Origin of the sequence: Amycolatopsis sp. NPDC051106 (assembly GCF_040682775.1) — a bacterium.
Lineage (GTDB): Bacteria > Actinomycetota > Actinomycetes > Mycobacteriales > Pseudonocardiaceae > Amycolatopsis.
The window spans coordinates 1-44,144 of the sequence record NZ_JBFBBQ010000072.1; the positions used below are offsets into that span (position 1 = coordinate 1).

The 44,144-nt window shown below is 66.0% G+C and carries 36 protein-coding genes, 1 tRNA gene and 1 pseudogene; 19 read left to right on the forward strand and 19 right to left on the reverse strand.

From position 1 onward, the window contains the following. Positions 1-128: 128 nt before the first annotated feature. Positions 129-223: transfer RNA gene (locus tag AB0M83_RS36640), tRNA-Val, on the reverse strand. A gap of 304 nt (positions 224-527) precedes the next feature. Between AB0M83_RS36640 and AB0M83_RS36645 the strand changes: the two genes are divergently transcribed. From AB0M83_RS36645 to AB0M83_RS36660, 4 genes are all read left to right on the forward strand, one after another. Next, positions 528-1,735 (forward strand): IS3 family transposase gene (locus AB0M83_RS36645; RefSeq protein ID WP_364524344.1). Its coding sequence is split into 2 segments (ribosomal slippage): positions 528-810 and positions 810-1,735, totalling 1,209 coding nucleotides; the frame shifts between segments, so codons are not numbered across the junction. Positions 1,736-2,188: 453 nt separating this feature from the next. After that, entirely contained in the window at positions 2,189-2,893 is a 705-nt protein-coding gene (locus tag AB0M83_RS36650; RefSeq protein WP_364524346.1) for a hypothetical protein, read from the forward strand. Positions 2,894-3,375: 482 nt separating this feature from the next. Then, complete coding sequence (locus AB0M83_RS36655) at positions 3,376-3,690, forward strand: S1 family peptidase (RefSeq protein WP_364524348.1); 315 nt, start codon at positions 3,376-3,378, stop codon at positions 3,688-3,690. A 161-nt stretch (positions 3,691-3,851) separates the two neighbouring features. Further along, on the forward strand, positions 3,852-7,541 hold the full coding sequence (locus tag AB0M83_RS36660; protein WP_364524350.1) for a hypothetical protein: 3,690 nt from the start codon (positions 3,852-3,854) through the stop codon (positions 7,539-7,541). Positions 7,542-7,825: 284 nt separating this feature from the next. Here the strand turns inward: AB0M83_RS36660 and AB0M83_RS36665 are convergent, their stop codons facing one another. Further along, positions 7,826-8,014, reverse strand: coding sequence for a hypothetical protein (locus AB0M83_RS36665; RefSeq protein ID WP_364524352.1), 189 nt, complete (start codon positions 8,012-8,014; stop codon positions 7,826-7,828). A gap of 20 nt (positions 8,015-8,034) precedes the next feature. Here AB0M83_RS36665 and AB0M83_RS36670 point away from each other — a divergent pair, with 20 nt between their 5' ends. From AB0M83_RS36670 to AB0M83_RS36680, 3 genes are all read left to right on the forward strand, one after another. Beyond that, entirely contained in the window at positions 8,035-8,214 is a 180-nt protein-coding gene (locus AB0M83_RS36670) for a hypothetical protein (protein WP_364524353.1), read from the forward strand. A gap of 181 nt (positions 8,215-8,395) precedes the next feature. Continuing rightward, on the forward strand, positions 8,396-9,484 hold the full coding sequence (locus AB0M83_RS36675; RefSeq protein ID WP_364524355.1) for an integrase core domain-containing protein: 1,089 nt from the start codon (positions 8,396-8,398) through the stop codon (positions 9,482-9,484). Positions 9,485-9,672: 188 nt separating this feature from the next. Next, positions 9,673-10,005 (forward strand): integrase core domain-containing protein, encoded by a 333-nt coding sequence (locus AB0M83_RS36680; RefSeq protein WP_364524357.1) that lies wholly within the window; start codon positions 9,673-9,675, stop codon positions 10,003-10,005. Positions 10,006-10,053: 48 nt separating this feature from the next. Here the strand turns inward: AB0M83_RS36680 and AB0M83_RS36685 are convergent, their stop codons facing one another. Both AB0M83_RS36685 and AB0M83_RS36690 read right to left on the reverse strand, forming a co-directional pair. After that, entirely contained in the window at positions 10,054-12,933 is a 2,880-nt protein-coding gene (locus AB0M83_RS36685) for an NACHT domain-containing protein (protein ID WP_364524359.1), read from the reverse strand. A 294-nt stretch (positions 12,934-13,227) separates the two neighbouring features. Then, a complete protein-coding gene (locus AB0M83_RS36690; RefSeq protein ID WP_364524361.1) occupies positions 13,228-13,428 on the reverse strand; it encodes a hypothetical protein in 201 nt (66 codons plus the stop codon). A gap of 83 nt (positions 13,429-13,511) precedes the next feature. Here AB0M83_RS36690 and AB0M83_RS36695 point away from each other — a divergent pair, with 83 nt between their 5' ends. Continuing rightward, positions 13,512-13,802 carry a hypothetical protein gene (locus tag AB0M83_RS36695; RefSeq protein WP_364524363.1) on the forward strand — a complete coding sequence of 97 codons (291 nt, stop codon included), beginning with the start codon at positions 13,512-13,514 and terminating at the stop codon, positions 13,800-13,802. Positions 13,803-13,966: 164 nt separating this feature from the next. On the opposite strand, the gene AB0M83_RS36700 is transcribed toward AB0M83_RS36695, so the two are convergent. Next, positions 13,967-15,853 carry a hypothetical protein gene (locus AB0M83_RS36700; protein ID WP_364524365.1) on the reverse strand — a complete coding sequence of 629 codons (1,887 nt, stop codon included), beginning with the start codon at positions 15,851-15,853 and terminating at the stop codon, positions 13,967-13,969. A 221-nt stretch (positions 15,854-16,074) separates the two neighbouring features. Here AB0M83_RS36700 and AB0M83_RS36705 point away from each other — a divergent pair, with 221 nt between their 5' ends. Then, positions 16,075-17,769, forward strand: a complete 1,695-nt coding sequence (locus AB0M83_RS36705; RefSeq protein ID WP_364524367.1) for a hypothetical protein — start codon at positions 16,075-16,077, stop codon at positions 17,767-17,769. Positions 17,770-18,033: 264 nt separating this feature from the next. On the opposite strand, the gene AB0M83_RS36710 is transcribed toward AB0M83_RS36705, so the two are convergent. From AB0M83_RS36710 to AB0M83_RS36735, 6 genes are all read right to left on the reverse strand, one after another. Further along, positions 18,034-18,447: a hypothetical protein gene (locus AB0M83_RS36710; RefSeq protein ID WP_364524369.1), complete on the reverse strand. Its 414-nt coding sequence runs from the start codon at positions 18,445-18,447 to the stop codon at positions 18,034-18,036. A gap of 104 nt (positions 18,448-18,551) precedes the next feature. Next, positions 18,552-19,523, reverse strand: a complete 972-nt coding sequence (locus AB0M83_RS36715; RefSeq protein WP_364524371.1) for an alpha/beta hydrolase — start codon at positions 19,521-19,523, stop codon at positions 18,552-18,554. Next, positions 19,409-20,203, reverse strand: a complete 795-nt coding sequence (locus AB0M83_RS36720) for a hypothetical protein (RefSeq protein WP_364524373.1) — start codon at positions 20,201-20,203, stop codon at positions 19,409-19,411. The genes AB0M83_RS36715 and AB0M83_RS36720 overlap by 115 nt, the downstream gene beginning before the upstream one ends. Then, complete coding sequence (locus tag AB0M83_RS36725; RefSeq protein ID WP_364524375.1) at positions 20,203-20,511, reverse strand: hypothetical protein; 309 nt, start codon at positions 20,509-20,511, stop codon at positions 20,203-20,205. The genes AB0M83_RS36720 and AB0M83_RS36725 overlap by 1 nt, the downstream gene beginning before the upstream one ends. Before the next feature lie 374 nt (positions 20,512-20,885). Then, entirely contained in the window at positions 20,886-21,830 is a 945-nt protein-coding gene (locus AB0M83_RS36730; RefSeq protein ID WP_364524377.1) for an endonuclease/exonuclease/phosphatase family protein, read from the reverse strand. Positions 21,831-22,188: 358 nt separating this feature from the next. Next, positions 22,189-22,755, reverse strand: a complete 567-nt coding sequence (locus tag AB0M83_RS36735) for a hypothetical protein (RefSeq protein ID WP_364524379.1) — start codon at positions 22,753-22,755, stop codon at positions 22,189-22,191. A gap of 229 nt (positions 22,756-22,984) precedes the next feature. On the opposite strand from AB0M83_RS36735, the gene AB0M83_RS36740 reads away from it, so the two are divergent. Then, a complete protein-coding gene (locus tag AB0M83_RS36740) occupies positions 22,985-25,777 on the forward strand; it encodes a BTAD domain-containing putative transcriptional regulator (protein WP_364524380.1) in 2,793 nt (930 codons plus the stop codon). Between the two features lie 224 nt (positions 25,778-26,001). On the opposite strand, the gene AB0M83_RS36745 is transcribed toward AB0M83_RS36740, so the two are convergent. After that, on the reverse strand, positions 26,002-27,060 hold the full coding sequence (locus AB0M83_RS36745; RefSeq protein ID WP_364524382.1) for a DUF4917 family protein: 1,059 nt from the start codon (positions 27,058-27,060) through the stop codon (positions 26,002-26,004). 166 nt (positions 27,061-27,226) lie between these two features. Here AB0M83_RS36745 and AB0M83_RS36750 point away from each other — a divergent pair, with 166 nt between their 5' ends. From AB0M83_RS36750 to AB0M83_RS36770, 5 genes and pseudogenes are all read left to right on the forward strand, one after another. Further along, positions 27,227-28,279 carry an EcsC family protein gene (locus AB0M83_RS36750; protein ID WP_364524384.1) on the forward strand — a complete coding sequence of 351 codons (1,053 nt, stop codon included), beginning with the start codon at positions 27,227-27,229 and terminating at the stop codon, positions 28,277-28,279. Between the two features lie 133 nt (positions 28,280-28,412). Further along, positions 28,413-29,723 (forward strand): N-6 DNA methylase, encoded by a 1,311-nt coding sequence (locus AB0M83_RS36755; RefSeq protein WP_364524386.1) that lies wholly within the window; start codon positions 28,413-28,415, stop codon positions 29,721-29,723. Further along, positions 29,716-30,894: a restriction endonuclease subunit S gene (locus AB0M83_RS36760; RefSeq protein ID WP_364524388.1), complete on the forward strand. Its 1,179-nt coding sequence runs from the start codon at positions 29,716-29,718 to the stop codon at positions 30,892-30,894. Before AB0M83_RS36755 ends, AB0M83_RS36760 begins: the two co-directional genes overlap by 8 nt. Further along, positions 30,885-31,841: a hypothetical protein gene (locus tag AB0M83_RS36765; protein WP_364524390.1), complete on the forward strand. Its 957-nt coding sequence runs from the start codon at positions 30,885-30,887 to the stop codon at positions 31,839-31,841. Before AB0M83_RS36760 ends, AB0M83_RS36765 begins: the two co-directional genes overlap by 10 nt. A 295-nt stretch (positions 31,842-32,136) precedes the next feature. Further along, positions 32,137-32,370 (forward strand): annotated as a pseudogene (locus AB0M83_RS36770) (transposase); the annotation flags it as partial. Positions 32,371-32,514: 144 nt separating this feature from the next. Here the strand turns inward: AB0M83_RS36770 and AB0M83_RS36775 are convergent. From AB0M83_RS36775 to AB0M83_RS36790, 4 genes are all read right to left on the reverse strand, one after another. Then, complete coding sequence (locus AB0M83_RS36775) at positions 32,515-33,129, reverse strand: hypothetical protein (protein ID WP_364524392.1); 615 nt, start codon at positions 33,127-33,129, stop codon at positions 32,515-32,517. Between the two features lie 69 nt (positions 33,130-33,198). After that, entirely contained in the window at positions 33,199-33,849 is a 651-nt protein-coding gene (locus tag AB0M83_RS36780) for a hypothetical protein (RefSeq protein ID WP_364524394.1), read from the reverse strand. 50 nt (positions 33,850-33,899) lie between these two features. Beyond that, positions 33,900-34,256: a hypothetical protein gene (locus tag AB0M83_RS36785; RefSeq protein WP_364524396.1), complete on the reverse strand. Its 357-nt coding sequence runs from the start codon at positions 34,254-34,256 to the stop codon at positions 33,900-33,902. Positions 34,257-34,261: 5 nt separating this feature from the next. Continuing rightward, positions 34,262-34,972 carry a hypothetical protein gene (locus tag AB0M83_RS36790; RefSeq protein ID WP_364524398.1) on the reverse strand — a complete coding sequence of 237 codons (711 nt, stop codon included), beginning with the start codon at positions 34,970-34,972 and terminating at the stop codon, positions 34,262-34,264. A gap of 127 nt (positions 34,973-35,099) precedes the next feature. Between AB0M83_RS36790 and AB0M83_RS36795 the strand changes: the two genes are divergently transcribed. Next, the gene (locus AB0M83_RS36795) at positions 35,100-35,648 is read left to right on the forward strand and encodes an ImmA/IrrE family metallo-endopeptidase (RefSeq protein WP_364524400.1); all 549 of its coding nucleotides are present in this window, start codon (positions 35,100-35,102) and stop codon (positions 35,646-35,648) included. Positions 35,649-35,776: 128 nt separating this feature from the next. Then, positions 35,777-36,652, forward strand: a complete 876-nt coding sequence (locus AB0M83_RS36800) for a hypothetical protein (RefSeq protein ID WP_364524402.1) — start codon at positions 35,777-35,779, stop codon at positions 36,650-36,652. Positions 36,653-36,712: 60 nt separating this feature from the next. Here the strand turns inward: AB0M83_RS36800 and AB0M83_RS36805 are convergent, their stop codons facing one another. The 3 genes from AB0M83_RS36805 to AB0M83_RS36815 all read right to left on the reverse strand — a co-directional run bounded on the left by AB0M83_RS36805 (position 36,713) and on the right by AB0M83_RS36815 (position 42,217). Beyond that, positions 36,713-37,471: a hypothetical protein gene (locus AB0M83_RS36805; RefSeq protein ID WP_364524404.1), complete on the reverse strand. Its 759-nt coding sequence runs from the start codon at positions 37,469-37,471 to the stop codon at positions 36,713-36,715. 367 nt (positions 37,472-37,838) lie between these two features. Continuing rightward, positions 37,839-41,528, reverse strand: a complete 3,690-nt coding sequence (locus tag AB0M83_RS36810) for a P-loop NTPase fold protein (protein WP_364524406.1) — start codon at positions 41,526-41,528, stop codon at positions 37,839-37,841. Between the two features lie 257 nt (positions 41,529-41,785). Continuing rightward, positions 41,786-42,217 carry an Lsr2 family protein gene (locus tag AB0M83_RS36815; protein WP_364524408.1) on the reverse strand — a complete coding sequence of 144 codons (432 nt, stop codon included), beginning with the start codon at positions 42,215-42,217 and terminating at the stop codon, positions 41,786-41,788. 198 nt (positions 42,218-42,415) lie between these two features. Between AB0M83_RS36815 and AB0M83_RS36820 the strand changes: the two genes are divergently transcribed. Both AB0M83_RS36820 and AB0M83_RS36825 read left to right on the forward strand, forming a co-directional pair. Next, on the forward strand, positions 42,416-42,778 hold the full coding sequence (locus AB0M83_RS36820; protein ID WP_364524410.1) for a helix-turn-helix domain-containing protein: 363 nt from the start codon (positions 42,416-42,418) through the stop codon (positions 42,776-42,778). Positions 42,779-42,934: 156 nt separating this feature from the next. Continuing rightward, positions 42,935-44,144 (forward strand): hypothetical protein (locus AB0M83_RS36825; protein ID WP_364524412.1); only part of this gene is annotated, 1,210 nt, incomplete at its 3' end.

Below are 44,144 nucleotides of genomic sequence, written 5' to 3' on the forward strand. Positions count from 1 at the left end.
CGGGTGACATGTGGGGGGGTGGGGGGGCGTGGGGGATGGTTGTGTCGTGTGGGGGCTCGGCCCCCACAGGACACAACGAGAGAGCCCTGTTCGCGTGTTCCGCGAACAGGGCTCTCCCGGCGATCTCGTGCGCGATACTGGGATTGAACCAGTGACCTCTTCCGTGTCAGGGAAGTGCGGCACATAGCTCGACCAGTCGAAACGTGTACTCCCGCAGGTCGCGGGCTGCTGTTCTGCTCCGGAGGGGCGGGCTTGGCGTCGTTGCTCCCGGTTGCCGTCGCCGGGGGATCGCCAGATGGGCGGGCCGCCCCGAAATGCGCGTGCATGTTGGTGGCGCCGAGCTGGCCGTACTGCACGCCGTTGTCGGGACATCGGCGGGAGTCACGGGATTCTGGTCTCATCAGCTGGTTTCGCCCGGTCGGCTAAGCAGCGTGTGGTAAAGGCAGTCTTCCCGGCGGTGGAACTTCGCAAGGTGTGGATCGCCCCGGGTTGGTTGGAGGCTCTGATACCTGGAAGGGTGAGGAGCTATGGCACCACCGAGGAAGTACTCGTCTGAGCTGCGGGAACGTGCGGTCCGGATGGTCTTTGAGCTACGTGAGCAGGGCGAGCGGACGGGTGTGATCGCTCGGGTGGCGGACCAGCTTGGTGTGCATCGGGAGGCGTTGCGGACGTGGGTGCGCCAGGCCGAGGTTGACGGCGGGAAACGAGCCGGCACGTCGACAAGTGATATCCAGCGGATCGCCGAGCTGGAGCGGGAGAATCGTGAACTGCGGCGGGCGAACGAGATCCTGAAGGCCGCGTCGGCGTTTTTCGCCCGGGAACTCGACCCGAAACCGCCGCGCTAGTCGAGTTCATCGATACCCACCGGGATCAGTTCGGTGTCGAGCCGATCTGTGCTGTGCTGGAGGTGCCGCCGTCGACGTATTGGGCGGCGAAGAAACGGGAGTCGACCCCGTCGGCTCCCGCGGTCCGGGACGAATGGTTGAAGAAGGAGATTCTGCGGGTGTGGCGTGGCCTGTACGGGGCACGGAAGGTCTGGGGCCAGCTCAGTCGGGACGGTGTCGAGGTGGCGCGGTGCACGGTCGAGCGGCTGATGCGCGAGCTGGGCATCAGCGGGGTGACCGCGGCCCGTCGGCGGCCACGGACCACCATCCCGGGTGCGGACAGGCCAGGTGACTTGCTGGAACGCGACTTCACCGCGGACGCGCCGGACCAGCGGTGGGTCGCCGACATCACCTACGTCGCCACCACGGCGGGCTGGGCCTACACTGCGTTCGTCCAGGACCTGTACTCCCGCCGGATCGTCGGCTGGCAGGTCGCTGACCACCTGGGCGCCGACCTCGCGCTCGATGCTCTGGAGATGGCGATCTGGGCACGCGGAGGCGACACCGGAGGTGGCATTGACGGTCTTGTTCATCATTCCGATAGAGGCGTTCAATATACGTCCATTCGCTACGCCGAGCGGCTTGATCAGATCGGCGCGGCACGTTCGGTGGGCAGCAAAGGAGATTCCTACGACAATGCTGCAGCCGAATCACTCAACAGTCTCTACAAGAAGGAGCTCATCGACTACCGAGGAGACTGGGAGAACACAACGGACGTGACACTGGCCACCATGGAATGGGTTGCCTGGTACAACACCGAACGGCTACATTCTTTTCGCGGGAACGTTCCTCCGGCTGAGTACGAGGACACGTTCCACGCCACGGCCACTGCCGCCGGCGCAGCGGTCTAGAACCAACTCAACCGGCCTCCAACATCACCGGGGCGCACCAGGTGTGCGCCGCGACCTCCTGACTTGCAGAGCCGGGTCTTCACCTTTGGGGCTGGCATGCACCGGCAGGGCGGTCCTGGAACGATGTCGGGCGCGCTGACGTGCGATACTCATCTTTGTGAGGATTCGGCCGTCGCGAACGTTCGTGTGCGCGACGTTGATGGCCTCCTCAGCTGGCGCCCAGGTGATGGCGGGTGTGTCTGGCGGGTTGTCGATCTGGCAAGCATGCTGGTTGGTTGTGACACTCGGGACAGCCAGCTTGGGTGTTGCTCTGAGTGCATCTACATCGAATCAGCCGCCCTCGTTGATTAGCCCAAACGGTGGGGATGAGTTTAAAAAAACTTTAGCTCGACTACCCCTAGTTAGTTTGTTTGAAGATCGGCGGCTACAGCCCGGGTTCCCTAGTTTCAATGAGTGAATCGTGTAACGCTGCTGGCCAAGTATGTGCAGTGGCGGACTCCGCTATCAGCGGTCGCCGTGGTTGAGCAGCTGGCGGCGACGGCGCTGACAGGTCGGTATCAGCCCGAAGCAGCTCGTCGCCGGATGCGCGCGATCGAGCCGCTCATCAACGTCGGGCAGCGGCCCGGGATCACCGTTGCTGAACCGCATCCGGAACTGCATGACGTCGACCTAATCATCGGATGCGTCGACCACGACGGTCCCCGGCACCGCCCCAACCAGATCGCGGTCGACTCGCGGGTGCCCTACCTCGACATCGCCACCGGGGCCGACCACACCGCCGAGCCCGCGGCTCTCGGTGGCCGTGTCGTGTTCGTCCTGCCGGACGGTCCTTGCCTGTCTTGCCTGGACGAGTTGGATCCGGCCGAGGTCGCGCGCTGGGCGAAGTCCGCCGACCAGCAGGCCCTCGATCGGCGGCACGGCTACGGAACCGGCTCGGCCAACCCGTCCGTGGTCTACCTCAACGGGCTCACCGTCCACGCCGCGCTGGTTGAACTGGCAGCTTGGCTCTCCGGTTCGAGGCCGCCGGCGACGTGGCTCGACGTCGACCTGGTCGGCAGCTCACGGCAGCCCGGCACCCAGGTCGGCCCTCGACAGGTCACCGGCCCGCGCGAAGGCTGTATCGACTGCGGTGGAGTTCGACGATCCCGGTCGGCTTGACCGTGGTCGAGCGCGGGACGCGAGATCACCGGCGTACGGGCCGCCGGAACCATGCGGCGTCCTGACCAGTCAGCGGCCCAGCGCTTTGGCCAGCGCAGCCCTGCGGCCGCGGAAGCCGGACCAGGTGGTCGGCGACGTGCAGGGACAGCACGTTCAGGTAGTGGTGCGGCGTCCGCGACAGCGTGATGTTCTCGGTGACGCCCTGGTAGAGGCCGAGAGGGATGAACGACGTGAACAACTGCGGGTCGGGAGTTTGTGCTCGCCGCCGCTGCCGGCGGACGTAGAGAACCCCGAGGTGACCTTGACACGGGCCCTGCAGTCTGCCCTGGGGAAATGACCTCGTGGTTCGGCATCGGGAACCCGAGCGGAGAACGCCGTCCAGCGGGCGACCTTCCTCGGCAACGGCGACTTTCTCTCTGCTCGCCTACGCCGACGCGGCCACCGCCGCGCCCAGCGTGGTGAACGTCGGGGGCGGCCGGACTGTGAAGATCGCCCGTACGGCGGCCGCGCGAATGAACCAGCAGGTCTCCCGGATGGGCAGCACGAGCGGCCTGCACAGCGGCTGCGTCACCGCGCTCAACGCCACGGTGAACTATCGGGAAGGCAGGGTCACCGGACTCATCCAGACAAGGGTGTGCGCGGAGGCCGGTGACAGCGGCGGACCGTTGTTCACGCAGGACGGCAGCGCGATCGGGCTGACCTCGGGCGGCTCCGGTGACTGGCGTTCCGGTAGTGTGGCGTTCTTCCAGCCCGTGCCGGCTGTCCTCGCAGCAGTGGGTGCGCGGATCGGCTCTTGAGTCGCCGAAGTTACAGACGCTCGGCTTGGCTCCGGTCGGTCTTGTCGCGGAGCGTGACCATCGGCGTGTCGCCGTCGACGGTAGGCGGGCTTCCGTTCACACTCGGTGCATGAGTGGCGGGCCGTACGTTGGGCGCGCGATCGAGTAGTTGAGGATCTTCGATGACCGAGCCTGACGACCAGCAACCAGCCGACGGCGTCCAAGCGGGTGGGGGGGCGGCTAGACCCGCCCCCATTCCGCCTTCGCCCACGCTGATGTCGTTGTCCTCGGGGTACGTCGTCGAGCAGCACGGGACGTACCTGCGGCACCTGCAGGACGCGGTGAACGAGCCGAAGAACCTCAACATCGCGCTCACCGGCCGGTACGGCACAGGCAAGTCGAGTGTGCTGGACGAGTTCGTGTCGCAGAACGAGACCACGACGATGCGCATCGCGATCTCCACTCTCGGCCCGGACACCGACGGCAAAGGCCTCACCAACCGTATCCAGAAGGAGCTGGTCAAGCAACTGCTTTACCGGGCGATACCCAGTGCATCCCGCTTCTCGCGGTTCAACCGGATCGTCGTGTTGTCTCGCAAGCGGGCCGTGCTTGAGGCGGCTGCGGCGATCGTGGTCGTCGGCGCGATCCTCGCGTTCGTCGGGCTGCTGCCACCCGTGGCTTGGACGGGAGCCGGCTACCCGTGGATCGTGCGGGTGCTGTCATGGCTCGGGTTCGCGGCTTTGGCCACCGCGGTGTTCGCGACCCTGAGGCTGTTCATCTACGGCCGCTTCCTGATCTCCGACATATCGGCGGCGGGGGCGACGGTGAAGCTCACGAAGGACTCAGCGACCTACTTCGATGAGTACCTCGAGGAGATCGTCTACTTCTTCGACCGGCGGCCGACCGACGTCGTCATCTTCGAGGATCTGGACCGCTTCGACGTCCCGCAGATCTTCGAAGCGGTCCGCGAGCTCAACACCCTCCTGAACCACACGCCGAAGCGTGTTGCCAAGGGCAAGCCGCTCCAGTTCGTCTACGCTGTCAAGGACAGTCTGTTCGAGCGACTTGGTTCCGAGACTGACCAGCCGTCTCGCGACGCAGCTGTCGACGAGACGGTGCGTGCCAATCGCACGAAGTTCTTCGACGTCGTCATCCCGATCGTCCCTTTCATCTCGCACCGGAACGCTCGCGAGCTCCTGGACGACTTGCTCAAAGCCAAGGGGTTCATCGGGATCGATCGCGCGCTCATCGCGCTCGTCGCTCAGCACGCAACGGACATGCGGCTGCTGAAGAACATTTGCAACGAATACGCGGTGTTCGCCGAACGGTTGTTCGTCGCCGGCAAGACCGCCCCCGGACTGAACCCCACCAACTTGTTCGCACTCGTGGCATATAAGAACTTCCACCTCAAGGACTTCGAGGACATCGCGCGCCGCAAGAGCGATCTCGACACCCTGTACGCCCAGCATCGAAGGCTTGTGCGCACGGCCATCGAGGCTTGTGAACAGCGTAAGCGTGACATTGTGGATGGATTGGTGAAGTTCGATACCAAGGAGACGCTGGCCAAAAAGCTGGGTGTCCGCCTCGCGGCGATCGGACTCACCTTCAAGGAAATTTCAGGGTTTGGCGGTTATCAATGCGTTCAGTTCTCTCTGGACGGTGATTGGTACTCGCAAGAAGAGATCCAGTCCTCGTCGTTCTGGATCGGCGCGGCCCAGGTGAGTGAGGTTAAGTTCATGGCCGCGACTGCCTCGAAAGGCGGTCAGCAGGGCGTTGTAGGAAGCTTGGTACGCGGTCGGATCGATGAGATCTTCCCGGAGTTAGCGGACGCCGCGCGATGGAGCGAGTTCGACGAGGGCTCTGCCGATAAGGAGATCGCTCGCCTGGACGCGGACATTGTGATCTTGCGCGGCGCAGATTTCAAGGACCTCGCTGCGGCAACGCGCTTCCGGCTTCCTGCTGACGACGGTGGGGAGACCTTTGCCGCTATCGTAGAGACGGCGGTGAAGTCCCGGATGGCGAAGGATCTCGTCAAGCGCGGGTACCTGGACAGGAACTTCGCGCTCTACGCGGCCCAGTTCTACGGCGACTTCGTCGGAGTCGGCGTTGCCACCTTCCTGGTGCAGACTGTGCAGACCAACTCGATGGACATCGACCACGAGTTCAAGCAGGTCGGGGACGTCGAGAACCTCCTCAACGAAGCCCCAGCCGACTTCTCTCGGACGGTCAGTGCCTACAACATCGATGTCCTCAACTACCTCCTCTCACATGATGACCCGCGCGCGGAGCATATTGCCGGCACCGTGGTTGAGAACTTCGGCGATGAGGCGCAGGAGTTCGTCCGGGCATACCTCAACGCCGGCGCAGAGCGGCTGCGTTTCGTGGCAACGCTGAGCCAGGAACCTTGGCCCGACGTCTTCACGTTCCTCGTCGGAGACGAGGACATCCCCAGCGATGTCCGTCCGGCACTCGTCGACGTGGCTCTCCGGAACACCCACAGCTATGGAGAATACGAACTGGGGCGGCCGGTCCGGGACTTCATCATCGAGAACTATCTGTCGATGCAGGCGTTCACGACCCCGCAACCGGCCTTGAACACTCGAAAGATCATCGCAATGATCAAAGGGCTGGGAATCATCCTGCCCCGTCTGGCCGGGCTCGACGAGGCAGTCCGAGAACGCATCGTCGAAGAGCAGATGTACCGCCTGACCGCGGACAACCTGCGGGATGCGCTCGGCGGCACCGGCGACATCAGCATTGACCGTGTGCTGCAGAACGCGGACGTGTACGACCTCTGCCGGAAGAGGCCGAGCGACTACCTCGCGGCCGTCGCGGGCGACTCCGGCAATACTCCCCACGCGGTCCTCACCGATACCGCTCTCGCTCAGGTTCTCAAGGAGAACGCCGAGGCATGGGATGAAGGTGATACCCGGGAACTCATCAGCATGGCCTCGCCGGAGAGCCGGCTGGTGCGCCTCGACTCGGTTCCCGCATCGTGCTGGGGCGATCTTGCCGCTAACAAACTCTTCGCCTCGACCGTGGCGAACGTGTTGGCCTACCGGGACTCCCGCGGGTCATTCGACCAACCACTCGCCGATCTCGTCCTCCAGGCGGGAAGTATCGATGCCGGCGAAGAGGATGCCGATGCTCGAGCACAGGCTGCAGTCAGTATGCTCAACGCGGCAGACGTCGTTCCGGATGCGCGGAGGCGCGTCGCCCTCGCTGCCGAACTCGACCACGAGCAGCCGGTGACGGTCACGGATCTTGCGCCGGAGAGCGGCGACCTGTTGGCCCTGTTGATCCAACACGGCTTGGTTGAGGACTCGCTCCAGTCCTTTTCGCACTTCCGCAGTGCCGGTTGGGATGCCGTGAAATCAGCAATAGCGCAGTCGAAGGGCTTCTCGGAGTTCATGACCCCGGATCTGCTCGACGGGTTCGTGCCGAACCTTCTCGGCACGTCGGCGATACCCCGGAAGGTCCGCGACAAGATCTTCGGCAACCTTGCCCAGTACGTTCCCGGCAACGACAACAATGCCCTGGCGGCGGCAGGTCGCTACGCCATCGACAACGAGCGGATGCTGCCGTTGGACCAGATCCGCCGAGTGGCGGCAGTGACACACGACGGGAACCTGGTGATGCAGCTGCTGAGTGCGGTGACGGCGTCGCCCGAGGATGTCGTCGCAGTGCTGAGCGAGCTGGGGGAGCCGTACAGCCACCTGACGATCCGCGGAATGGCCGAGTTCGAGGTCTCGTTCGAGGAGGACTGCCGGAAGGCGTTCGACACGGTCTTCGGTGACCTCAAGAAGGCCGGTCTGATCGCCGATTTCAGGAAGCAGCGATCAAAGAACTTCTTCGACGTGAAGCTGCAGTAGTCGAGAGCTGGTGGCCCGTCGCGGCCGGAAAGACGAGTCATGACCGCGTTTCCGCTCTTCGGCCGCTACTCAGCTCGAACGTTTTGTGGCCCGGCCTCCCTTGCCGTGTTCGACGCCGCCATCGCGCGGTACGTGGCGAAGGACCTGCCGCCCGCGGCCCAGGCCGCCGGCCGGGTGGGCGCCTGGGTGGACCGGGAAAGCTGGCGGGAGGTGATCACCGCGATGGACCGCGCTGACACCAACCTCGCCCGGTGCGACGACCGCTGGCTGGAACTGCGGGCCGCCTACCTCGAGATGATGGCCGCGAACGCGAGCCGCTCGGGGCTTCGCTTCGAGCGCTGGGGCGAGTCGATCGCCGCGGCCTGCCGGTACCACGGGCCGGACAGCGACCTCGTGGCCCGCATGCGGACGGCGTCGAAAGAGGACGCGCGGAGCTCGACCAAGGGGCAGGCGCGACGGCTGGAGAAAGCCATCCGGCGGCGCCACGACGCGCGTGACGCCCGACACCGACGGAGCCCGCTTCGCGTTCGCGAGTGTCCAGCTGGCCGCGAACTACCGCGAGCTGTTCATGGCCGACCAGGTCGCCGACGTCCTGATCGAAGCGGTCGCGGCGGTCGCCACGGCGGGTACGCGACCACGTCCACCGCGCCGAGCAGCACTGAGGCGAGGCTGAGCCGGGCTTCCGGTGCCGGACACCGCCGAGGTCGACAGCCCGGCCGAGGAACTGGTCGATTGAGGCCGGCCCGCGTTGGTCCAGAGCGCTGTGCGTGCCGACAAATGCGTCCGTGCAGGTCAAGCGCCGTCGGTGGGTGACCGCTCGCGATCCGGCATGATCGCGTCTTGTGCTGGTTCTCTTGATCTATTTCGCCGTTGTCCACGTGTTCGCCGTGCTGCGGCTACTGTCGATGACCGACCGCGAGAGGGACGTCGAGATCCTTGCCCTGCGCCACCAACTGACCATCTTGCAACGACAGCTCGATGACCAGCGTCCGCGACTTCGGCCTGAGGACAGGATGTTCCTTTCAGCGTTGCTGGTGCCACTGTCCAGCGGGGTGTTGCGCCGACTCCGGCTCTTGGTCAGCCCGGACACGGTGTTGCGGTGGCATCGCGACCTGGTGAAACACCGTCACGCCCGCGTGAGCGTGAACCGAGGGCCTGGGCGTCCGCGTACTCTCACCTCGGTCCGTCGCCTCGTCCTCCGTCTGGCGGCCGAGAACCCCTCGTGGGGCTACCGGCGCATCCACGGCGAACTCGCCTTGCTTGGTATCAAGGTCGCAGCCTCCACTGTGTGGGAGATCCTCAAGACCGACGGTGTCGATCCGGCCCCGCAACGGGCGACGGTCAGATGGGCTGACTTCCTGCGGTCCCAGGCTGAGGCGATCCTGGCGATGGATTTCATCGAGACCGTCACCCTTACCGGGCGGCGGCAGTACATCCTCGCTGCCGTCCACCACGCTGGCCGGCGGGTCCGCATTCTCGGTACCACCGCGCACCCCACCCATGCCTGGGCGACGCAAGCTGTCCGCAATCTGCTCATGGACCTCGCGGATGCCGAGCACGTGGCGCAGGTGAGGTTCCTCATCCGCGATCGCGATGCCAAGTACCCCGCGTTGATCGATGAGATCCTCAGCGGTGCCAAGATCGCCACTGTGCTGACCGGTGTCCGGATGCCTCGCATGAACGCGATCATGGAACGCTGGGTGAAGACGCTGCGAGCCGAATTGCTGGACCGCACGCTGATCTGGAACGAGACCCACCTCCGGCATGCGCTTCGCGAGTACGAGCGGCACTGCAACCAGCATCGAACCCACCGGTCGCTGGCTGCCGCGGCACCCCTGCGAGCCCGGCCCCAGGCCCTTGAACCCGACCGGATCGAACGCCTCGTGATACGCCGGCAGGACAGACTCGGCGGAGTCCTCAATGAGTACAGACATGTCGCTTGACATGCTTGGACGTAATCTTCGGCACCCGCAACGCTCGCAGGCGGATTCGCATTCTCGGTACTACGGCGCACCCCACACATGCCGGGGTGACGCAGCCTGTTCGCAATCGGCTCATGGACCTAGCGAGTCCTGGAGACGTCACGCGGATAAAATTCCTTGTCCGTGACCGTGACAGCAAGTACCCCGCGTTGATCGACGAGATCCTCGGCGGCGTCAAGATCACTCCTGTGCTGACCGGCGTCCGGATGCCCCGGATGAACGCGATCATGGAACGCTGGGTGAAGACGGTGCGGGCCGAACTGCTGGACCGCAAGTTGATCTGGAACGAGGCTCACCTCCGTCATGCGCTCCGCGAGTATGAGCGGCACTACAACCTGCACCGAACCCACCGATCGCTTGGCGTCGCCGCGCCGCTTCGAGCACGGCCCCAAGCTCTTGAATCCGATCGGTTCGAACGACTCGTGATACGTCGGCAGGACCGCCTCGGCGGAGTTCTCCATGAGTACATACATGCCGCCTGACAATGTGGGGTCACCGATCCTCGCAACCGGCGGTTTCGTTACACGTGCTCAGCCGCCAAGCCAGAAGTGCACTTCACCTCGGGACCATCGCCGCAACAGTTCACCGATTTCGGCAGTCGAGCCCAGCTGATGAGCCCAGTCGACCAGGGTTGCCCGAAGGAATGCGCGGTGCTGCAACCTCTCATTCAGCTCGGCCTGTGCAATTAGGACGAGCAGCATGGCGGAGCGGCATTCGACAGAATACATGGCCGCTCGCTGGAACTGCCGTCTGGTCAAGAACACAGACTCCTTAAGCTCCGGAAGTTCCATATTCAGGAGACACTCAGCTCGTCCGGCGACGCCGGCATGGAGCTTCTTCAGCAGCGCGACCACGCGAGCAACTGGCATCGCCGCCCGATGTTCGATTTGGAAGCAGTCCAGGATCCAGGTGGCAACCGAGCCCGGTCCGAGGGTGCCGGCTGGAAGTGCGTAAGTCCCGAAGAAGAACGAGAACGTCTTCGCGAGCTGTGCCGGTTCGAGTGCCGCGAACTCGTCCCCGTCGATTGCCCCGGATTCGAGCCGGAGTGCGTACCGGAGGCCGAGCTCGCCATGGCCAGCAAGGATAGCCGATCCGACCGAGGCCGCGAGCTTGTCGAGCGTAGGGCGTTTGACGGTGACATGCTGCTGGCCAGCCGCCAGCAGATAGCCAGCATGAACGGCGAACCGTGCTCGCCGGACAATGGCGTCGTTCAACCGGCTGTAGTCGCCCCGAGCTAGATCGTTCGTGAGAAGAGTGAGCATCGCTTCATGATGTTTGAATGCCGGATCCAGCACTCGGGCGGCCGCAGCGGTGTTGCCCAATGCGATCTCGTCGATCGCGAGACCGGCCAGGTCGTCCAAGGCCTCCGCGGTGAGCGAGACGCAGTTGGCGATGCCGGTCAGGTAGACCGAACCCACCGACCGGCATCGGAGCCTCGTCGAGCGCAACTCCTCCGTGATTCCGTTGATCGAGGCGGCCGGGTGGGTCTGCTCCAGCAGATCGATCAAGCCGATGACCACCGCCGAAGCCCCGGAGAGCAAGGCGTCTTCGAACAGCGAACAGCAGACCTGCGCGTAGATCTCTGAGCGGCCGGACTCGACCAGCGGGTACAGGTGGTCCACTACCTTGGCCGCATCCCGGTTCGTGCGGACGAAGTAGAGGGCGGCGAAGTACTCGCGGAAACTGGCGTGTGTGAAGGTGAAGAGGTCCTCGTTGTTCCGGTCGGGGCCGAAGTCCGTGAAGATCCAGGCGCGGCCCCGGCACCACGACAGGAAATCGTCGATGAACACCGCCGCCTGGTCTTGGCCCGAGTAGACCCGACGGGCGAGGAACGGCACCAGGTCGGCCTTGATCTGGCGCTCGGTCAGCCCGACGGACCCGCTGTTCGTTTCCGACCTGGCAATCCTCGAAAGTGCGGTCTTCATAGTCGCGACACTCGGCACATCCTTGACGATTCCGAAATGCTTGTCCCGTCTGCCAAGTAGCAGCTGAGTGCATTCCTCGTACAATTCTGCCCGATCTTCAGGGATGCTCCTTAGGCCTCGGTACAACACGCACATGAACGACAAAAGAAGAGGGTTTTCCGTGAGGTCTTGCATCTCTCGCGTGTCGGCGATGAAGTCGGCTACGAATCGGGTAACTTGCTTGGCTACTATATTCTCTTGTGCTCCGAACCACTTTGAGACGTATTCCGTTACCTGCGCCTTGGAGAAGGGTAGGATCGAGAAGACAGTGAACTGGTCGCCGTTGAGTTTTGCCGTGAGGTAACCTACTTTGCGACAAGTGACCAGAATTTTCGCGAAGGGATAGGTGTGGCCAATTGATTCAATTTTCTCGGCGAACCTGAGCCGCTGCGAGTTGTCGATGATCTCGTCGAGCCCGTCGAAGACGAGCAGAACGTCCCCTTCGTGTAGGAGCTTCTCGATCGACCGACGGCTTGCGTTCACCTCGTAGCGCTCGCGCAGCAGTCCCGCAAGCAGGTCGACCAGGTAGAAGTCCGGGCTGTCGAGCTGGCGGAGAACCACGACGAAGGGTGTCAGTGCGGCCGCGCTCGCCGCCTGGATAGCCAGTACGGTGCAGCTTGTCGACTTCCCGGCGCCGGGATCACCGAGCAGTACCGAGCGGTCGACCCGCTTCGCGAAGTCGGGAAAATCCTCGGGAGTGAAACGGGCTCCGCGGTCGATCTGCCGCACGCTCGGCTCCACGAAGATCCGGCGATAATCCAGTGTCCTCCGGGTGGTGATGTCCGGTGAGTTGATCTTACGGTGCCGTTTCGCGAAGAGGGCGCGGTACTGCGGCAGCCATGCGAGGCTGGTTCTGCTCCGGACGTCGTAGGAGAGGTGCTCCAGCGCGCTGTCGATCGAGTTCAGGACCTCGGTTGCGACGATGTCGTACGCCCATTCCTGAACGTCTCCCGCTGATTCGGTCTTCGCCTTTATGAGGTTCGCTACGGAACGGCAGCTCTCGTCGAGATGCTCGCAGAACCGTGTGGCATACAAGGTCATTCGCTCCTGGAGTTCGCTCATGCCCGTTCTGTCGCGTTCGAGCTTCTCCGGCATCACGAAAGCGGTCAGGGATTCCGTCAGGGAAGCGAAGACACGCTGTTTGGCATGTTCGTGTCCACCGGCGATGTGAAGGGAAACCAGGTGTCGAGCGAATGCCGTCATCTCCGGAGTTTCGATGAACCTGTCGATGTCGCGTTGTGTGAGTCCGGGAGGTAGCAACTCCACGAGCGATACTGGCCAGTACGCGTCTTTGTGAATGCCCAGGTTGCGTTCAGAAATGGTGAAGATGTCACCTTTCCCGAACCCGCGTTTGGCGGCCTGCCCGCGGAGACGCTTGATCAACGGGGCCGCGGCCTGAGCGGCTACCTTCCATAGGAAGGCGTTTATCGGATCGGGTGCTGCCACGTGATACATGTCGCAGGGGTCTTGCGGCCCGTTACATCATGGCTCGAGCGGTTTGGGGTGAGGGCGATTGGTCGTGCTTGGGCCGGTCAGCGGTCGACGTTCCAGCTGCGGTGGGTTTGATGGTGAACGCGGCGTTGGTGCGGCAGCCTGACGTCGATCAGTCCAACTTCGTTGTAGACGACGACCTCGCCGTCGAGTCGGCGGGCTTGTCCGTCGAGGGCGATATTGTAACCGTGATATGGCTACTTCCTTCGGAGCATCGAGATGTGGCGTGCGTGGTGTTGTCCATTTTGATTACGAGCATGCTTTGATGACGCTCGCGTGGTTGTCGTCACCTGCCTGCTCGACGCTCGACTTCACCGTGGGCCGCTGGGCAGGGATCTGCTCGAGGCCGACCCGCGCGACATCCCGCAGATCGAAGGCGACTTGATGGTCTTCGACGGACAAGTGGTGTTCGAACGCCGCGGTGCGCTTGGTCGTTGCGTCGTCGGTCACAATGCGGTAACGGATAGTGATGCCTGTAACAGGCTGTAGCGAACGAGCGATCCGGGGACGTCGCCTTATTGGAGATGTCCTGGATGAACGCCAAGCGCTCGAACAACGCGATCTGCAAGCTGACGGTTCCGAAGGGCGTGGAGCTCGCCGCGCGGCTGAAGGGCGTTTTCAAAGCGTACGCCCGACGTGTGGCCAAGGAGGGGCTGCCCGAACTTTCGCCGGTTGCGGTAAGCCAGCTGGTGGACGGCTACCGGCTTGACCTCTACGTGCGGCCCTCCGGCTTTGGCCAAGGTTACCGAGCAGATCCGGTTCTGAAGCCTCGGCACGACGCTGGTACCTGCAGGTCAGTGGGGAACTTCAGTGTGGGGTTATAGATCAACTCGGCCCTCCGACTGGGACTGAAGCCCCACCACGGGAGGGGAATACCGGTTGCCCGCTGTACCTATATCGAGACGGTGTAAGGCTCGACAGCCTTTGCGGTCACGCTGCCGACGAGGTCGATCCAGCGAGACTGCCGGCCCGCCGATGTCGGCGCCGCTTAGCAGCCGATCTCCATGGCGGTTGGCGCGTGACCGGGGACGCCGACCCCGTCGATGTAGGTGATGGTGGCTTGCCCGGACGCATATTCGGCGGGGGTGGCCTCGTCGAGGCTGAAGGCGATGGCGCCACGTGGGCCGTCGACGACGACGCCGTTGGTGCCTTGCCCGAAGTCGAGGTCGAGGTATTCGTGGATCTGGTGGCCGCGGAATGCGGTGCGCAGCTGAGCGAGCGTGGACCCTGCGTGGATGCTGCCGATCTCGGTGGAGAGCTTCGTTCCGGAAGCGCCGGCTCGGATGGCGAGCACGCGTCCGTTCGGGTCGACGCTGTACGTCAGCGGCTGGCCGGGCTTCTGGTAGCTGACGCACGCGGGGTTGGTGGTCTCGTAGAGGTTGCCGTGGTCGGTGTAGCCGCGGGCATGCAGGTCCGCTGCCGTGGTGGCGAGGCTCAGGTCGCCGATCCCGTCGAAGCGGACCGTGCCGCCGCTGCGGCGCTGAATAGCTGCTTGGGGTTTCTGCTGCTTGATCCCGCCGACCTGCTCGGCGAGGGTGCCGGCCAGCGGGTAGAGGATGCTTTCCGCGGTCTCGGGGATGACCTTGACGGTGCCGAGGAGCTCGACCAGGGCGCCGTGCAGGTTGAGCTGTTTGAGCAGGTCGCTGAGGCAGGCATGGACGACGTCCGCGGTCGCCCGGACGCCGGTCGCGGTGAACAGCTCGGTCGGTGGGGTGGTGTGGGCCTGTTTGACGACGCAGTCGATCAGGCTGAACGCCTGGCCGACCCATGCCGAGGGTTTCCCGGCCTCGCCTTTGGTGACGGTTCCCTTGATCGCTGCCTCGGCCGCCGACTTGATCGCGGGTTTGAGGGTGGCTTGTTCGGGGGCGATGACCATGAGGAACGCCAGTGCCATGTCGAAGCCGACCGCGTCGCTGTCGATGTCCATCGTCGTGGTCGCCGTCTTCTTGAGCTCGGTGGTGGCGGTCACCGTTCCGAGGGCGGCACCACCGAGCACGGCGCGGTTCTGCAGTGCCCAGTAGGCGTTGCGGACGAGGTTGACGAGGTCGTCGCCGTTGTTCCAGACGTCGCCGAGCCGGAGGGTGAGGCCGGCGGGCAGTGTGTCCAGGCGCAGCGGGAATGCGTAGCCGTTGCGCAGTTGCACTGTCGTGTCGCGGTCGGTTCCGGTTTGGGCGCAGGCGGTCAGCCGGTTGAGCAGGCTTTTCGTGGTGACGGTGACGTCGGTGGCGGCCGGTTTGCAGGCGAGGTCGGGTGCGATGCCGAAGAGGTCTTTCACGAGTGTGCGAGTGAGTTCCGTGAGTAGCTGAGCGGCCCATTTCGCGAAGGTGACGGTGCTGTCGATGACCGTGTGGATGGCCTTGCCGGCCACGTTGACCAGGGCCTTCGCCGGGTTGAGGACGACCGCGCTGAAGAGGGAGAAGTGCGGGGCGACGCCGCTGACGGTGTGTCGGATCGGGTCGGCTTTCGCGCTGAGGATCGGAACCCAGCTGTCGAGCTGGCGGTCGAAGACGGCGAGGCCGACCTGGTCGGCGGTGAGGCCGGCTGGGATCAGGGCCGGGTTGTAGGTGAGGGTCACAGTGGAGCGGCCCGGGGCGAGGGATCCGTTCGTGACCTGTAGGTCCACCGGGATGCCCGCGGCGGTGGCTCCGCGCAGGGTGGCGTTCAGTCCCGGTGTCTCGGCCGGAGCCGGAATGAAGTCGACGCTCGTTCCCGGGGTCATCGCCCCCGCCGGGACGTCGATCGAGGACGATCCGTCCGTCGAGGTGAACGCCGGTGCTTGCGTGGCCGGGTCAGCCGCTGCCGTGGCTGAGCGCTCACCGGTGAGCGCGCGGATCCCGAACCACGCGCCCACGGCGATCACGACGAGTGCGCTCACGGTGAGGAGCACGGTTCGCTTCGCCGGACGCCACATGGGAAACCTTCCGTGCCGACCTGGTGTGTGTTGTGTGCCGAGTCGGCGAGGGACACCGTTGCGTTACGACGTCACCCGGATCCTCGCGGCGTCGTAACGCCCGAGGACGCCGAGGAGACAGTGGGGGAGATCGGACTGACATCCCTAGTGCGCTCAGGACACGGGAAGGTGGAGGAGGACCTGTGGTGGCACCACCGGAGACCGCGCGTCGTCGTCACCTCGTGGTGGTGTTGGTGCTGGTCGTAGCGCTGGTGGCCGGGGGAGTGACGGTCTGGCTGCTCAGCGGCGGGTCGCTGCCGGGCGGTTCTAACGCGACCGCGGGCGAGGCGTTCCGTGACCTCGGCAGCGGGGTGAGTGTCGCCAACGGCGCACCGGAAACGCTGAAAGCGGTCCCCGACGACCACGTCGCGAAGGCGTCCTTCGTGGAAACCGAATCGCTGGGCGGGGTCGTGCACGTCACCCCTGACGGGGATCTTTCCCAGCCGGTCACGCTGCGGTTCGCGCTGAACCGGCCGGTCGACGCGGCCGATGTGGTCATCGCAGTCAACCGGACGGGCGCGGCCGACGGCTGGGAGCTCGTCCCGCCGTCCAAAGTGGAAGGTGGGTTCGCCTTCGTCACGACGAACCACCTGTCGTGGTGGGATCCTCTGTTCCGGAGCTTCGGCAACCTGGTGGATGCGGCCAAGGCCGAGCTGAAGAAGAGCTTCGATTCGTTGACCGGTGACGCGTTCGCCGATGCCGAGAAACCGCAGTGCCCGGGCGAGCGGGAAGCCCGAAACCAGGGCTACTCGATCGGTTCGAAGGGCAGCGACCCGCTGTACTGGTGTCTCGGGATCGAGGGTGGTAAACCGACGGCGCGGATCGTCGACAAGCGTCGGTATCCGATCCTGGTGAACCACGCGGGGATCACCGTGGCGCAGCGGCCGAAGGACCGGTTCGGCGTCGAGTGGCTGGCCCAGCAGTCGTTCAGCGACAAACGCACAGTCCTGATGCCCTTCGACCAGGCGGCGCTGAGCTACCAACTCGCGAAAGGTCAAAGCGTCAGCTTCACGACGGAGTACGACGGGTTCGCCGAGTCGTTGTACCAGCTCGAATTCGGCGTGACGACGCTGATAAACATTCTGACCAGATTCGGGGCGGGCGCGGGCACCATCAGCAACGGTGCGATCAAGATCGAGCAGTTCGACCGGATCGCCGAAGTCGCCGGGAAGTTCCTTCACGTGAAGGAGTGCGCCGGCGCGCTGAACCGGAGCTCACCGGACGCCGGTGCCATCCTCGCCGGCTGCTTCGACCCGGCCACCCTCGGAGAGGTGTTCGGCTGGAAGGGCGTGCTCCTCGGTGCGGTGCTGGTGGCCGGTCCGGCGGCGGAGTTCTTCCACAGCCAGTTCGAAACGCTGAGCGATCTGCTGCAGGGCCGTGACCGGGAGACGGTGACCGTGACCTATCAGCCCCAACCGGCGATCCCGTTCGTCGGGCACTGGGCGGTGCACGGGCTCACCATGGACATCAAGAAGGACGGCACAGGCAGCATCCAGTGGAATGCCGGCCCGTGCGACTCCGCGACTTCCAGCGTGAGCCGGATGTGCAGCGGCAACGCGACGGTCAAGTTCACCTCGACCGGCGCCGAGCAGTTGACCGGCACCTACACGAAGGTCTGGTACACCGACAGCGGCGGCAACACGGTCAGGAACTACGCCTACGCGGGCTCGGACTTCCAGGTCGGCCAGCGCTTCACGCTCAAGCGCAACGACGAGCACACCCTCGTCGCTTCCGGCGGCTCGGCCGACGACCCGGATGGGCCGGGGAACCCGTACCTCTGCGACGCCTACGCCATTCAGCACAACTTAGGTGGCGAGAAGTACGACATCTGCGGGGCGTAGCTGCGCTCGGTGCGTGATCGTGGGGGCGAGTTCCAGGTCAACCTCCAGGCATCGCGCGAGGCTCGAGCGTCGGCGATCAGTAAGTGGTTATCCCAAGTCGTAGCCGCGGAGGCCACGGAGATACGGCAGGTGCTTGGGGAGGTGGCGACCGCGACGGCGTCGGGCGCGCCGGTCAATGACCGCCGTGGTTCCGGTGACGGTGACCGCAAGTGGTGGTCAGCGCGAGCGCCTGGCAAATCCGCGGCAAGATGTAGTCCTCTGTCATCAGGGTGATGAGCTGGGTATGCCGTTGCGCCAGACGCAGGGGGTGCTGTTGCCGATGGCGAGGCGCTGGTTGATGTTGGCGCTCAGGCTCATGAGGTAGCCGTCGCGGGTGGCGTTGATGAACATGTCGGCTGGTCTGCTGTCGGTGCTGAGCGCCCATCCGTGGCTGGCCCACCAGGCTTTGAGGGCGTCGAAGTAGGCGTTGTTGTTCTGGGGGGTGGGGAGCCCGTTGACCCAGAAGGTGACGCCGAGCAGGACCTGTCCGGTGGGGTTGCCGGAGGAGTCGGTGCAGTTGAGCGGTTGGGGTGGCAGCTCTTCCAGGGTGAAGCCGGGTGGGAATGTGCCGGCGGCGGCTTCGCGGATCTGGTTCGCGGCTGCTGTTTGGGCTTCGGTGAGCGAGATGGTGGGGTCCATGGGGTGGTTGTCTCCGCATCCGGCAGTGGTGGCCAGCAGGACTACGAGGACCAGGAGCCACCGAAGCCTGTTCGGAGCCTCTCTGCGTCCTCGCGTCGCGGTGGTCACGGTGCTGATGCACCTGCTATGACTTTCGCCATCCCTCGCAGCGACTTCGAGTGGGGATCCCAGTACTCGGTGTGGCCGGTGGCGAAGTCGGAGTCGAACGGATGCCCGCCGAACCAGTTCGTTGTCGGATCCGGTCCGAGGGGGTCGATTCTGTCCATGTCCGGCTGGTAGAAGTTCGTCAGCGCTGGAACGGGGTCCATCGCCGACTTGGTGGCGTAGACGTGGTGGTTCATCTGGTCGGCCGAGACGCCGTCGAGGTGCAGGTCGGTGGCGTGTTGAACGCCGACGCCAGGGCTGGCGACCATGACGAGGTTGTCGACGGGGAAGCCGAGGTCGCGGGCGGTCTGACCGACGACGGTGGTGCCGTAGCTGTGGCCGATCACGGTGGAGTTGACCGGGATCGGGTCGTGGCTGGCGCCGAGCCCGTCCTGGAAGCGGCGTAGTCCGGGTTCGGCGTGGTCGGCGAAGCTGGTGCTGGCCGCGTCGGGCAGGACGCTTTGCGGTGCGTCGTAGCCGGCCCAGGTGATGACCGAGGTTGGGACAGGGTTGATGATGCTCGCGGTCTGGTTCATCACGTCGGCCCGCTGGATGTCGGTGGCGAAGCCTTTCAGTCCGGTTCCGGTGCCGGGGACGTAGGTGGCGACGTTCTGGGCGTGGTCGGGGTTGCCGATGGCGATGATGGCGTGGCCGGCGTTAGCAGTGTCGATGCCCAGCAGAAACGCCGGTGGCTGGCCGGGCAGTGGCTGGGTGAGCCGCTCGTTGATCGCGCCCAAGCCCTCGAGCTTCTTGTCCAGAGCGGCTGCGTCGCGTTCAAGGTCGAAGTACTCGGTCTGCTCGGTCGGGTCAGACTGGTTCAGCGCGTCCATCCGCTGCCGCAGTTCGTCGCGCTGGCGCTGCAGGTCGGTGTACTGCTGGGTGAAGACCGCCCGGTTGGCCTTGTCGCGGACCTCGGCGGGCAGGCCGTCCATGACGCCGAGCGCAGCGGGCCGGTCATGCAGGAGGATCGCTCGGCCAGCGGGGGAGAGGCTGGCCCACCACGCTGCAGTTTGAGATGGAGTGGCGTTCGCTGGTGGTTCGGGCAGGGTGAGACCCGGGTCGATGGCACCAGCCGCCGCCGCAGCGGCCACCGTCGTTTCATCGCCAGTACCGAACTCGCCGGCTTCGGCGCGCTTGAGCACGAGGCCAGGTCGCTGTCGATGTCGTCGGCAGTGCGGAGTGCCTGGGTGATGTCGTCGACGACTTGCTGATGGGCTCGGGCTCGGTCGCCAGGGTCGAACTCCGGCGGTGGCTGGCCGTCGGGGAAGGTGTCGGTGACCGCGCCGGTGTCGGTAATGTGGTAGCCGTACTTGCGGGCGTATTCCTCGGCGTTGGTGACCGCGCGTTGCACGCCGGTGATGGCGTCGGAGGCTTGGGCGATGGCCTTGCCGACGATGCTGGCCCCGGCGGCGAGCTTGTCGATGCGGGCCATCAACGCCCGGTGCGCGGAGGTCGCGGTATCCGCAGCGGGCCCGGACCAGCCGTCGACCGGGACGGTCTTGCCGAAGTCGTCCCCGGAGTGGATCAGCACGTCGAGCTGGCGACGGATTGTGGTGTGGATTTCTTCCAGCTGTGCGGTGTTCCACCGTTTCACGTCGGAGAGCGAGACCATCAGCGTGGCCCGTGCAGAGCTCCGGCGGCCTCAAGTTCGTCGCCGCCGGCATGGTCGGTGCGCTGGTAGCGATCGGCGGCGGTGGCCAGGCCGTCGGCGTGGATCTCCGCGTCGGTGCACCAGCTGATGAACGCCGTCGTCCACGCTCCGCCGGACGACGGCGCCGTCGCGGCGGTCGTCCCGCCGGGCATCGCCGTCGTCAGCGTGCAGACCGGCTCGCCGCAGTCGATGCCGCGCAACTCGGCGACCGCGTCGGCGGCGGCTCTTCGAGCAGCGCGCAGTGCCTCCGGAACAGCCTGAAACCCCATGTTGTCCCTCCCCGTAGCGACCTAGTCACGGTAAGCCACAGGTGTGCTAGCTGCAATATGCACATCGCATGCGAACGGAGTTGACCTGCTTTTGTCCAGTCCTTTCGAATGTCGTCAGATTTGCGTCGATACGACATGGAATCGTCGACTCAACCAGGGCGGGATCGGAACCGTCGAGATTGCCCGGCCCTCGCGCGGACAGACGGACGCCTGGTGAACGGGTCCGCGTCGAGGCGAAGGACGTTGTGCCTACTTGCTCAGCTGGGACTCTGCATTTGCTTGCAGCGCAGGCATTGCCGCACATGTTGCGCCGGCGACCTCAGGCTCCGCACGTAGGCGGCGCGCTCCTTTCCGGGATTCGCGCTCGTGCGGTCTTAAAGCGGGAACGAGACGATTACCGGTGCGTGGTCGGAGCCGGACTTGCTGACGTGCGTGGACGGCTTGTCCGTGACCGACGGGAGGCCTTGGCCGTGAACGACGTGCACCGTGGGAAGTGGGTCGACCAGTGCGTGGCTGACGACGATGTGGTCGATGAGTTCGCGGCGGCCGTCATTGATGCGGGAGTAGCGCTCGTCTTCGGGGATGAGCTGGGCGAGGTTCCAGAGGCGCCAGCGGTCGCCGGCGTCGGGACGGTCGAAGCCGGTGGTGCCGACTTCGGAGCCGGGAGGTCCGGCGAGGATCTGTGTTGTGGCGGCGGTGGCTTCGTCGTTGAGGTCGCCGAGCACGATGATCCGCTCGGTCGTGCTGGGTTTCAGGTAGGTGGTGGCCAGGGCTCGGATGGCGGTTGCTTCGGCGGTCCGGCGGTAGAGGGCGTAGGCGCCGTACCGGGCGCGTTCGTCCTCGCCGTGCGGAATGAACCGGCCGCCGGGGTAGGAGAGGAGTTTGGATTTCAGATGGCACGTGATGAGTGTGAGTGCGTCGCCGGACTCGAGTTCCACGCTCGCTACCAAGGCGCCGCGGCCGAGTTGGCTGCTGGGTTTGGCTGGGGGATCGGCGACCTGGACCGGCGCTAGTTCCGGCGGCAGCGTCATGCTGTCGGCGAGCACCGTGAGCGGGAGTCGTGAGAGGAAGCCGACCCGGATCCCGCGTGTGTCAGGGTACTGGGAGACGGTGGCCGTCCACTTCCCGGGAAGGTGGGCCGCCAGCTCGTCGAGCGCGGCGGGGTCGCCGACTTCCTGTACGGCCAGCACGTCGGGATCGGCGACGGTGATGGTGCTGCGCAAGGCTTCCAGCTTGGCGTCGTAGGCCGCCTGATCGGGCGGCCCGTCGCCGCCGGGGCGGAACAGGTTCTCCAGGTTCCATGTTCCGACGACGACCATCGCGTCTCCCCGTGCATCGGTCACCGGCTCGTCCGGCGCGCTGTACCAAAGAACTCGCTATCCACTGCCGGTCGGTTACACGCTTCACCTGGATGTTTGTACGACTGCGCGACCGAGGCTCTGCGGCGCTTGACGGTACAGAGCGCCGACGGCCCGGAGTATGGCGGAGTTGACCAGGCCGCGCTTCGTCGCTGCCCTGGTCGCCAGGTGGGTTGTCGACCCGGTAGGTGGACTCGAGCCGAACTCGGCGGGTGGGTTGCCGGGGATGGGCGCGGATCTTGTCCGAGCTGCGCGCATCTGGATATGGGAAACGCCCCACGGTGACGATGCACCGTGGGGCGTTCTCGGGTATCCGGCTCTACCAGCGGCCGCCTTCGACGTGCGGCGGTGCCCAGTAGATCGCCGCCCACACGCCGTGGTTGCTGGCCGAGCCCCAGCCGGAGGCCCAGTTGGTCAGCAGCGTGCCCGCCGTGCTGCAGAGCCAGCCCGGGAGCCTCGTCTGGCATGCCCGGACGCCGACCGCGATCGCGCCGTTGACCACGTCGGCGTACGAGGCGGTGATCCAGAAGTGATCGCCGGTGATACCCGTCGCCAGGTCGGTGTGCGCGTTCCCGGTGGGCTTGGCCGCGCCGACCGTGGCCAGGCCTTGGAACGCCGCCTGCATCTCGGCGATCACCTGGGCGCGGTCCTCGGGCGTGGCGGTCAGCCGATGCCATTCGGCCTGCTCCTGCAGGGAGAGCCGGGGCACCGCCGTACCCAGGTTGGGCAGACCGGCGTGCACCGGGTCGCCGGTACCCGGACGGGCCAGCATGCTCGCCGAGTGCGTGGCCGCGGGGGCCGGCACGGCGTTCGCCGCCGGGGCAAGAACGGTGGCGAGCACCGTTCCGGCCGCCGCGGCGGACGCGAGGTAGGTCGCGATCTTCATGGTCACTCCCGTTTCGGACGAGGTGCACCGGCGGATCGCCGGGGCGCCGGCCGGGCGGTGGGAGCCCGGCTGAGGTCCACCTTGAGCGGCGCCGCTGAGTCTCCGGTGAATCCACACTGATGTACCGCTGAGTGACACTCCCGCGAATCTTGTAACAAAGGGTGACGAGCCAGTCACTTCTCGCCACTATGGAGAAGAGGTGTAGCGCCATCGAGACCGGGGAGGGGCGATGGAAGCGCGCTTTGCCCTGCTGGGCGACTTCGAGGCGTGGACCCCAGAGGGACCGGTCTCGATCCCGCCCGGGCACCCGCAGGCCGTGCTCGCGCTACTGCTGATCGCACGAGGCCGACCGGTGCAATCGAGTGCCCTCGTCGATGACCTGTGGGAACAGGACGACAGTAAGCAGCCCGGCAAGCCGAAAAACGTCGTGCACCAGGCGATCAAGTCCCTGCGTACTGCTCTGGGCGACACCGGCAAGACGCTGATCGTCACGGTGGGCCGCAGCGCCTACCGCCTCGACGTTCCGCCCGAAGCCACCGATCTTCACCGGTTCGATGCTCTTCTGCAGCAGGCCGACGAGGAGACAACGGCCCACGGCCGGTCCGAGCGACTCACGGAAGCGCTCGCGCTGTGGCGCGGCGAGCCGTTCGCGGGCATTGCCGCGCCGGGACTCGCTACGACGCGGGCGCGGCTGGTCGAACAGCACCTACAGGCACTCCAGCGCTACATCGAGGCCGAGCTTGATCTGGGCCGGCACCAGAAAATCCTTCCGCTGGTCCGGCAATGGGCCGAACGCGAGCCGACGCGCGAGTACTTCTGCCGGCAGCTCATGATCGCGCTCTACCGCAGTGGGGAGACAACCGAGGCGGTGAACGTCTACCAGGCATTTCGGGAGAACCTGGAGGAACAGTACGGCGCGCCGGTCACCCCGGAGCTGAAGGACCTGCACGTCCGGATCAGCAGACAAGACCCAGCCCTCATGCACGCCGGATCGACGTCGCCGGCAACACGCCGATCCGCGCCGCCGCGAACGCTGCCGCCGGTCACCGCGAACTTCGTCGGTAGGGAAGCCGAACTGGAACAGCTGACGCGCTACCTGCGGCAACGACGGGAAGCCGCCGGGCCGTTGGTGGTCGCGATCGCCGGACCCGGCGGGATGGGCAAGACCAGCCTTGCGCTGTGCTGGGGCAAGCGGCACCAGGAGGAGTTCGCGGACGGCTCGCTGTACGCGGACCTGCGCGGGTTTGACGGCGAGAACGAGCCGGCCACGGCCGGCATCGTGCTGCGCCGGTTCCTCGAAGCACTGGGGGTGGCGGCCGAGGAGATCCCCGCCGGCACCGAGGCTCGGTCGGACCTCTTCCGCGGTCTGGTGGACGACAAGAGACTGCTAATCGTGCTCGACAACGCCGCGAACACCGGCCAGGTGCGTTCGCTGCTGCCTGCGGGCGCGCGCTGCTGTGTGCTCGTCACCAGCCGAAACCAGTTGGCCGGTGCGCTGGCCGGCCTCGGTGCGGTCCACCTACCGTTGGACCCGTTGCCGGAGGGCGCAGCGCGGAACCTGCTCGTCCGCTCGGTGGGGCCGCGAGCCGATGGTGACCCGGGTGCCGTCGACCGGCTGCTGGCGGTGTGCGATGGGCTGCCACTCGCGCTGTGCCTCGTGGCCGGGCTCGTGCAGCTGCAGCCCCGGATCACCCTCGCGCGGATCGCCGGAGAGCTCGAGGAGCACCGGCTGGCCACGCTCGACTCCGCCAGTCCCGATTCCGGTTTCCGCGTCGTGATGTCGCGCTCCTGGGACGTCCTGGATGCACGGCAACAGCGGCTCGCCGGGCTCCTCGCGCTCGCGCCCGGACCGGACATCGGCCGCAGCGCGGCTGGTGCCCTGCTGAGCATCCCCACGAACCGAGTCGACGGGGAACTGCGGTCCCTCACCCACGCTTCCCTGCTGGAACAGTCACCCGACCGATACCGCATGCACGCCCTGGTGCGGGCATACCTCGCCGAGCGCTGCACCGATGCGCTGCCCGCAGCCGACGTCCGCCTGGCGCTGCGCCAGCTGACCCGGTACTCCCTGCACGTCGCCGACGCCGCGGATCACGTGCTTCACCCCCAGCGGGGGCGCATACCGCTCGTGCCGCACACCGCTGCGCCGCCGCGGTTTGCCAATCGCGGTGCCGCGATCGCGTGGTTCGACGCCGAGCACCGGTGCCTACTCGACACCCAGCGCGCGGCTGCCGAGGCTGGGTGGCACGAGGAGACCTGGCAGTTGGCCTGGACCATGCACACCTTCCATCACCGCCGCGGTCTCACCGACGAGCACCTCACCAGCTGGCTGCGGGGACAGCAAGCCACGACGCACATCGGCGACCTGGGGCAACGCTCACTGGCCAACCGGCTGCTCGCGGGCGCCTACACCCGAGCCGGCCGGCACGAACGGGCTCGCGAGCACCTCGACGCGGCGCTGGCCTTCGCCGAGCAGTGCGGCGACCGGCTCGCCCAGGCGCAGACTCTGCAGTTCATAGCCTGGCACTCCGGCGAGCGGGGAGCCTTCCCGGAAGCGGAAGCTGCGGCTGAGCAAGCACTCGAGCTATACCGGGCACTGGGCGATGCTGCCGGGATCGCGCAGGTTCTCAATGCGATCGGTTGCTATGCAACGGGAAACCGCGACTTCTGCCGGGCCCGGAGATGCTGTGAGGAGGCACTGCTGCTCAGCCGGGAGATCGCCGACCGGGACACGGAGGCGGCCACCCTGGACAGCCTGGGGCAGCTCGCCGTGGCGACAGGCGACTTCTCCGAAGCCGTGACGCACTACGAAAATGCTGCCGCCATGCTGTCCGAACTGGACAACGCCTACGCCGAACCCGCGACCCGCGAACGACTCGGCGAATGCTACCTGCGGTTGGGTCGCCCCTCGCCGGCGATCGAAGCCTGGACCTACGCGGTGCGGCTGTACCGCCGTCAGCACCGGCACGGCAAGGCCGACGACCTGACCGCCCGACTCGCGGAACTCACGGGTTCACCCTGAACGGCGGGACCCATACCGCTCCCTGACCCCCTCACTGCCAGTGAGGTGCGCAAGGCCTCCTGACCTGCGGTTTTGGTGAATCCGCAGGTCGACTGGGGCAGTTCGGGGCAGTTGAGTGCGCTTCGATGCGGCTGTGCGTGGTTCAGGAAGGGGGTTTGCCCCAGCTGTGCCCCAGTGAAATTGGTGAGAGGATTTTGCCCATTGCCGCAACGGCGGCTGACTGCTCAGCTCCAGAGCCGAACCGATCCTGCGGTGAAGAACTTGATCTCCAGCGGCTTGGATGTGGTGGCGGCCTCACGAGCCGCCTGTAGGTCGCGCACGGCTTGGATCGTCGCCTGGTTCGCCGGTGATGCGCTGTCTCCGAAGAGGGAGACAGCCAGCCGGCTGATCGATGATCGGGCGACTGCGTCGATGATGTGCTTGTCGTTCTTGCTGAACGACAGGCCGTAGGCAAGGAGCCCGCCGCCGGTGTTGGCCAGTGAGCGGAGGGCGTGGCCCAGGAAGTTGCTGGACTCGATTCGTTCGAGCTTCTCAGTGCTGGTTCCTTCGGCCACGTAGAGCGGGAACGCCCCGGCGTTCAGCTGGTCGCGGATTTGGTCGATCAGCGCGATGTCGGTGCGTCGCCAGGTCAGCTTCTTGATGCCTTGGTCGCCGCGGTACAGGTGGAGTGCGCCATGGAGGTAGTGCACATTTCCATGGTGAGGCTTGAGGTGGTCCCAGACGACGTGGTCGGCGGGGTAGCCGGGGTCGCGGAACCCGTCGTCGTGTCGCCGGGGTGGCAGGCCGCGGTCGGTGAAGTCCTGCATCAGCGTCCAGTAGAGGAGCAGGTCGTAGTTCGCGGTGTAGATCGCCTGGAACCTGTCGAGGAAGGTCCTGACCTGCAGGTAGGCCTCTTCGTCGATGTCGTTCGGACGCTCCGGGTGGAGTGCGGCGAGGATGTGTGCGAGGGCTTCCTTGACGCTGCCGGCCTCGGTGCGGATTTCGTGGATGTCCGAGGCGTATTTCTGCGAGTCGAGGGCCTCCAGGCCCGTGGCCGCGTCTTCGAGGGTCTTGATGACGATCTCGAAGTCCTGGGTGTTCAGCTTGTGGAACAGGTGCAGGGCCAGCGGCCCCAGGAGCCCTTCATCCTCTGCCTGATTTCGCAGTGCGGTGTAGGAGAAGCGACTCGGCGCGTAGGCGATGCTGAAGCCGTTGCCCAGCAGCAGCCGCGGTGTCGGCTTCGCTGCCTTGACCTCGGAGAGCCAGGCGAAGGCCTCCTCGAAGTTCGTCAGCTCGATGGCCATGGCGCCTCCTCGTGCCCGGTGGAGGAAGGAGTCGGCACGGTGGATCTTTCTGTTACGTCCGTCGAGGCGAGACCTGCTCAGCTCTGCGGCGCGGCGACGAAATCGCTTACCATGCCCCATGAGTTCGCCGAAGCCGGCGGAGCAGTCTTCGCACCGAGGGGTGGCCGTGGGCATCGAGCAGATGAGCCCGTATGAGCGCGCGGCGTGGCAGGATATTGAGCGTTGGCGTGACGAGCGGTTGGCAGTTAACGAGCGCCGTCTGGTGCCGCAGCGCGTTCGTGATCGCGTGGTCAAGGGTGGCCAGACCGTCAAGGGACGGCTGGAGCAGGTGCCCGGTGCGGAACAGCTGACCGCGATCGTCGGCAACTCGGTCGAAGGACTGCTGAGGTTGGTGAACAAGACCAGCGAGGCGACGCTGCGACGCAGGGCGGTCGTCGCAGCTTATGTCAAGCGTGGGCATGCGGTCAGCGAGTTGAGCGACATTCACAAGCTCGATCTGGGCGATATCGACAAGGCCAAGCCTCGTCTGGGGCTGCGGTACACGGCCTTCAGCGCGGTCGAGGGTGCGGGCGCGGGCCTGGCGGTTTCCGGCGGTGAACTGCTCACGACAGCCGGCGGTGTCTTCGGTGCGGGCGCTGGTGCGGCGCCCGGTGCGGGCACGGTTGCCGCGGCGATCGCTGCCGACGCGGTGCTGGTGCTGGGTGCGATGACGAGGGCGGTCGCCCACACCGCCGCGTATTACGGCTACGACACCGAGTTGCCGCAGGAGAGGGTTTTCGCGCTCGGCGTCCTCAGCTTCGGGATGGCGCAGCAGACGAGCAAGAGCGTCGCGTACGTCCAGTTGAACAAGCTCGTGAACGACCTCGCCCGCCGGGCGACGTGGGAGCAGTTGAACCGGAACGGCGTCACGCGGATCGTCAGGGCGTTCTACGAGCGGTTCGCCGTGCGGCTGACGAGGCAGAAGCTCGGGCAGGCCGTGCCGGTCCTCGGTATCGCGATCGGCGCCGGGCTCAACGCGAGGTTGCTGCACAACCTGACCGAGGACGCCGAACATCTTTACCGGGAGCGGTTCCTGCGCGAGAAGCACGACCTGGAGACGGTCGATGTCACCGTGACCACGAAGGACGCCGACCTCGCCCCGGACGACGACACGATCCACATCGCGGAGATCGTCGAGGAAGCGACCGCCGCCGAGCAGCACACCCAACGGGCTGACTGACGGCCGACCTGGACGCGAAACTCCTGGTGGAAGGCGTTCTGTCGAGCACGCGACCTGCAACGGAGAGTTGCGGTTAATGTTCGTTTGTGTCACGATTCGCAGCTTTGCTCAAGATGAACGGGGAGTACTGCTTGTGAACAGCGAGAGAGAGCTGCTGGCCCGGGTCCGGGAGGACCTCCGGGCGGCTGGCTACCCGCTCGTCCTCGCCGACATGCGCTTGCCCACCACCCGCAAGGAGCATCGCCTCGACGTCGTCGCGTTCGCCGCAGACAGCACCGGCGCTCTGCAGCCCGCTGTCGTCGTCGAGGTCAAGCAACGAAGGGTTCACGACCCGCAACTCGTCCTCGACCAGCTCGCCTTGGCCCGCGACATCCTCGGAACCCGACTGCACTACCTCGTCACCCCCGACGGCTGGCTCGAGGCTGATGGCGGCCTGCGCCGCCTGCAGCAGGTCGACGGCCCTGCCGAGGCGGACCGGCCCGGCGGCGAACTGCGTGACATCTCCACCGTCGAGCTTCTGCTGCAGCAGTACCTGTGGGCCGAGAGCAACCGGCACCGCAACGAGGCCGGACCAAATGCCGCCCTGGGCGCGGTTCGTGATTTGCTGATTCGCTTCGCCAGCCCGGCCACTGTGCCTGCTGACCAGACCGTGCCGATGGACCCGGCAACGCGGTGGCTCGCCGTGCGCGACGTCGTCCGCAAGTACCTGGCTCGCGACAGGCATCTCGAGCCGCTGCTCAGCCAGCCAGCGCTCGCTCGGCCAGTGGCTCAGCTCCTCGGCGACGTCGTCCCTCCGCGCGTCGAGGATCCGTTCGCTGGCCTCGGCGCCTTCCTGTGGGCGGTCGCCGACCGAGCAGGGGAAGCTGGCACCGTGGTGCAGCTGTCCGGCACGGACATCAACTCCAACGTGGTTGAGCTCGCTTCGGCGGTGGGTGCGCTCTGCCCAGTGCCGCTGCAGTTCCGGGTCGGCGACAGCTTCCGCCTACAGGATGGCGATCCGGTCGACGCAGTCCTCACGCAGCCGCCGTTGGGCCTGCGACTCCCCGACCCGTTCCGTCTGTCCAGCGGTGCGACGACGAAGGACGGTGAGCTGGCCGCGATCGACGTCGCCCTGAGCCGCCTCACGCCAGGCGGCCGCGCTGTCCTGCACATCAGCCGTGGGTGGACGTTCCGCAGCGGAGACGCGGCGCGGTACCGCGCGTACCTGGCGGCGAAGTGGCGCGTCGCTGCGCTCATCGGGCTGCCAGCCGGGGCGTACGCCGGCACGAGCATCCCGTCGACGATCCTGGTCGTTGACCGTGCTCAGCCCGGCGAGACGTTCGTCGCGAACCTCGAGGCGAACTGGGCGGAGGAGCTCGCCCCCGGCGGCTCCGTGCTCACCGAGTGCCTGAAGCATCTCGACGCACCGCACATGCTTGGCGGCGCGGGCGGCCGAGGTGAGTAGTCCCGTCACTGCTGTTCTCGATCTGCGGGAGCGAGCAACCTGGGACGTCACCGTGTTGCTCGCGCCGACGCCCGACGAGCTGTGGGGTCAGCAACCGCTCGTTCCGCTGGGTGCGCTCGTGCAGGTGCGCACGCCGCGCAACGAGGCGAAGGAGGACGAACCTGTCGTCGGTCCGGGGAGCGTTGACACCGTCACTGGTGACGTCCGCACCCGCCGTGGCCGTGGCGCCCATCGACTCGTCCTGCGCGTCGGGAATACGGACGCCGCCGCCCACCTCGGTGACGTCCTGGTGCCGCAGCTCGGCGACGGCCCCTGCGTGCTCATCGGCGAGCAGCACCGCGCCCTGACCTTCGTCAACTTCGTCGCGCTGCGCCCCGAGCAGCCGACCACCGGCCTCTGGCTGTGGGCCGCGCTGAGCTCTGCTCGTGGACGCGCGCTGCGCCGAACCCTGACGGTCGGCACTACCGGGCGACTCCCGCTGACCGCGCTGCTCAACACGCCCGTTCCGGTACCGCTCCCGCCCGCCGACCCGTGCTACGCCCAGCTCTCAGCGCTGCACGCGCGGACCAGCGTCGCCGTGAGCTCCGAAGGGCGCAGCTGGTGGCGCGTCACCACGCTGCCAGTTGACGGCCAGTGGCACCGCTACCTCGTCACACCCACACCCGAGGTCTTCAACGACGGCGTTCCACTGAAGGAACTCGCCACTATCATCGCTGGCCGCAACCCGCCTGGCGTCTTCGAGCAGCCGCGGCCAGGCGCCCTGCCCGTCCTCAACGGTCGGTCGGTCGATGGGAACAAGGTGCAGCGCTGGGCCGAGCCGGGGACCGGTGTAGTCGCGGAGCCCGGTGACGTCGCCGTTGTCGAGGTCGGGGTGCGCGGACGGGCAGCCCTGGTCACGCAATCAGCCATCGCCGGGACGGGCGTGCTGCTGGTCAAGCCGCACGACCGCAGCCATGGCGAAGCGCTGGCCGCCTATCTGCGCAGCGAGCCCGCTCAAACGCTCCGCGGCACCCTCATCACCGGCGGCGTCATTCCCAGGCTGAGCCGTAGCACCCTGGCGCAGCTGCCCGTGCCGCACGACGCGCTGTCCGCCTCCGGGGATGCCCATGCGCAGCAGCCGTCTCCCCACGCCCCACTGAGCGAGCAGTTGGAGCAGCTGCTGTGGAACTGACCGCACGGCTGGCGCCCGTGGTGTTTGCTGAGCTGTACCAGGAGCTCCAGAGCAGCTGCGCCACACAGATGGCTGACCGGCTAGCCGACATCGACCGCGATCTCGACTGGCTCAGCTTGACCATCCAGCGGTACGAGGCGCTCTGGGCGTACCGGCTCACCCTGCCGGACCCGCAGGAGCGGTACCAGCCGCTCGACGCCGACCACGCAGCCCTTGCCGCCTGGATCACTGCCGGACTGCGCGGCTACGGCCCGAGCAACGAGATCAACCAGGCCGTGCAACAGGCCGTGCGCGACCGGACCGCCGGCGACCCGCCGGAGCTCGTCCGGGACCACAGCCGAGTCGCGCTCGTCGCCTGGAGCCTCGGGCAGGTGGTTGGCGACTACGACCGCTCGCTGCCCGTTGTGTTCTGCGAACCGCTCGCTGACCGCAGTGTGCAACTGGCCTACGAGGGGCTCGTGCAGCACGTAGTCGGGCTGCCGGAGCTGGACGAGTGGCCCGAGATGCTTGGCAGCGCCGTGCTGTGGCGGGCGTGCGGGCTCGCGGACGGCCTACGCCCACAAAGGGGCGGCAGATCCAACCTGGAAGCGAGCGTGAACGAGCTCATCGCCGGGATGCGCCGCTACGTCAGCTCCACCGTGCTCCTCCAGTGGGCGAAGGAGTGGCCCGAGTACACGAAGGTCCGCAACGGTTTCACCCACGTCGCCGGGGAGAACGGCGCGTACTCCTTCGCTGACGTCGCCTCACGCATGCGCAACCGCAGCGAGGTGGCGCCCGCCCTGACCAGCGCTACCACGTTCGTCGGTCACAGCCTTACCGAAGAGCTTCTCGACAGCCCGCTGGCGCGGTGGCGAGCCGTGGCAGACAACCTCGAGTGGGAACTTCAGGCCTACGAAGACTTCGCGCCCACCGGGTCCGACTCATGGACGTCCCTGCATTCCGGCTGACTTACAGAACTGAGGTCCGGCCCTCCGCACAACGAGCTCGCGCAGGTTGGTGCCCTCCCCGAGATCCGGCCAGGGCGGCGGCACGTACCGAGATCACCAACCGACAGGAGGCAATGCCGCCGCCACTGGCCTCCGATAGGGACTGTTCCAAGATCGGTGTTTCCGGCCCGACACGCCGGGCTGAGGTCCGGCGGGATGGGCACTGTGAGTGATGACATCGGAGCTTGTGAGTCCACGCAAGAGTGAGTCGAAGCCGGCGCGGGAGCTGTCGCCGGAGCAGGCCGCAGCGGCGGCGATGGTGGCCGAGGCGAAGGCCCGCGGGCTGGCGCTGACCGGACCGGACGGGTTGCTGAAGCTGTTCACCAAGAACGTGCTGGAAACGGCACTGAACGAGGAAATGACCGAGCATCTCGGCCATGAGAAGAACCAGGCCGACCCGGATCGTGAGTCGACGAACGTGCGCAACGGCACCCGGCCGAAAACGGTGGTCTCGGATGCGGCGGGTGAGGTCGGGATCAACGTGCCGCGCGGGCCGGTGGCCTCGTCGTTCCGGGCGCGCATCGCGATGCGTCGAGTTGGACCGCCGTGCGCTCAGAGCGGTGGCGACGATGTCGGTCGATGAACGCGCAGGGACTGGATCAGCCGGCCGTGTGAACCGACGTCCGGGACGGTTTCACCGGGGCTGCATCGAGTCGTAGAGGGCCTGCGCGATGGCCTTGACCTTGTCCTTGCAGCTCTGCGTGTCGTCCGAGGCGGCGTTTGCGTCGTTGATTCCGACCTTGAACGTCGCGTTGCTGTCCAGGACGACCAGGTCGCACATCTTTCCGTTGGGAGCCGGTCCCCACGCCGCGCGCTCGCCGAGGTGCGTGGCCGGGTCCGGCACGTAGCCGCCTGATGAGGTGTCGATATCGAATCCTGTGCGCTGCCGCGCCACGGTGTTCACCTCCACGTCCAGGTGGACCGTCACGGCGTTGGCCGGGTCGGTGAAAGTGCACAGCCAGCCCTTGCTGCCTTGCAGCGGCGTGTCCGAGCTCTTCGGCGGCAGGTTCCCGACCCGGGCGGCGACGTCGTCGCAGCTGGCCAGCGGCGACGACCCGTACTTGCCGTCACTCTCGTCGTAACTACTGCCGCCGCGGTTCAGCACGGCGAAGACTCCGACGGCGACGCCGATCACCACGACCACGCCGATGGCCACGATCGCGATGATCCAGCCAGTGGCGAGCCTTCGCTTCGGCGGCGGTGGCCCTCCGTAGTACTGCGGGAAGCCCGGGGGGACCGGTGCGTTCACAGTTGTGTCTCCCGGGTCACAGGTTGACCGCTTGCGGCCACTGGCCACCGGGCAGCCGGGGGTCGTTCATCAGCCCCTGGCGTCGCGGACGCTGGCCAAGGTACCCATCAGCCGAGTGGCGATCTCGGCCAGCCGGTTGATCCCGTTGGTGACCAGCCCGCCGATCGCGCCGGCCAGGTCCTTGGCCGCAAAAGGAATCCCGACGACGGAGGCAGTTTCGAGCGAGGCGGTCACCAGCGCCCCGAGGAAGTCGGCGACGATCTTCACCAGGCCGGTCATGAACTCGACGTTGAGCTTGGCGATATTCATCAGCCAGCTGCTGATCGCGTCGGCCTTCCCGCCTTGGCCGCCGATCGCCTCCACCGCGTCCCGCTGGGCCTTGGCCCGGTTGCGGTACTCGGTGGCGGCCGCGCCCTCCCAGTAGGCCAGATTGGGGTCGGCGGGGGCCTCCACCGAGCCCACCATGGTGGAGAAGTCCTTCTGCACGTGGTCCTGCCAGTTGAAGCTCTGCACGATCAGCGACACGACCGGCATGTGGTGTTCAACGGCGTACTGCACCAGCTTCACCAGCTTGTCCAGACCGTCACGGACTTTCTTGAGCGCGTCGGAGATCCAGATCAGCGCCGGACCGAGGACGTACTTCCAGTCGTTGACGTGGTGGACCGCGGCATTGAACTTGTCGATGACCTTGTGGATCTCACCCTCGATGGTGGTGAACATGCCGTCAAGGGGACCGGTGTAGGCCTCGGGGCCCATGGGTGTGGTCATGTCTACTGAGGCGCCGTTCCGTAGATCTTTTTCAGGTCGATTTCGGTGACTTGCTCGGCCAGGTCGTACATCGCGGCGGTCTTCTGCAGCGCGTCGTCGACCTGGTCGAACTCGACGACGGCTCCCGTGATCGCCGTTTCCACGTACGAGCGCAGGGATTCGTAGGTGTCGCTCAGCAGCTGCGCGTTGAACGCTTCGGTGGCCAAAGTGAGGGGATCGCCGACGAAGAACGCCATCGGGCCCAGTGTCGCGTTCTGCACGACGGGCTTCACTTTGCTCACGGTGTCGGCGAAGCCACGCCATTTCGTTCCCTCGACGCGCACCGCCGAGGTGATGACCTTGTATCCGACCATCGTCATTCTCTCTAGTCGTCGTAACGGAACTCGAAGGGTTCCTCGTCGTCGTCATGGGCCGGCGGCCGGGTCGAGCGCGGCGTCGTCTCGGCGTCGGATGCGGCGAGGCCGGCTGCCGCGAACACCTCGAGGAAATCCAGTCGCAGCCGGTCCGAGCCGGCGTTCGCCAGCGTGTTAACCGATCCGTCCAGGCCGGCGGGGCTTCCGCCTCGCAGGTGCAGGACGAAGAACCCTCGCGGGCTCCTGATGTCGCTGGGCGGAGGCGTCGTCCGGCTCGCGTCGAGACGATGGATGTGGTCGAGCCGGTCGTCGATGTCGTTCATCCGTGCGCGGATCGCCGCGATCCATTCGTCATACGGCAGGGATTCATCGAGGACGGGCAATTCCGCCGGCCTGTCCGCTGCCGCTGGGTCTCTCGTGTTGGCGAGTTCGACGACCATGGCGCGCTGAATGGCGGTGACGTAGGTCTGGAACAGCACGCCGGCGAGTTGCGGGGCCGGTATCCGGGATACCCAGCTGCGTTGGATGCCGACGTCGGTCACCTTGCGTTGGGCGTCGACGGCGACTCTGATGGTGCCGCTGGCGTCCCGCGCTTCGTACTCGGCGGCGGGCTCGACTTTCTCACCGCCCGGCTGCAGCAGCTCGTTGAGCTGCGCGTCTACCGCGGCAACGCTGGGCATGTCGAGCTCTGCGAGCACGACGTGGTCAAGATTGAACGCCAACGGTCCTCTGCAGCCGCAGGACGTCGAGCACCTGGAGCAGCTGATCGGCTCGGCGGTGCGCCGCTTCAACGCCGACCGGCAGGCGCAGGCGGACTGAGCCATGGGGACGCGGTGGACGCAGGCAGAGATGCGGAAGGTCGCCGCGGAAGAGCGAGCGGGGCTCGGGCTGTCCCGGCTCGCGCCCCTGGACCCGTACTTGCTCGCCGAGGAGCACGGTATCCGGGTGTACCCGATCGACGAGCTCGGCGACTGTGCCCGCGCCAACGCCGCGATCCGGCACTACACGTCCGCGCGCTCGAAGATCTGGTCGGCCGCCATCATCCCCGTCGGAAGCAGCCGCATCATCATCGAGAACACAGCGCACTCCGAGGCGCGTCGACGTGCCAGCCTGGCTCACGAGCTGGCGCACCATCTGCTCGAGCACGAGTTCGCCGAGCTGCTGTTGGGCGAAGACGGTTGCCGGCACTTCGATCCCGCGAAGGAGAAGGAAGCCAAGTACCTCTCGGGACAGCTGCTGATCCCCGACGACGCCGCGAAGCGTGCGGCGTTCGACAACATGACCAACGCCCAGGTCGCCGAAGCCTATGGTGTAAGCGAGCAGTTCGCTCAGATGCGGATGTCTGGTGTGCGCGTGATGGCGCGGCATGCCCTCGCGAAGCAGGCTCGTTCGCGATAGCCAGCTTCGCTACTTGAGCTACTCCTTATGCAGAAATCTCAGCCGGGTGACGGCAGATCGAGTGAGGTGGGCTGACGCATCCGCCAAAGGTACCCTGCTCGAGCCGCGGTTCGGGAAGGGAGATTCGTATGGAGGAGACCGCTTCCGCCGTCGGGCAGGAGAGGTTCAATCGGCCGACGATGGAAGAACTCGTCGAGTGGGCGCTGGAGGAGCCGCCCCCAGTTGGCAACCTGGCCGAACTCCTGGACTCCGCGGCCGTGGGCATCGTCAAGCATTCGTGGCGTAACAGCCCGTGGGAGGACGCCCACGCGGACCCGGCGTCACCCTTGACCGACGGCGAGATGATGCGCTCGAACGCCGCTACCACGCGGCTGGTCCGCGAGTTTCTTCGAGACTTCTTCCGGGATTCCTTCGAGGTTGACGTTCCCTCGGCGGGAACGATGAGAATTTCAGATTCTGGGACCCGAGCCGCCGGCCTGTTGCCGCTGGACGAGTGCGACTTCTTGGACGACTTCGACGATGGCGACTTGTTGGCGGACTCGATGCTGAGCCCGTTGTTCGTGGCGCTTACCAGCCGGGTGCTCCCGTGCGGATACACCGTGCGGGAGGTGGCGGCCGAGCTGTATCCGGAGCTCGAAGACCATGTCGCTGCCAACCTCAATCACTTCGCCGAGGTCACCGACCGGCACAGCCTCCGGGCCGCTCTCTATTTGAAGGCCAAGGCGGCGGAATTCGAGCGGTGGTGGCTCGGACCTGACTGGAGCGACGTCGTCGACGCTCTGGCTGCGGTGATGGCTGAACCCGAGCACCACCACTGGGACATCCGCGGTTATCCGGAGCTCGTCGGCCGACCCGGTCGCTGTCGCGACATCGAGCAGCTCGCAGTCGTGCTGATCCAGGGGCCCGATAGGCTGAGCGCGGCTGAGGCTGAGTGGTGTGTCGAAGACGCTGGGATCGACTTCGCGCTTCACCACGTCAGGTCCGAGGTAGCAAGGAAGCGGTGAGACCCGAAGGCCAGCGTGTTCATGGAAGCTGCAGGTCAAGTGGCAAATTTCGGAGGTTTGCTATCCGGCGCTCGGTCCGGGCTCCGCATCCGGCCATCCTCGTGCCTGCCCCGGAGGTAGGCCCTTCCGGCTTTCCCACATCTCGACGTAGCCAAAGAGTTGCTCGGTTGCCTTGGTCATCGCCGCCAGCAACTCCAACCAGAGCCTTCCGGGGATTACGTCGGGCCGGAGTGGAACGCCAACGCTCATCTGATCACCGGTAATCTGCCACGCGGTGCGGAGATGATTGACCGACAAGTGCACCCAGCCCGACGTTTCTTTATAGACCGGTGGAAGCCACGGGTGATGCGGAATCGCAAGCTCGACCAGTCGCGCGTCGGTCAGCGGCTTCCCGTCCGAGTCCTTCATCTTGCGGAACTCGGTTCCCTCCAGCATTGCTGTGACCACGTCATCTGCCAACGGCACATGCGCGACGTAGCAAGCGCGCACGAGGGTGTCGAGTTGCATCCGGAGTAGGGGAGCCGCTGCTGCCAGGTTATACCCGTCAACGCAGTCAACGACCGCTTCCACCAGGCCGTAGCTTCGCTGCATCATCGACATAATCAGGAGGTCGGGCAAGTAGATCTTGCCGTCGTCGACCTCAATTACGCGGCGCACTAAGTCGAGATGATGAACGCGCAGTCGGTCGAGATACTCGCGCGGATTGCGTAGCTCAGGGAAGCGATGGGCGGCGGTACCAGCCAAGATTGGGCGTGGCTCTCGTGCCGGTCGGAACGCAGGCAACTCATCGCCACCGCCGGTCCCAGCTTCGTTTGTCACGCGTTCATCATTTCACCGCGAGGCCATTCGGGCATCCCAGTCTCGGCATGAGCTGCTGGCGACGCCACCGAGTTTGACGCCGACCCCCGACGCTCATCGTTGATCCGGTGACAAGTGGGAGACCTCCCGAATGGAGGCGGGTCACTTGAGCTGCAGGCTGGTGGAGAACTTCAGCGTGGGGTTATAGATCAACTCGGTCCTCCGAGGGTGACCGAAGGCCCACCGGCGCGTAGGGGACCAAGCGCCCGCTGGAGATTATGGGCTCGTCAAGCCATCCCGCCGTGTGCTGCCTCGGGGCGGGCCACCATCACCTACGTCGATGGGATCGGCGTTCCCGGCCAACGTCGGCGCCGTGGAGCTCGCCGTTTCAAAAGGTCATGACGAAAAGGTCGTAGGTCTCGAACCCGTACCGGGCTATCGCGGTCGCCCACCTCCGGTAGGTGCCGACCTCGCCGTGAACCGTTCTCCCTTGGACGCGTTCCGCTTTGATCAGCTTGGACAGACGGCGCGGAAGTCCGTCGTCGATCAGCGCGTCGGTGATGTCTTGGCCGCTCGCATCGGCGAGCTTGACCAGCAGTTCGCGGGCGCCTTGCGGATCGCTGACGAGGGCCGCCAGCAGCAATGCGGCGGCCTGGTACTCCTCTCTGACCAGGAAGTACTCCAAGTGCTCGGGCGGGACGGACAGCCTTACCAGGCGGTAGAGGTTGGCGAGCTTCTTCGTTGCGCGCGGGGTCGGGAGCAGCCAGACAAGGCTGGCGAGGAAGTCCTGCTCGAACTGTTGGATCCGCATGCCTTCCGGTGCGAGGTCGACCTCATCAGGTGAGCGGCTCGCTATGAGGCGCTCGGCCGCCACCGGGGTCGGGACGGCGTGCTCGACTTCCGCTCGACTCGGTGCCGCGGCGACGGTGTTCGCTCGCGTAGGGGCGACCTCATTGGTGAGTTCGTCCGGCGACGCAATCTGATCGGGCTCGTTGGCAACGGGCAGCATCGATCTCAGGAAGTCGGCGGCCTTGGTACCCATCGGGCGGAGGGCGAACGGAATGTGGAAGATTTTGTCCAGGTAGTCCAGTGGCGTGACCGCATCGCGCAGCAGGCCGCGGTGGTGCCGGCCCAGTGCCTTCAAAAGCCATCGTGGGTCGACTGCCACGACGACCATGAACAGGTCCATGGTGAGGAGGAGATTTACGGCCTGGAGGACGTCGGCGACGCGTTGAGGTGTGCAGCGGTCGAGGTCGTCGACGTAGAGGACGATGCGCTGAAGCGGTGGTTTCCCTTGTCCACCGTCGTCGGACCAGGCGGTGCGCGCGGTCGCGAGGTCCTCGCTCAGCCGTCGTAGGTCGTGGTGGATGCGTCCGGTGAGACCGCGGAAGCTTTCGTATCGCTCGGCGGTGCTGATCTCGGCGAGCAGGCGGTGGAGCCGATGCGCCGGCTCGACGCGGGCGAGTTCATCGTCGGCCTTCCTGATGTCGGCGTCCAGCTCGTCCTTGCGTCGCAGCAGTTGTTTGCGAAGATTCTCGGTGGATTCGCGCAGGGTGCGCCACGCGGCGGCTACAGGTGCGAGCGCGCCGACCGTGATGCCGATCCACGTCAGCTGAGCTTGCCCGAACGAAGTGGCCACCACGATGCCGGCGATTCCGGCCAGCGTGAGAAGAAGGTAGGGCCAGCCTCGGCGGCTGAACAGCTCTCGTCCTCCGCTGATCACTGCGGCTTTCGCCACCTTGACGCTGCGCAGGGGTGCCCGGGCGGCGGCGAACCAGCCGCGGTCGGTTTCGATGCGATCGATCGCTTCGAGGTCGGCCGTTAGCCGGTCTCGATCCGTTTTCCGCGTGGATAGTGTCGTCTTCAACTGCGCGACCTGCTCGGCGGTAGAGTCGTCAGTGGTGATCTTGCTCGCGGCGAGCTCGCGGAACATGTGCTCGACGAGCCCGACCCACAGGTGATCGTCGCTGTAGTGCCACGCGTTGAACGTCACCTGCTTGATGTTCGATACGAACGTGCTGTCCGGCGACTCGCTGGAGCGCCGTGCTGCTTCCGCGAGCCATTCCCGTAGCTGCAACATGAAGGTCGACTTCCCGGAGCCCCAGTCGCCGAGTACCGCGACCGACAACGGCGGACGTACCGTCGTCGCCGCCAGCATCGCGCCGATCAGCCGGACGTCGCCTCCGATGTCGAGTCGGTCTTCGCTGCTTTCGAGATCGCTCTGAACGTCGGCGAGCACCTCCCGGCCCATTGGCGGGCTCGCCGCATCAGCGGACAGCTGCGTGCGGGACCCGAGGGCCCATCTGCGTACTGTCCCGTCCCCGGATCCGGAGAACAGTACGGTGCCGTCGTCGTCCAGGAACGCCAGCGAAGTAATCGTGCCTTCGTGGCTGCCGAAGGGCTCGCCGACCGGGTCGCCGGTCTCGCTGTCCCATTCGCGGATGAGCTGATCGGTCGCGCCGCTGATGATGCTGCGCCCGTCCGGTGTGAACTGCACAACGGTCACCGACCCGTCGTGGCGTTGGTTCGGCGATGTCATCGGTTGTCCGGTGCCGGCATCCCAGACCCGGATACGGCCGTCGCTTCCTCCGCTGACGATGCGATTACCGGCTCGATCGACCGACACCGTCAACGCGGCGTGCTGGTGCGCGCTGATCGCTTCGCCGATGCGCTCACCGGTCTTGGTGTCCCATCGAAGCAGACGGCCGTCTTTGCTGCCCGCCGCGATGATCTGGGCTCCATCCGGGGTGACGCAGACGGCGTTCACCTCGCCGCGGTGCCCGGTGAGCGGCTCGCCGACCGGTTGCCCGGTATCTCGGTTCCAGCGGCGTACAGTGCCGTCCGCTCCAGCGGTGATGATCCACTGGCTGTCCGGTGTGAACGTCACCGCGCGCACTCCGCCGGTGTGTCCGGTCAGCGGTTCGCCGGAGTACTGGCCGGTCTTCGGGTCCCATCGGACGATCGGGCCGTCTTCGCCGACGCGGACGAGCTGGTTACCGTCAGGAGACAGCGCGATGGCGTTCACCCAGCCGTCCGGTGCTCGAAAACGCCCAAGCGATTTCCCCGTCCTGCTGTGCCAGCGGCGGATGGATCCGTCGATACTCGCGCTGATCAGCTCGTTCCGCACGGAGTCGACAGCGAGCGCGTTGACTGCAACGGCAGGCCCCCGGAACGCTTCGGTGTGCACCGCCTTGCGACTGAAGGTCCATCGGGCGATGGTGCCATCGTTGCTGCAGCTGAACACCCGGGTGCCATCCGAGCTGGCCTGGATGGCGCGAACCCAGTCCGTGTGGCCGCGGTGTGGACTGCCCACAGCGGTACCGCCGGCCAGCTCCCAGCGTCGCACGGTCCCGTCGTCGCCACCGCTGACGACGTAGTTCCCGTCCGATGTGACGACGACCGTGAACACGGCGCCTTCGTGGGCGCGAATGGGTTCGCCGACAGCGAGCCCGCTTCGCAGATCCCACTGCCGGATCGTGCCGTCACCACCTCCGCTGACGAGTTGGGTGCCGTCCGGCGTCAAGGCCAAGGAATGTACCCAGCCGGTGTGGCCAATGAGCGGATCTTTGAAGGTTCCCTCCGGGGAAGCCCGCTGAATGGAGCTGTCCGTGCCTGCCCAGACGACTTGATCGGTCGCCAGCGAGACGCACATGGCCCGCACCGAGCCTGGATACGGGAACGTGTTGAGCAATCGGCCGTCGGTCAAGTCCCACTGCCTCAGCTTGCCGTCATCTCCACCTGCGAAGACCTGGGTGCCGTCAGCGCTGATTGAGATCGTCCAGATCATTCTGGTGCTCGTGCTGAACGATCGGATGAGCTGGCGAGTGTCGACATCCCAGATGCGAACGACGCCGTCGCCACCACCGGTGACGATCTGCTGGCCGTCAGGCGTGACAGCTACGGCGAGCACCCAGCGCGTGTCGGCATTGATCGGACCGCCGATGGCACGGTGCTTGATGGGATCCCAACGCCGGAGAGTGCGGTCGCCGCCCCCGGTCGCGAGCCAGCTGCCGTTCGGAGCCGCTGCCATCGCGAACAAGGGCCACAAGTGCCGAGCGAAGGGTTCGTTGTCCGCCATGTGGAGGAAGTCGCAATCTTTGGTTAGAACGTAACGGCTGCATGCGACCGATGAACGCGGTTCAGCGGCGACGCGACTCTGCACCAGTGTTCGGGGCGGCGCGCGGTCACAGCTTGTCTCCAAGCTGGCGAACAGCCGGAGTTAGGGGCATGCCGCTTCGAGTACGAGATAGCTTCTGGAGGTTCCGCTGATGACTTGTCGTCTGATAGCAAAGTCGAGACCAGGTCTTCTTGAGCGCTTCCTAGGCCAAGCGCGTGCTATTTGCGTCGCTTGGATGTTGGCCTTGACTTCGAAGCCGGGCGAACTTTTCCATCGATGCCCAATTTGCTTGCCTTGTGCGAGGCTTTGTACGCCTCGACGATCGAGGTTGGAATCCGTCCTCGATCGGCTACTTCGTGCCCGTTGTCCCGAGCCCAAGCGCGCATCTCGTGGGTGGCGGTGTACTCGCCGGATACCTCCGTATCGGTCTTGTCGCTGTCGGTCGACTGGCCAACGGCAAGCTTGACGCGGCCACCGCCGGTGCGGCGAGCGGCTGTCAAGTATGGCTCCATTGCCGTGCGCAGCGCGCTGGCGTTTGCGTTGGAGAGGTCGATCTCGTAGGTCGCACCGTCGAGTCCGAATGGGACGGTCTGGTCGGCGCGACTGCCGTCCGTGTCGTCGGATATCTCAATGGAGATTCGCTTGGCCATTGTCGCCAACCTTCTTTGAGTCGTTCGTGTGTCTGCCAGATCGGTCGAATAGTAGCGTCGTGCGGTCGCGCGTGATCGGCGGGTATGACTGTTGACGAGGTTCTTTGTATTTCTTTCGAGAAACCATTGACTGATCGTGCCCCTGTCGGCATGGATGGCTGTATGTCGCGGCGAACACTTCCCTTGGATTCGAGTCATATGGCTGTCGAGACGAAGAGGAGAAACGTGATGGGAACCGAGATGGGTGCGGAGCGCCTCGACGGCGTCGCGGCAGCGATCCGCGAACTCGCCGAGGCGGTGCGGGCGGCCGCGCCGGAGCCGCCAGCCGACCCGGACGCGCTGCTCACCGCGGAGCAGGTGGGGGAGTTGCTGCAGTTGTCGCCGAGGACGTTGAAGGACCAGGCCGCCGCCGGCGTGCTGCCGCATCACCGGTTCGGGAAGCACTACCGGTTCACCCGCACCGATGTCGCCGAGATCGTGCGGATCAGCGCCGAGCCGGTGAAGCCAGCGCGGCGGCGGGTGTCCGTTGCGGACGTTGCCCAAGACTTCCGCGCCGCGTGATGCGGGCGGAGTAACAGAGAAGAAGAGGAGCGAAGGATGGCTCACGGCCAGGAAGAGCCCGGCACGGGTGAGTGGCGTGCCCGGTACAAGCGTCCCGATGGGACGTGGGGGAGCAGGTCCGGGTTCCCCACCAAGAAGGCGGCCGAGGACTGGGGTCTGGAGCAGGAGGCGCTGATCCGGCGGAACCTGTGGCTGGACCCGCGCGACGGAGAAACCCGCTTCGACGACTTTGCCGAGGAGTGGCTCGGCGCGGTGGCTCCGCGGCTGGAGCTGAACACGGTCGCGAAGTACCGGTCGTTTCTCGACAGCCAGTTGCTGCCGCAATGGAAGGCGTGGCCGTTGGTCGCGATCTTCAACGGGTATGTCGAGATCGAGCGGTGGCTCTCGGAACTGCACGAGGACTATGCCGAGTCGTCGGTGTCGTCGTACTTCGCGTTGTTCTCCACCATCCTCAACGGCGCCGTCCGGGCACGGATGATCCCCGCCAACCCGTGCAACGGCGTCCGTGTGTCCAAAGGCGAGTTCGGCGCCGAGCGGCTGGTGGCCACACCGGCGCAGGCGTTACGGGCCGCGATGCGGCTCTACGAGCAGGGGCTGGGGATGTCGGGTTTCGTGCTGTGCCTGATGGATTTCTATACCGGCGCCCGATGGGGTGAACTCGTCGGGCAGCAGCGGCACGAGTACGACTCCGAGAAGCGCGGGATCGAGATCCGGACGCCGTTGAAGGAGGTCGGCGGGAAGGTCTACAAAGGAGGCCGTAAGAGTGATGATCATCACTCGGATGGTCGTCAACGGCCGCCGACGCGGCGGGGCAACTCGCGGCCGAAGAAGGGGCGGACCAAAACCCCTGCGGGGACTCGGTTCGTGGCGCTGCCCCCGGGGATCGCGGCGCTCTACGAGGAGTTGATGGACAGCCATCGGGAGCCATTCGTGCTGTGCACTCCTGAGGGGCATCCGTGGCGGCGGTCGAACTTTCGGATCCGGTTCTGGCGGCCGGCATGGGATGGAATCGACCTGGACGGGTCTGGGGCAGGGGAGCGGCGTCCGCCGATTCTGCCGACCTTCACCTTCCATGAAGGGCGCCACACGCATGCCACCTGGCTGACCGAAGACGGGATCCCGGAGGTCGCTCGGCGGGCACGGCTGGGTCAGCAGATGAAGGGGATCGCGCGGGTCTACGACCACGTGACGCCGGCGATGGTGAACCACATCCGCGGAGAACCGGCGCGCCGTTGGCGAGGATGTGCCTCGGCAGGTGACCAGACTGGGGGTCCGGGGGCGTGCCCCCGGCGGGGGTGTGGGGGCTCGGTGACCGGCGACACGCTGTTCGCCGGGTCGGTCGGCCGCGGCGCCGACGCGGAGTCGG

Coding starts and splice junctions, on each gene's coding strand:
- AB0M83_RS36785 (WP_364524396.1), bottom strand. CDS start 34,256: ATGACGATGGTCGGATACAAGGTCATCACCTCGGCGGTGCGCGTCGAG.
- AB0M83_RS36715 (WP_364524371.1), bottom strand. CDS start 19,523: ATGGACGGCCTGCCCGCCGAGGTCCGCGACAAGGCCAACCGGGCGGTC.
- AB0M83_RS36745 (WP_364524382.1), bottom strand. CDS start 27,060: ATGGCCATCGAGCTGACGAACTTCGAGGAGGCCTTCGCCTGGCTCTCC.
- AB0M83_RS36720 (WP_364524373.1), bottom strand. CDS start 20,203: ATGGTCTCGCTCTCCGACGTGAAACGGTGGAACACCGCACAGCTGGAA.
- AB0M83_RS36810 (WP_364524406.1), bottom strand. CDS start 41,528: ATGGCGGACAACGAACCCTTCGCTCGGCACTTGTGGCCCTTGTTCGCG.
- AB0M83_RS36660 (WP_364524350.1), top strand. CDS start 3,852: ATGACCGAGCCTGACGACCAGCAACCAGCCGACGGCGTCCAAGCGGGT.
- AB0M83_RS36730 (WP_364524377.1), bottom strand. CDS start 21,830: ATGGTCGTCGTCGGAACATGGAACCTGGAGAACCTGTTCCGCCCCGGC.
- AB0M83_RS36735 (WP_364524379.1), bottom strand. CDS start 22,755: ATGAAGATCGCGACCTACCTCGCGTCCGCCGCGGCGGCCGGAACGGTG.
- AB0M83_RS36695 (WP_364524363.1), top strand. CDS start 13,512: ATGAACGCCAAGCGCTCGAACAACGCGATCTGCAAGCTGACGGTTCCG.
- AB0M83_RS36665 (WP_364524352.1), bottom strand. CDS start 8,014: ATGGCTTTCTCCAGCCGTCGCGCCTGCCCCTTGGTCGAGCTCCGCGCG.
- AB0M83_RS36815 (WP_364524408.1), bottom strand. CDS start 42,217: ATGGCCAAGCGAATCTCCATTGAGATATCCGACGACACGGACGGCAGT.
- AB0M83_RS36725 (WP_364524375.1), bottom strand. CDS start 20,511: ATGGGGTTTCAGGCTGTTCCGGAGGCACTGCGCGCTGCTCGAAGAGCC.
- AB0M83_RS36710 (WP_364524369.1), bottom strand. CDS start 18,447: ATGGACCCCACCATCTCGCTCACCGAAGCCCAAACAGCAGCCGCGAAC.
- AB0M83_RS36740 (WP_364524380.1), top strand. CDS start 22,985: ATGGAAGCGCGCTTTGCCCTGCTGGGCGACTTCGAGGCGTGGACCCCA.
- AB0M83_RS36780 (WP_364524394.1), bottom strand. CDS start 33,849: ATGTTCACCACCATCGAGGGTGAGATCCACAAGGTCATCGACAAGTTC.
- AB0M83_RS36820 (WP_364524410.1), top strand. CDS start 42,416: ATGGCTGTCGAGACGAAGAGGAGAAACGTGATGGGAACCGAGATGGGT.
- AB0M83_RS36800 (WP_364524402.1), top strand. CDS start 35,777: ATGGAGGAGACCGCTTCCGCCGTCGGGCAGGAGAGGTTCAATCGGCCG.
- AB0M83_RS36795 (WP_364524400.1), top strand. CDS start 35,100: ATGCGGAAGGTCGCCGCGGAAGAGCGAGCGGGGCTCGGGCTGTCCCGG.